The following is a 57,671-nucleotide window of genomic DNA, read 5'->3' as shown; positions in this document are numbered from 1 at the left end:
TCGTTTGTGCGTTTCTTTTTCAATGCGAGCGGCGGCCGTGATGTCCCATTTTTCGCTGGGGCTGTATGTGGTTTCGGCAAACAGGGCGCGCACGCTGTTGCGGTCGTCAAAGGTGTTGCGGCCGCCGACGTTGCGGATGTTCACCCATTCGTCTTGTTTGCTGCGGAAGTAGTGCAGCCCAGCAAGGCCTTTCAGACGGCCTTTGTTGGAAAAATGCAATACCGGCTCCCATTGCAGTTCGCGGCCTTTGAGTTCGGCGGGCACGCCTTGCGGGCTGACGGTCATCGGTAGATGCAGCCGCTTGTTGTGGTAGCGGCCGTAAACCAGTTTGTTTTCCAGTTTCAGATAATCGTTAAGCTGCCACGATACGTCCCAGATGCCCGATGTCGAGCCGGTTACGAACACGGGCTTTTCTTTTAAAAAACGGCGGCTGGCGGTGTTGCCCATGATTTCGTTTTGCGGCGCGCGCGAACGGATGTGGTTCAGCGTCAGGCGGCTGTAAAAATCGGGATGGTTTTCGGGTGTGAGCAGGAGTTTGAAGCGCACGTTGGTGTTTTCCACGCGGCGCGGGTTGCCTGTCGGCTCGTAGGACACGAACGGCTCGTAACTTTCACGTTGCTGCCGTTCCGCGCTCAATCTGAAGGCAAGGTTGTTTTTCACAATCGGGCCGGACACTACGCCGGCGATGTTGCGCGTTTTCTGGTTGCCCAAACCCAAGCGCAGCGCGCCTTCCCATTCGTCGGTCGGGTCTTTGGAACGCATCACCACCGCGCCCGCCACCGCGTTCTGCCCGCGCACATGGCTTTGTGGCCCGCGCAAGACTTCCACCTGCTGCATGTCCCACAGCGACTGCGTGCCGAAGGCGTATTCGTTGTAAGTGGCGGAGCGGCCGTCTATGGACAGGTTCAGGCGCGGCCGAGTGCCCGCAAAAAACGCCACCGCACCGACGGCGGGTCCCGAGCCGTCCACGCCGCGCACGGTCGGCAAATCGTTGCCGTTGCCTAAATCCACCGTGTTCACAGTCTGTTTGAGCAGGTCGGTTGCGGAAAGGTTGTGGCCGCTGCGGTCGATGTTTGGCGTGGTGAAAACGCGGTTGGACGTGGCGGTTTCAAAGCCGCTGCGGTTAGCACGTTCGCCGGTGACGACGACTTCTTCCAACTGCACCTGTTCCGCGTCTTGCGCCGCATCGGCGGCATAAATCCATTCGGAGGCAAAGGCGGCGGCAATCAATAGAGGCAGGCGACGGAGGGTGTGTTTCTGCATTTCTTATCCTTTCAGACGGCATACGTCGGGGCGGATTGAATATCAGGCAATCAATTTCTCCGTCAGTATGCAAATATTTGTGTTTACACATTTACATAAAACAAACTATTAATGTAAAGTATAAGAAATAAGAAACAGGAATGCAAGTGTTTATCATTCACTTTACTTCCCCTCTTATCTTGTGAATCGTCTAAAAAAATCCCTCTCCTATTTTGGGGAGAAGGTTGGAGGAGGGAGATTCTGTAATCTTCATGAATTTAGCCTGCCAAGCATCCGACAGTCCTCATCCGTAGGGCAGTGAAGGAATAAGGAAAGAGGCCGTCTGAAACGCCGCCATATTGCCATTGCAGCCGTGGGGAAATATGATAAGCATCCGACTTGCGGATAACTTTAATGAAAAACCTTTATGAACAAAATCAAAATCTTCTTACCGTCATGACTGCCAGCAAACAACAAACCATCGCCGACACCGCCCGCCGCTTATTCCGCGAACATGGCTTTTCTGCCGTATCCGTAGGCAGTATCTGCGCCGAGGCCAGCGTCAGCCGCGTTACTTTTTACAAATATTACAGCGGTAAAAACGCACTCTTGCAGGAAATTGTTACCGAGCAGAAAAACCGCGTCCGTGCCGAATTTGAAAATCTGCTTGAACGGCAATGCAGTCTGCGCGAAGCCGCTGAGGCTGTGTTTGCCCTGCAAAAACAATCGTTTGAAGAACTTTATTCCGCCGCCTTCCTGCGCGACATTGAAGAGAACACCGATTTGGAGCTGGAGCGGTTTTTCCACGAATTGAATGAAGAAAAATACGCCTTTATGCGCGGATTCTTCCACACCCTGCAACAACGCCGCCTGATTCAGCCCGATTTGCCGGTGGAACTCATCGACCTGTTCATCCGTCAGGCGGATATATTGATGCGCCATCCGCAACTGACCGCGCTTTATGCCGCCGCGCCGCAAAAGCTGCCGCAAGACGTATTGGGATTGCTGCTGCACGGTTTGTCAGGGAAAGAATAGATAAAAAAGAATAGAAAAAATTTCAAATTTGAATATTCAGACGGCCTTTCGGTAAATAGCTACCGAAAGGCCGTCTGAAAATTAAATGGAATTATAAACCGCAAGTTTTAGGTTTGTTTGCCAGAATATTGATGACTTTGCGTTCGGCTTTTTGCGGCTCGATTTTGATTTCGCTTTCGTCTTCTTCGCTGCCGTCGGAGAAACGTTCCGGCATTTTTTCGCTGTCAAACGCTAAGTCGCCACCATGTTTCAGGTTTTGACCGCGTTCCAAGCCGACAAAGTCGAAGAGTTCGGTATCGGCCAAATGTGATGGAACGACGTTTTGCAGGGCGGAGAACATGGACTCGATACGGCCGGGGAAGCGTTTGTCCCAATCGCGCAGCATGTCGCCGATGACTTGGCGTTGCAGGTTGGGCTGCGAGCCGCAGAGGTTACACGGGATGATTGGGAATTGTTTCAGCTCGGCATATTTGATCAAGTCCTTCTCTTTGACATATGCGAGAGGACGGATGACGATGTGTTCGCCGTTGTCGCTGACTAGTTTGGGCGGCATGGCTTTGAGTTTGCCGCCGTAAAACATATTCAGGAACATGGTGGCAAGGATGTCGTCGCGGTGGTGTCCCAAGGCGATTTTGGTGCAGCCCAATTCTTTTGCGGTGCGGTAGAGGATGCCGCGGCGCAGGCGGCTGCACAGCGAACAAGTCGTTTTGCCTTCGTCCAATACGCGTTTAACGGTGGAGTAGGTGTCTTCTTCAACGATTTTGTAGGGAACGCCGATACTTTCGAGATAGGTCGGCAATACTTCTTCGGGGAAACCCGGCTGCTTTTGGTCGAGATTGACGGCGACCAGTTCGAAATCAATCGGCGCGCTGGCTTGAAGCTGGCGCAGAATGTCTAAAAGGGCGTAGCTGTCTTTGCCGCCGGAAAGGCAGACCATGATTTTGTCGCCCGGCTCGATCATGTTGAAATCGTTAATGGCATCGCCAACGGCGTGGCGCAGGCGTTTGCTGAGTTTGTTGTTTTCTAATTCTTGTTTGGTTTTTTTGGACATGGCTGTTTGTGCTTTGAAATAATAGAAAAATTTAAGGGCGGTATTGTACCGCAAAAGAATAAAGGCCGTCTGAAAAACTGCGCTTGCTTGATTGAAGCGGCGTTTTCAGACGGCCTGATATTTGTGCTTTATTTGATTTGAAGGGCGGTAATTTTGATTTCAACCTTCCAGTCGGGCGAAGCCAGTTTCGCCTCCACGCAGGCGCGGGCCGGAGCGCGCTCAGGGGCTGTCCATGCGTCCCAGGCTTCGTTCATGGCGGCGTAGTCGTTCATATCGGGCAGATAGATGGTGGCCTCCAAAATATGGGCTTTGTCGGATTGGCATTGTGCGAGCCATGAATCGATTTGCGCCAAAACGTTTTCAGTTTGCGCTTTGGCGTCGGCTTCAGGATTTTCGGGAACCATGCCGGAGAGGAAAACCAAGCCGTTGGCTACGACGGCTTCCGAATAGCGTTTGCTTGCACCAAGATAGCGGATGTCCATGTTGTCTCCTGATTTCAAAAAGAAGGTATGGTAACATTGCAGTTGTTTACGTTCCACATTTAAGAGGGGCCGTCTGAAAAGGGTGGCGGAAAACAACTCATGAGTAAAGCAGAATATCCGGTTACGCAGGCAGTGCGCTTTTTACGCAGTAAGAAAATCGATTTTGTCCCTTATGTTTATGCGTATGAAGAACATGGTGGTACGGCGCGTTTTGCCGAATGTACGGGTAAGCCCGAGCATCAAGTCATCAAAACGATTGTTTTGCAGGATGAGCATAAAAAAGGTTTGGTTGTTTTAATGCACGGCGACAAGCATATTTCCACCCGCAATTTGGCGCGTGAACTGGGCTTGAAACACATCGAGCCGGCAACGGCGGATCAGGCAGCGAAATGGACGGGCTATTTGGTCGGCGGAACATCGCCATTCGGTATGAAAACTGCGTTGCCGGTTTATGTGGAAGAAAGTATTTGGGCTTTAGACGAGATTTTTATCAATGGCGGCAAGCGAGGGTTTATCGTGGGCATGAAGCCTGAAAACCTGCGGACGCTCAATCCGAAAGATGTTCATGTTGCAGTCGATTCATAAAGGATAGGAATACAGATGGAACAAGTGAATTTATACGAAGTTTTGGGCGTGTCTCAGGATGCGGATATCAACGTTATCCGCGAGGCTTATGGCAAATTGGTGGCCAATCCGGATATTCAGAAAGATGCGGATCGGTTTAAAGCCATCGGACAGGCGTTTGAAGTATTGTCTCATCCGGAAAAACGTCTGGCTTATGATGCGGCTATGCAGTACGAGCGTCAGGAAGTCAAAGACAACAGCTTCAATGATACGGCGACAAATGTGGTCAACACGCCCAGCTCTGACGTAAAAAACTATGTTTTTATTGCTTATGTGACATATGCTGTGGGCTTATTGATTTTGTTTACCCCTGTTGTCGGTGTGATTATGGCGTATGTTAAACGCGATGAGGCTCAAGGCAGTATTTACGCCAGCCATATCGATTATTTGATTAAGACATTTTGGGTGTCTTTAGTGGGTACGGTTTTGGGAACTTTTACTACACTGATCTTAATTGGTTGGCTGATTTTGTTGGTAACTGCCATTTGGTTTATTTACCGTGTAGTCATCGGACTGATTAAACTGAATGAAGATAAGCCCGTCTCCAATCAAGGATGGTTTTAAAGCATGGCATATTTATTGGTAAGTATCGTTTGCAGCGTGTTGGTTTCCGTATTGCTGAAAGTGGCGCGCAAGCAAAAAATCAATATCGAGCAGGCGGTGGCGGTGAACTATATCGTTGCCATCACTTTGACCATACTGGTGTTAAAGCCTGATTTGAGCAATCCGCAGGTATTTTTACCGACTTGGTGGCTTTTTGCAGCCTTGGGCATATTGTTGCCAAGCGTGTTTGTCATTATGGGCAAATCGGTAGATGCGGCAGGTATCGTCAAATCGGACGCGGCACAACGCTTATCGCTGTTTCTGCCGATTGTCGCTTCATTCACGCTTTTCCATGAGCAGTTGACCGAAGGCCGTCTGATCGGTTTGGTATTGGCATTTACGGCACTGTTTTTCTTGCTTTGGAAAAGCGATGGCGGCAAGAAATCCGGCGGCCTCAGCACGCAAGTGATGCTGCTTTTGGGCGTTTGGTGCGGCTACGGCGTCATCGATATTTTGTTCAAGCAAGTGGCGAAAAGCGGTACCGCGTTTGCCGGTAATTTGCTGGTGGCGTTTTGTTTGGCCGGCATCTTGATGTTTGGCTACCTGTTTGCCAAAGGAAGCAAATGGACCAAAGAGGGCATAGTAGGCGGTATGATTTTGGGCTGTCTGAACTTTTTGAATATTGTTACCTATATCTCGGCACACCAAATCATGAAGGATAATCCGACATTGGTATTTGCCGGTATGAATATTGGCGTGATTGTATTGGGCACGCTGATTGGTGCGGCAATATTTAAAGAAAAAATCAGCAGCATTAATGCAGCCGGTATCAGCATTGCTATTTGCTCGATAGCCTGCCTGTTTTACTGGCCGCAGATTCGCAGCTTACTGGGTTAAAAATACTCAGGCCGTCTGAAAGTTTTCAGACGGCCTTATTTTTATTATAAAATAGCCATTCATGCGCCGATTTGTCCGTATGGAAATTAATTTGCGCTTACGGGCGTTTCTATGTTAAACAAAGAAGTTGAACTCACACAATAATATCGATAGTTACATCATGAAACATATTCAAAAACACATTCAATGCGCCGTTCTTGGCATGCTGGTATTGTCCGGCTGTCAATCGTATCAGGAAGATCAAAGCCGCCGCAGTAAAATGGCTCAATTCGCGCTTAACCATCCCGTAGCCGCCCAAGTTATCGGCATGGAAGACGAAGGCTTAATCAATATGACCAGTAATGCCACACGCTTTGCCGAGCGTTCAGGTTTGGACGACAAAGCAAACGGCGACAGCAGGGGAACACAGGTCAATGCCGTACGCCAAGCATTATGGCAGGCAGCGATTGCTTCTAAATTCGACAGCATTATTGCCGAAAAAGCAGGTAATGCGCGCCTGACGGATATGGAGTTGCGAGAAGGTAAAGACGACTACTTCAGCCGTTACCTTGCCGACCAAGCGGTCGATCAGCGCAACAACCGTATCGGCCGCAGTATCGGCAGTGCTAAGCCCGACAGCGATATGAAAACGCTGGCGGCAAGCATTTTGTTCTACTACAACAAAGTAGGCTTGTGGACGGCTTCCGAAGTGAAAAACCGTTGGCACATCAAACAGGAAAAACTTTCAGACGGCCAGTATGCCGAGGCATTGAAAAATATCGCCAAATTGGATCAAAACGGCATGACCGAACAGGAACGTAGCGGTTATAAAACCGATACGCTCAGCGAAATCAAACGTTCGGTTAAGGCCATGCGTCAAGTCGAAGACTGATTTTAAGACTTCATTATTTAAAGGCAATTATTATGAATTTCCCTCCGCGTTATGTCTCAAACACCCGTATGCGCCGTATGCGTAAAGACGATTTTTCACGTCGCCTGATGCGCGAGCATACTTTGACGGCAGATGATTTGATCTATCCGGTTTTTGTGTTGGAAGGCCAGAATCAGGAAGAGGCAGTCCCATCCATGCCCGGCGTCAAACGCCAAAGTTTGGACAAATTGTTGTTTACCGCTGAAGAGGCGCTGAATCTCGGCATTCCTATGCTGGCTTTGTTTCCCGTGGTAACACAAAACAAAACCGAGTTTGCAGAGGAAGCTTATAATCCTGAAGGCTTGGTGCCGACAGTGGTACGAACCCTGCGCGAGAAATTCCCAGAGCTGGGTATCATGACCGACGTTGCCTTGGACCCTTATACCATTCACGGCCAAGACGGTTTAACCGATGAAAATGGCTATGTCCTCAACGATGAAACCATTGAAGTTTTGGTAAAACAGGCTTTGTGTCATGCTGATGTAGGCGCACAAGTCATTGCACCATCCGACATGATGGACGGACGTATTCTTGCTATCCGCGAAGCCTTAGAAGATGCCGGACATATCCATACACGCATCATGGCATATTCTGCAAAATATGCTTCAGCTTTTTACGGTCCGTTCCGTGATGCTGTCGGCAGCTCCGGCAATTTGGGTAAGGCAGACAAGAAAACCTACCAAATGGATCCTGCAAACACTAACGAAGCCTTGCATGAAGTAGCATTGGATATTCAAGAGGGCGCAGATATGGTAATGGTAAAACCGGGTCTGCCGTATCTTGATGTCGTCCGTCGAGTCAAAGACGAATTCGGCGTACCGACTTATGCTTACCAAGTTTCCGGCGAATATGCCATGCTTCAGGCAGCCATTCAAAACGGTTGGCTGGATGGCGAAAAAACCATTTTGGAAAGCCTGTTGGCATTCAAACGCGCCGGCGCCGATGGTATTTTGACTTACTATGCGATTGAAGCGGCAAAATTGTTGAAGAAGTAAAATAAAGAAATCAATTAAAAAGCGGCAAACAGTGTTTATCCTGTTTTGCCGCTTTTTTGTATTACTTAAGATTGGCTCAATAGGGAACCGACTAAGATTATTTTTTTAAAATCTAAAAAATCTTGTATAGTCATTTTGACCAAATAAAGGCTGTCTGAAAAACAGTTCTCTGATTTTTCAGACGGCCTTATATGATTAAACCTTAGTGGTGGCTACACCCGCCGTGGGTTTCACGCAAAGCTTCGGCTGCTTGCTCGTCTGCGTGGTAGCTTGAGCGAACCATTGCGCCGATGGCGGCATTGGTAAAGCCCAATTCGTATGCTTCTTTTTCAAAAACTTTGAATTGGTCGGGCGTTACATAGCGCAAGACGGGCAAGTGGCCGTCTGAAGGTTGCAGATATTGGCCGATGGTAATCATCTCGATATTGTTGGCACGCATATCGCGCATGATTTCGCGCACGTCCTCGTCTGTTTCGCCCAAGCCGACCATGATGCCGGACTTGGTCGGGATATGGGGCATCATTTCTTTGTAGCGGCGCAGAAGCTCGAGGGAGTGTTGGTAGTTGGCACCCGGACGGGCTTTTTTATACAGGCTTGGATGGGTTTCCAAGTTGTGGTTCATTACATCGGGTGGTGTTTCTGCCAAGATTTCCAGTGCGATGTCCAGACGGCCGCGGAAATCGGGAACAAGGATTTCGATTTTGGTATTCGGGCTGGTTTCGCGGATGGCTTTAATGCAGTCGGCGAAATGTTGGGCACCGCCATCGCGCAGGTCGTCACGGTCGACGGAAGTGATCACGACATAGCGCAGGTTCATGGCTTTGACGGATTCGGCCAAGTGTTTAGGCTCGTCAGGATCCAACATGTTGGGGCGGCCATGGCCAACGTCGCAGAACGGGCAACGGCGGGTACAAATATCGCCCATAATCATGAATGTGGCCGTACCTTTGGTAAAGCATTCGCTGATGTTTGGACAAGATGCTTCTTCGCACACGGTATGCATTTTTTGTTCGCGAAGAATATTTTTGATTTCAAAGAATTTCTTGCCCGGTAATTTGGCGCGGATCCATTCGGGCTTTTTCAATTTTTGTTCCAATGGAACAACTTTAATCGGAATGCGTGCAGTTTTGTCTGCGCCTTTCAGTTTGATGCCGCGTTTTGGGTCGTTTTTTACTTCTTCACTCATGGTGATGTGTTCTTTCTGTCGTTATAAAGGCCGTCTGAAAAGCTGATTGCGGCCTTTATGGCCTAAGGGCTTGTGGGTTCAGAGGGGCTGTTAAAGGATGGCGTTGGGGCTGAATATTTTCAGACGGCCTTATGCCAGCTCTTTTTGTAAATGCTTGGTCAGTTTGTCTGCAACTTCTGCCAAACTGGGTGCCGGAGAGACATAGTCGGCAATTTGGGTCATTTCCATACCAGCATAACCGCAGGGGTTGATATGGGTAAACGGACTTAAATCCATGTTCACGTTAAGCGCCAAGCCGTGGTAAACGGAGCCGTCTTTGATACGCAGGCCCAGGGAAGCGATTTTACGCTCGCCGACATAAACGCCGGGACGTTTGGGGTCGGCGGCTGCTTCGATGCCGTATTCTGCCAAGGTGGCGATGATGCTGTTTTCAAGTGCGGAAACGATATGGCGCACACTGGTCTTACGGCGTTTGAAATTGATCATCGTATAAACGACCAATTGGCCAGGACCGTGGTAGGTAATTTGACCTCCTCTGTCAATTTGGACAACGGGAATATCGTCGCGGATGAGGAGGTGTTCGGGCTTACCGGCCAAGCCTTGAGTGAATACGGGCGGATGTTCGACCACCCATAATTCGTCTTCGGTATTTTCGTCACGCGAGGCATTAAATGCCTTCATGGCTTCGAAAGTCGGCAGGTAATCGACCAAGCCTTTGTGCACGATTTTCATTACAGCACCACTTTTACCAATTCGTGTGAAGTCAGGTCGCGGTAGATATTGTCGAGCTGCTCTTGATTTTCAACATTTACATGGACAGTCGCGCCGGTATAGTTGCCTTTGCTGCTTGGGCGCGTAGTAATGTGGTGCGGCTCGGTATCGGGAGCGTGTTTGCGCACGGTTTCCAAGATGGCGGATTCAAATTCCGGATGAACCACGCCCATGACTTTTACAGGAAAGGTGCAAGGGAATTCAATTAATGATTTTTTTTCGGTTGAGTCTGTCATGGTTTACTACCTTTTTTGGTTAGCCAGGGCCGTCTGAAAAGTTTTCAGACGGCCCAAAATCCGATATATTTTATCGTAAACGTCCATATCGGGCTATTAAAAATGATGTTTTAGAAAATAGGTGCGGATAAGCTGTTTTCAAGTCTTGAAATGGAGCGCTTCAGCCCAATTTTGAGCTACATTCTGATTTAACAATGATTGAGATTTCTAACTATGCCGACAAAAGACAAATATTTCGAGGAATACAGTGCGCTGGCTACCTTGCCTTTACGCGATGTCGTGGTGTATCCGCATATGGTATTGCCGCTGTTCGTCGGTCGTCCTAAATCGATTGCAGCCCTTGAGGCGGCAATGGCTAATGATGATCCGGTTTTCCTGTTGGCCCAGCTTGACCCTAATACAGAAGACCCTAAAGCTGAAGATTTGCACCAAACTGGTACGGTTGCCCAAGTTTTGCAGGTTTTGAAGCTGCCTGACGGCACCGTTAAAGTGTTGGTAGAAGGTATCCGTCGTGCGCGCGCATTGACGGTTGACGAAACAGGCGGACTGTTTTTATCCCATGTGGAGGCGATTGATGAAAACAGCGACAAGGACAATCCCGAAATTGAAGCCTTGCGCCGTACCTTGCTGACTCAATTTGAGCAATATGCGAAATTGAACAAAAAAATCCCTGCCGAAGTTATCAGTACCATCAGCAGTATCGATGACAACAGCCGTCTTGCCGATACTATTGCCGCGCATTTGCAGCTGAAATTAGAGCAGCGTCAATATGTACTGGAGACTGCCGGCATTGTTGACCGTTTGGAATTTCTGCTGGCGCAGTTGGAAGCCGAACTCGATATCATGCAGGTCGAGAAACGCATCCGTGGCCGTGTGAAACGTCAAATGGAAAAATCCCAACGTGAGTATTACTTGAATGAGCAAGTAAAAGCGATTCAGAAAGAATTGGGCGAAGAAGACGAGCGCGACGAGCTGGATGCGCTGGAAAACAAAATCAAAGAAGCAGGCATGAGCAAAGAGGCTGAAGAAAAATGTCTGTCTGAATTGAAAAAACTGAAAATGATGCCGCCGATGTCTGCGGAATCTACCGTCGTGCGCAACTACATCGATACTTTGCTTGAGTTGCCGTGGAAGAAAAAATCCCGTGTCAGCAAAGATATTGCCAAGGCTGATTTGATTTTGAATGCCGACCACTATGGTTTGGAAAAAGTTAAAGAGCGCATTTTGGAATATTTGGCCGTTCAAAAACGTATGGACAAGCTCAAAGGCCCGATTTTATGTCTGGTTGGCCCTCCGGGGGTGGGTAAAACTTCCTTGGGTGAGTCGATTGCCAAAGCCACAGGCCGTCAATATGTGCGTATGGCGTTGGGCGGCGTGCGTGATGAAAGCGAAATCCGCGGCCACCGCCGTACCTATATCGGCTCTATGCCGGGCAAAATCTTGCAAAATATGGCGAAAGCGGGTGTGAAAAACCCATTGTTCCTGCTTGATGAAATCGACAAGATGGGCAGCGATTTCCGTGGTGATCCTGCCAGTGCTTTGCTTGAGGTGCTGGATCCTGAGCAAAACAACAAGTTCGCTGACCATTATGCCGAAGTCGATTATGATTTGAGCGATGTGATGTTTATTGCCACTTCAAACAGCTTGAATATCCCGACTCCGCTGCTTGACCGTATGGAAATTATCCGTCTGTCCGGTTATACGGAAGATGAAAAAATCAATATCGCCATGCAATACCTTGTGCCGAAACAAATGAAGCGCAATGGTGTGAAAGAGGGTGAGTTGGTGGTTGATGAAAGTGCGGTGCGCGATATTATCCGTTACTACACCCGCGAGGCCGGTGTCCGCTCGTTGGATCGCGAAATTGCCAAAATCTGTCGCAAAGTGGTGATGCAGGTTACTTTGAATGAGGACAAGAAAAAAGCGTCCAAATCCAAAACAGTAAGCAAGGCCAAGCCTAAAGCGATTAAAGTTACTGAGAAAAATCTGCATGACTATCTGGGCGTGCGCCGTTTCGACTATGGTGTGGCCGAAAGCGAAAACCGCATCGGCCAGGTAACCGGTCTGGCTTGGACCGAAGTCGGTGGCGAGTTATTGACCGTAGAGGCGGTTGCCTTGCCGGGTAAAGGTACGATTCAATGCACCGGCCAACTGGGCGATGTCATGAAAGAATCGGTATCGGCTGCATGGTCGGTTGTCCGTTCCCGTGCTGAATCAGTGGGTTTGGCGCCTGATTTTTACGAGAAGAAAGACATTCACGTTCATGTGCCTGAAGGTGCGACGCCAAAAGACGGTCCGAGCGCAGGTATCGCCATGACTTTGGCGATGGTTTCTGCCTTCACCAAAATTCCGGTGCGTGCAGACGTGGCGATGACCGGCGAAATCACTTTGCGTGGCGAAGTCTTGCCGATTGGTGGTTTGAAAGAAAAACTGCTGGCTGCTTTGCGCGGCGGTATCAAGCATGTATTGATTCCAAAAGACAACGTCAAAGATTTGGAAGAAATCCCTGAAAATGTTAAAACCGGTCTGACCATTCATCCGGTCAAATGGATTGATGAAGTGTTGGCTTTGAGTCTGGAAACTCAGCCTGAGCAATGGGTTGCCGAATTGGCAGTTGCCGAGACCGTGCAAACTCCTAAGACAAAGTCAAGAACAAAAGCAACCAAGCATTAAGTTGGCCGTCTGATGTTGCAAAAAATGTGGTTTTGCCCTGAATGCCCCAAAAATAGGGCAATTCCACATTTTTTACTTGACATGATAATTTCAGAATTGCTATAAAGTGCGTATGTGCTTTGAAAGCGCTCAAGCCCCGAGTATTCGGGCATTTCATCATCTTTATACGATAGGAAGGGACTAATTGTGAACAAGTCTGAATTGATCGAAGCAATTGCTCAAGAAGCCGGCATTTCCAAATCTGCTGCGCAAAAAGCTTTGGATGCTACTACTAATGCCGTAACCAACGCATTGAAAAGCGGCGACACTGTTACTCTGGTCGGTTTCGGTACTTTCTACGTCGGCGAACGCGCCGAACGTCAAGGCCGCAACCCAAAAACTGGCGAGCCTTTGACTATTGCTGCTGCTAAAACTCCTAAATTCCGTGCCGGTAAAGCATTGAAAGACGCTCTGTAATTTAGAGTCTTTCCCTGAATGGGAATAAAAAACCGATTTGATTCGGTTTTTTATTTTGAAGGCCGTCTGAAACCTTTCAGACGGCCTTTAGTTTGTTGAGTGCATAAAAAGGCTGAAATCCTAATGATAAAAGGATTTTAGCCTTTTTAGTTTATCTTGTTACATTTGATTTTTATATTGATATACCTTATCATTAAGGGAAACAATAACAGTATTCAAAACAAACCGCACTTATCGAAAGAAGGGGCAAATAGCCATTCGTAAACAATCTTTCAAATGTGCTACACATTCATCATACTTCTCACGTTTTTTCAATAATCTATTTTTAAAACAAAAAGAAAAGAGAGGCTTATGTCTGCTGTTCCTTTGTCGCGCCTGAAAAAAGGCGCAGTCGTACATATTGATTCCATTGCTCCCAATCCTGTTTTTGGTGATTTGGATACCTTGGTAACCCGTCGTCTTGCAGATTTGGGTTTTTCCAGCGGAATGCCGTTGCAAGTGATTGCAGTGGGTGGTTTTGGGAGAGGCCCGTTTGCGGTACGTTTGGGTAACCAATCTCAATTTTCCCTGCGTTCGGAAGAGGCCGGGAAGATTATGTGTCGTATCGTTGAGGCCGTTTAAGGCCGTCTGAAAGAATAAGGAAAAATGATGGAACTAAGCTATTTTGCCTTGATTGGCGCGCCAAACTGCGGCAAAACCGTTTTGTTCAACGGTTTGACCGGCTCACATGCCAAGGTTGCCAATTATCCGGGCGTAACTGTCGATAAGCGCGAGGGCGCCTTCCTCGACGACGAGGCCGTCCGCATTATCGACCTGCCGGGCACATACAGCCTACGCACGACCAGCCCCGACGAAGCGGTGGCGAAAGATGTAATGGTAGGCAAGATGGGCATTCCGCCCGATGCCATTATTGCCGTTGCCGACGCGACCAACCTGCGTATGACCCTGCGCATGATTTTGGAACTGAAAACGCTGGGACTGCCTATGGTGGTGTCGCTGAATTTGAGCGACGTGGCCCGCAAAAGGGGCTTGAATATCGACGCGGCCAAACTGAGCGAGTTGTTGGATGCACCTGTTTTGGAAACAGTTGCAGTGAGCGCGTCGGGTGTACAGGCTGTACGCGAAGCCGTGGCGAAGCTGCCGCGCAAACGCTCTTTCCCCGCAAACCCCGCCTCTGCCGAACGCACGCTCGATGCGCTGGATAGCGACAAACTTTATCAAGAAGTCGAATCGATTTTGGCACAAGTGGTACGCACCCAGATGACGCTGCCCGCATGGCACAAAAAACTCGACGACATCGTGCTGCACCCCGTCTGGGGCATGATTATGCTGCTGGTCATCCTGTTTATGGTGTTCCAAGCGGTTTACACATGGGCGGCGCCGATTATGGACGCCATCGAAGGTGGCTTTACCGCGCTGGGCGAATGGATAGGCGCCAACATGGAGCCGGGCATCCTCAGCGACTTGCTCGTCAACGGCGTCATTGCCGGTTTGGGCAGCGTGTTGGTGTTCCTGCCGCAGATTACGATTTTGTTTGCCTTTATCCTGCTATTGGAAGACTCAGGCTATCTGCCGCGTGCAGCCTTCCTGCTGGATAACGTCATGGCAAAAAGCGGTTTGTCCGGCCGTTCGTTTATTCCCCTTTTGTCCAGCTTTGCCTGTGCCGTTCCTGCCGTGATGTCGGCGCGTACCATTAACGACCCGCGCGAACGCCTTGTTACCATCGCGGTTGCGCCGTTGCTGACTTGTTCCGCACGTTTGCCAGTGTATGCGCTGATTATCGCCGCTGTTATTCCTGACCGTACAGTGGGTGGGATTTTCAACCTGCAAGGCCTGACATTGTTTATTCTTTATATCGTAGGCATTCTGTCGGCTGCATTGGCAGCGTATATCATGAAACGCTTGGCGCGGATGAAAGGCAATGTGCAACAATTCCCACTTTTGATGGAATTGCCGACTTTCCGTACGCCTAACTTCAAACACATCATGACCAGCTTGTGGGATAGGGTAAAAGCCTTCCTGAAACGCGCGGGTACCATCATTTTTGCGTTGGCCGTGGTTCTGTGGGGCTTGGTAAGCTGGCCGCAACCGCCTGAAGGCGCAACCGGTGCCGCCATCGATTACAGCTTGGCAGGTACGCTTGGTCATGCTATTCAGCCGTTTTTTGCACCTTTGGGCTTTACTTGGGAAATGTGTATCGCCATGATTCCGGGTATTGCCGCGCGCGAAGTGGTCGTTGCCGCATTGGGTACCGTTTATGCCGTCAGCGCGTCGTCTGAAGATGCCGTACAAAACGCATTAATTCCCATCATACACAACAACTGGGGCTTGCCGACTGCCTTTGCCTTCTTGGCTTGGTATGTGTATGCTCCGATGTGTGCCGCGACTTTGACCGTGATTAGACGCGAAACCAAATCCACGAAAAATATGCTTATGATTACAGGCTATTTGTTCCTGATGGCTTATTTTGCCGCATTCGTGGTTTACCAAATTTCTTCAAGGATACTATCATCATGACTCAATATATTATCGTCGGCTTGATTATGCTCGCCTGCGTATTCTTCCTCTTGCGAAAATTCGTATTCAAACCGAAAAAACGCGACTGCAGCAGCGGCTGCGGCAAATGTGGCGGTTGCGGTTAAATAAAGAGGGTTAGGTAAAAGTAAAAGGCCGTCTGAAATGGTTTCAGACGGCCTTTTTTATTGCTCTATGGTTTTTCAGATGCAAAACTAGGTATTTAGAGCTTAGCACCAGGATTTATTGAACGGGAAGTCTGAAATGTCCGGTAATGGTGTAGCGGTAGAGGACATCGTCTTCACGGGTTCCTGAACCGATATTATGGATAATCAGTGGCCTGTCATCGATTTTTCGATCGGAGGCGATGCCGATATGGGGACGGTTGCCTTTCAGTTCCCAAGTTACAATATCGCCAGCTTGATAGTTTGCATCTTGAACGGCCCAGCCTTGACGCGTGAAATAAGTCATTAGGTTAGGCACGCGGCGATGGTCGATATTGGTATCAGGTTGTTTCAAACCCCAGCGTTTCGGATAGACGGAAAAATTCCGACTCATGTCTTGATAAACAAGCTCTTGCAAATCTATATTTTGGTCGCGCAAGGCACGGATAATGACGTCTGTGCAAACGCCTTTTGATATCGGCACATCTCCCATCGGATAAGTGAGCTTCGTGTAAGCTGGGTCGTAACGAAGGGTTTTGCCGATTTGGTTGCGCGCAGATTGTACGATTTTCGGTGATGGTCCTTTGGGTTCGGTAATTTTTTGTTGTAGGAAATCGGTATTAATACTTAGGATAGAATTGTGATGACGAGCAAAAAATACAACTGTTGTAATCAGAAGGATAGAAAGCGCAATACTGAGAACTATGGGCTTAAAGGCTATTTTGTGTTTCATGATATATGCACGGCTTAGATGTTGTCTGCATTATTATCAGATTTTTGAGTGGGTTGGCAATGCATAATGGAAAAATGGTCTTGAGCAAGTATGTACGGGCAAATAATAGATGAGTGTTATTTGGGTATTACCAAAACATTTTTTGTAAATATAGATTTTAAATTGGCATATGATAAAAGGCCGTCTGAAAACTTTTCAGACGGCCTTAGTTATTGGAGAAGGCTATTTCAATGCTTCTAACAGCTTCCCGTGTATTCCACCGAAACCGCCGTTGCTCATGACCAAAATATGATCGCCTGCTTCGGCATTTTTCACAATTTCGGCAACAAAGGCATCGAAGTCTTTGCCTACGTGCAGTTTGTCACCTAAAGGCGCGAGGGCTTCGGCGACGTCCCAGTCCACGCCACCGGCGTAGCAGAACACTTGGTCGGCATTGTTTAAGCTTGCGGGCAGGGCGGCTTTCATGGTACCGAGTTTCATAGTGTTAGAACGTGGCTCGAGGACGGCGAGGATGCGTGCGTTACCGACGTGCTGGCGCAGACCTTCGATAGTGGTTTCGATGGCGGTCGGGTGGTGGGCAAAGTCATCGTAAACAGTGATGCCGTTTACCGTGCCTTTGATTTCCATACGGCGTTTGACGTTTTTAAATGCACTTAAAGCTTCGCAGGCCGTCTGAATATCGACGCCGGCATGACGTGCAGCGGAGATAACGGCGAGGGCGTTCATACGGTTGTGTTCGCCCATCAGTTCCCACGCGACGTGTCCGACTGTTTCGCCGTGATGACGTACGTCGAACGAGCCGTCGGCATGGACGGTACCAACCTGCCAGCCTTGTTCGGTACCAAATTTTTCTACGGGCGTCCAGCAGCCTTTATCCAGAGTATCTTGCAGGCTTTGCTGTTGGCCGTTGCAGACGATGAGGCCTTCAGACGGCACGGTGCGTACCAAATGATGGAATTGGGTTTGAATGGCGCCCAAATCGGCAAAAATGTCGGCGTGGTCGAATTCAAGATTGTTCAAAATGGCGGTACGCGGACGGTAGTGTACGAATTTGGAGCGTTTGTCAAAAAAGGCAGTATCGTATTCGTCGGCTTCGATAACGAAGAATGGGGATTTTGAGTTAGGGTCTTGGCGCGGGGGTTGTGGCAGACGGGCGGAAACGCTGAAGTTTTCCGGTACGCCACCAATCAGGAAGCCCGGAGCGAGACCGGCATATTCCAAGACCCAGGCGAGCATGGAGGCGGTAGTCGTTTTGCCGTGTGTGCCGGCTACACCGAGTACCCAATGATGGTGTAATACGTTTTCAGCAAGCCATTGCGGGCCGGAAATGTAAGGCAGGCCTTTATTCAAAATGGCTTCAATCACATCCATGCCGCGTTTGGCAACATTACCGATAACGTAAATATCGGCTTTAAATTCGTCCAATTGAGCGGCATCAAAACCTTCATGTACGTCTATGCCCAAGGCTTCAAGCTGGGTGCTCATCGGCGGATACATCTTTGCGTCGCAACCGCTGACTTTAAAACCTGCTTCTTTGGCAATAGCCGCTACGCCGCCCATAAATGTGCCGCCGATACCGATAATGTGGATGTGTTTCATGATAAGACTGTCTTTGGATAAATTAATTTTAAAGCCGTCATTATAACGGAGTTTGGATAAAGAAAGGGGTCGTCTGAAAAGTTAGGCAACAACAAGAATAGGAAAAAATGCGAAGAATTGATTTTAAAAGGAGGGCGTTGAGGTTTTGCAAGTATGGGATTGGGGTTAGCCCTGCTTTGGAAAGAGTTATTTGATACGGTAAAGTCGTTCACGAAGGTCAGGTGAAGCATTGCCTCGAACTCCTCCATGCTTGATAGCGTGAAGTTTTCGATAATAGGTTTACTTGGATAGACTTTAGAGAATGGGGGGTATTCAATTAATGCCGTCTGAAAAATAAGTCCTGAGCAAACCACGCTACGACTTATTTTCAGACGGCATTTGTATTCTGTGTTTTGCGATTTCTATTAAAGCGCTGCTTCCGAGCGTTCACCGGTACGGATACGGATAGCTTCTTCAACCGGATAAATGAAGATTTTACCGTCACCGATTTTGCCGGAATGTGCGGTTTCTAAAATGGCATCAACAGCCTGATCGACTTTGTCGTCAGCCAATACCAATTCGATTTTCACTTTAGGCAGGAAATCAACTGCGTATTCTGCGCCGCGATAAATTTCCGTATGGCCTTTTTGGCGGCCGAAACCTTTGACTTCGCTGACGGTCATGCCGGTAATGCCGATTTCAGTCAGGATTTCGCGTACATCGTCGAGTTTGAAAGGTTTGATAATAGCTTCGATTTTTTTCATATTAAGTCTCCTTGTTTGCAAAAAGGCCGTCTGAAACATTCAGACGGCCTTTGTTCCATCAAGTTCGTTCAAATTTTATTTGAGTGAACTTATTTCTTTTTCTGAGCCGGTAGGTCGGTACATACGCCCAATGCCACTTCCGCAGCCATACCGATGGATTCTCCCAGGGTTGGGTGTGGGTGGATGGTTTTACCGATATCGGCGGCATCACAGCCCATTTCAATCGCCAAGCAGACTTCACCGATCATATCGCCGCCGTTAGGACCAACGATACCGCCACCGATGATGCGGCCGGTTTCAGCATCAAAAATCAGCTTGGTGAAACCATTGTCGCAACCGTTGGCAATTGCACGGCCGGAAGCAGCCCATGGGAAGTTGGCTTTGGTAATTTTGCGGCCGGAAGCTTTGGCAGACAACTCGGTTTCGCCAACCCATGCCACTTCAGGAGAAGTGTAAGCAACACCCGGAATAACGCGCGCGTCAAAGTAGGCTTTATGGCCGGCACAGTTTTCCGCAGCAACGTGGCCTTCGTGAACGGCTTTGTGTGCCAACATCGGTTGACCGACGATGTCGCCGATAGCGTAGATGTGCGGCACGTTGGTGCGCATTTGTTTGTCCACTTCGATGAAGCCGCGGTCAGTTACAGCAACGCCTGCTTTTTCGGCGCTGATGAGTTTGCCGTTAGGCGCACGACCGGCAGCCACCAATACGGCATCGTAACGTTGTGGCTCTTTAGGCGCATTTGCACCTTCAAAAGTAACGTAAACGCCGTCTTCTTTAGGCTCAACAGCAACAGTTTTGGTGTTGATCATGATGTTGTCAAAACGGTATTCGTTTTGTTTTTGCCATACTTTAACCAAGTCGCGGTCTGCGCCTTGCATCAGGCCGTCCATCATTTCAACAACATCCAGGCGAGACCCCAAAGTGCTGTAAACCGTACCCATTTCGAGACCGATAATACCACCGCCGATGATCAACAGTTTGCCTGGTACTTCTTTCAGAGCCAGTGCACCGCTGGAATCGATGATGCGTGGATCTTCAGGAATGAAAGGCAGTTTGGTTACGCGGCTACCTGCTGCAATGATACAGTTTTTGAAGGCAACGATTTTTTTCTCGCCGGTAGGAGTCGCTTGCTCGTACACGTCGCCGGTAGTCAGCGACACTTCCAAGTGGTGCGGATCTAAGAATTGGCCGTCGCCTTGGATAACGTCTACTTTACGGCCTTTGGCCATGCCTGCCAAACCGGTAGTCAAACGGGAAACCACGCCGTCTTTGTAAGCACGCAGCATGTCGATATCGAGTTCAGGCTCTGGGTATTTGATACCGTTGGCAGCCAAGTGACGCACTTCATCGATAACGGCAGCATTGTGCAACAGGGCTTTGGAAGGGATACAGCCAACGTTCAAGCAAACGCCGCCCAAAGTTTTGTAACGCTCGACGATGGCAACTTTCAAGCCTTCGTCAGCAGCGGCAAATGCAGCAGAATAACCGCCAGGGCCGCCACCCAATACAACTACGTCGTATTCGGCATCGGCAGAACCGCCGAATTGAGCAGCTTGAGGAGCAGGAGCGGCTGCTTTAGGTGCTTCTTGCGCAGGAGCAGCTGGTGCTTCGGCTTTAGGAGCGGCAGCCGCACCTTCGGCTTCAACGACTGCAATCAAGCCGCCTTCGGAGATTTTATCGCCGACTTTAACTTTAACTTCTTTAACGACACCTGCAACTTCGGCAGGTACGTCCATAGTGGCTTTATCGGTTTCCAAAGTAATCAGGGTATCGTCCACAGCAATGGTGTCGCCTACATTTACTTCAACCGCAATAATATCTACGTTTTCGTGACCGCCAATGTCGGGCACTTTTAATTCAACTAAGCTCATGTCTAATCTTTCTGAATGATGTTCGGACTTCTTTTTTCAGACGGCCTGAGTAAAAAGGCCGTCTGAAAATGCTCGGATTACAGAGTAATGCGGCGGAAGTCTTTCAACAGGTTAGCCAGGAATACGGTAAAGCGCATACCGGCGGCACCGTCGATGACGCGGTGGTCGAAGGACAGGCTCAATGGGCACATCAGGCGAGGAGCGAATTCTTTGCCGTTCCAAACCGGTTTAATTTGGGATTTGCACACGCCCAAGATGGCAACTTCAGGAGCATTCACGATTGGCGTGAAGCCTGTACCGCCGATACCGCCCAAGCTGGAAATGGTAAAGCATGCGCCTTGCATTTCTTGTGGTTTGAGCTTGCCTTCGCGGGCTTTTTTAGACAATTCGGTCAGCTCTTGGCTGATTTGTTTCAAGCCTTTTTGATCCACGTCTTTGATTACTGGAACAACCAAGCCGTTTGGCGTGTCTGCTGCGAAACCGATGTTGAAGTAGTTTTTCAGCACCAAGTTGTCGCCATCCAAAGAGGCGTTGAATTCAGGGAAGGCTTTCAGTGCAGCAACAGAGGCTTTAATGATGAAGGCCAATGGAGACAGTTTCACGCCTTCGCGTTCCCATTCTTTGTTCAGCTGTTTGCGGAATTCTTCCAATTCGGTCATATCCGCTTCCTCGTGTACGGTAACGTGAGGAATCACAACCCAGTTGCGAGACAGGTTTTGACCAGAGATTTTCTTAATGCGAGACAGTTCTTTAACTTCGACGCTGCCGAATTTAGAGAAGTCAACTTTAGGCCATGGCAACAAGTCCAGACCACCGCCCAAAGAGGCAGCGGCAGGTTTGCCTGCACCGCTTTGCATAACGGATTTAACGAAGGCTTTAACGTCTTCGCCCATGATACGGCCTTTCAGACCGGTACCTTTAACTTGACCCAAATCTACACCCAATTCGCGCGCCAGTTTACGTGCGGAAGGACCTGCATGGGCTTTGGCAAAAGCAGCTTCGTCAATTTTGGCAGCTGCAGGTGCAGCTGGAGCAGGCGTAGCGGCTGGTGCGGGAGCAGCAGGAGCCGGAGCAGGTGCGGCAGCTTGAGCGGCAGGAGCAGGAGCAGCTGCGGCGGAACCGGCGGTTTCTACTTCGATAATGGCAGAACCTTCAGATACTTTGTCGCCAACTTTTACAAATACGGCTTTAACAACACCGGCTTCTGTACATGGTACGTCCATAGTGGCTTTGTCGGTTTCCAGAGTAATCAGAGTGTCGTCAACGGCAACAGTGTCGCCAACTTTAATTTCAACGGCAATAATGTCTACATCTGTATGACCGCCAATATCCGGGACAACAACTTTTACAGTTGCCCCGCCTGCAGGGGCTGCGGCAGGAGCGGCAGCGGGAGCTGCAGGAGCCGGGGCTGCATCGGCAGCGGCGGCATCGGTTTCAACGGTCAGAATAACGCCGCCTTCAGAGATTTTATCGCCAACTTTAACTTTAACTTCTTTCACGACACCGGCTGCATCGGCAGGTACGTCCATAGTGGCTTTGTCGGTTTCTAAAGTAATCAGGGTGTCGTCAACGGCAATGGTGTCGCCTGCTTTAACTTCTACAGCGATGATGTCGACGTTTTCATGACCGCCGATATCAGGGACTTTGATTTCTACGATACTCATTTGAGTTCCTTTAATATTTTCAGTTTGATGCCGTCTGAAAACTGTTTCACACGGCATCGGTACAGTTTGTCTGTTCAAACCATTCAAACATTTGGTTTTCAGACGGCCTAATGTTAACAGGCCGTCTGAAACATCAATTAGCGTTTCCAGCTAGGAGCTGCATCGGCTTTAATACCATATTTTTCAATGGCTTGTTGAACGGTTTCTTTGCTGACTTTGCCCTGTTCGGCCAGAGCGCTCAATGCAGCAACGGCAACGTTGTAGCGGTCAACTTCGAAGAAGCTGCGCAGGTTGGCACGGCTGTCGGAACGACCGAAGCCATCGGTACCCAAGACGTGGTAGTCGTTAGGGATGTAGGCACGGATACGGTCAGCATAGCTGCGGATGTAGTCGGTAGCGGCAATAACCGGACCGTCATGACCTTGCAGTTGAGAAGTAACAAACGGTACTTTTGCAGTTTCCAATGGGTTCAGACGATTGAAGCGTTCCACTTCGATGGCATCGCGGTGCAGCTGGTTGAATGATGGGCAAGACCAGATGTCTGCTTCTACGCCGAAGTCGGCTTTCAACAATTCGGCACCGGCAATGACTTCTTGCAGGATGGTACCGGAACCCATCAATTGGACTTTTTTATCGCCTTTGCCGCCGGCTTTCAGCAAGTACATACCTTTCAGGATGTCTTGTTCTACGCCTTCAGGCATGTCCGGATGGGTATAGTTTTCATTCATCAGGGTGATGTAGTAGAACACGTCTTCGTGGTTAACATACATACGGCGCAAGCCATCGTGTACGATAACGGCTACTTCATATTGGAATGTCGGATCGTAAGTTACACAGTTTGGAATCAAATCTGCTTGAATGTGGCTGTGGCCGTCTTCATGTTGCAAACCTTCGCCATTCAGTGTTGTACGGCCGGCTGTACCACCCAGCAGGAAACCGCGTGCATGCATATCGCCTGCTGCCCATGCCAAGTCGCCGACGCGTTGGAAACCGAACATAGAGTAGTAGATGTAGAAAGGAATCATGGCAAAGTCGTTGTTTGCGTAGCTGGTCGCAGCAGCAATCCAGTCAGCCATAGCACCTGGTTCGTTAATACCTTCTTGCAAGATTTGACCGTCAACAGATTCTTTATAGAACATCAGTTGGTCTTTATCTTGAGGAGTGTATTGTTGGCCTTTAGGGTTCCAAATACCGTATTGACGGAACATACCTTCCATACCGAACGTACGGCTTTCATCTGGAACGATAGGCACCACGCGTTTGCCGATTTTTTTGTCTTTCAACAAAGTAGACAGGATGCGGACGAAAGCCATGGTGGTTGAGAATTCACGGTCACCGCTGGATTTCAGTTGAGTCTCAAATGCTGACAGTTCAGGCACTTCCAGAACTTCTTGGGTAGGTTTGCGTTGAGGCAGGTAGCCACCCAAAGCTTCACGGCGTGCATGCAGGTATTTGTATTCTTCGCTGTCGGGAGCAAAAGTCAGGTAAGGCAGGTTGCCACTGTCGATTTGCTCGTCGGTAACAGGAATGTCAAAGCGATCACGGAATTGTTTCAGAGAAGCTTTGTCCATTTTCTTGGCTTGGTGAGCAACGTTTTGACCTTCGCCGGATGCACCCATGCCGTAACCTTTAATGGTTTTAGCCAAAATGACAGTAGGTTTGCCGTCGGCGTGGTTCACTGCGCGGTCGTAAGCGTTGTACACTTTTTGAGGGTCGTGACCACCGCGGTTCAATGCCCAAATTTGTTCATCAGTCATATCGGCGACCAATGCTTTCAGTTCAGGCGTATTGAAGAAGTGTTCGCGAACGTATGCACCGTCTTTGGATTTGTAAGTTTGGTAGTCACCGTCCAGGCACTCTTCCATACGTTTGCGCAGGATGCCATCTTTGTCTTTTGCCAAGAGGCGGTCCCAACGACGACCCCAGATGACTTTCACAACATTCCAGCCGGCGCCGGCAAAGTTGCCTTCCAGCTCTTGAATGATTTTGCCGTTACCGCGTACTGGACCGTCCAAACGTTGCAGGTTACAGTTGATGACGAATACCAGGTTATCCAAGCCTTCGCGTGAAGCCAGAGCAATAGCACCTTGGCTTTCAGGTTCATCCATTTCGCCGTCGCCACAGAATACCCATACTTTACGGCCTTTGGTTTTAGCTAGGCCGCGAGATTCCAAGTATTTCAGGAAACGGGCTTGGTAAATCGCCATCAATGGGCCAAGACCCATAGATACGGTTGGGAATTGCCAGAAGTCAGGCAACAGGTGAGGGTGAGGATAGGAAGGCAGACCATGACCGGCAACTTCTTGACGGAAGTTGTTCAATTGGTCTTCAGTCAGACGGCCTTCAACGAAAGCGCGTGCGTAGATACCAGGGGCAACGTGGCCTTGGAAGAATACCAAATCGCCTTCTTCGCCTTCACCTTTAGCTTTCCAGAAGTGGTTGAAGCCGACTTCGTACATAGTGGCGGCTGATTGGAAAGATGCAATGTGTCCACCCAATTCCAAATCTTTTTTACCTGCGCGCAAAACGATAGCGGCAGCGTTCCAACGAACGAATGCACGGATACGGTGTTCGATGTTTTGGTCGCCAGGGATGCCTTTTTCGTCTTCAACGGAAACGGTGTTCAAGTATGGAGTAGTGGTGCCATGGGGCATACGGATGCCTTTGTCACGGCTGTATTTGACCAAACTTTCCAGCAGATACTGGGCGCGTTCGCTGCCTTCATATTCTAAAACAGAGCTTAACGCGTCTAACCATTCTTTGGTTTCAATTGGGTCAACATCGTGTAATTGGGTGGACATAATATCTATCCTTGTGTTGAGTGTTTTTCAATGACGGAGTATTACTCCGATATTTTCGTTTGTGAACATATATGAGTTAAAAACGAAAATTCCTAGAGTCAAATTCGAAAAAGTCTTAATTACTGAAATGTTTTCAATACGTTATAACCATTGATGAAAAATCAGAAAGAATAGAACTTTTTGCGAACCGGCCAACCTGCAAATGCTATCAGTAATTGGGCAAACTGGCAAATCATGCTGTAGATATTGATAGGATGTAAAGGTTAAAATAAGATTTTTTAAAAGAGTTATGGAGCTTGTTTTTAAATCGGGATATTGAGTGGATACAGTAAAAAAGCATCAGATATTTGAGTAAATGGATTCGAATACGAAAAATATTTTTCAAATTTCGTTTTAAATTGAAAGTTTATATTGGATTTAGGGTTTGAAAGAGAAAATTTAGATTATCTGATTCTTTACAAAGAGAATAGGCCGTCTGAAGACTTTAAAGAGATTAAGAGGAAATGGGATTTGAAGATGATAATTATTTAGGAAGAGTAAATGAAAAAATGACATGTACAGGCTTTTAGTTTAGCTCTGAACATGTCATTTATGTAGGAAGTTAGAATTTCAGACGGCCTTTAAACTGCAGAGGATTTTTGGGCAAATTGCTTCCATTGAGCTAAAAGCTCTTTGAGAACATCTTGCTGCTCATGTCCATGTTGGATGGCTTCTTGCAGCCAAAAACATGCGTTATTGATGTCTTTCTCTACACCTAGGCCGTGGTAATAGAGACAGGCAAGATTATATTGGGCCATTGTATCCCTTTGTTTGGCTGCAGCTTCAAACCATTTTGCAGCTTGGGCATAGTCGACAGGTACACCTTGTCCACTGTAATACATCATGCCAAGATTGGTTTGGGATTTGCTGTGTCCATGTTCTGCGGATTGATGGTATAGATCCAGTGCTTCAGCGTAATTTTGTTGACGTTTTAAGCCATAGTGCGCTGCAAATGCCAGTTTGTATAGGCGCTCGGCCTCTTGACGTTGGAGGGCGATTTCTTTGGTTAACTCATAGTTTTGCTGGTTATTCAACGCACTGTCAGATAGAAGTTTTTGGTAAGCGACAAGATTGCCTAAGTCGGCTGCGCGTTGATAATACTGACGGGCGGTGTTTGCATCAACTGCTCGTCCCAATCCGTAGCGATGGATATCTCCCAAAAGGCGCAAGCCTTCCGGATCATTTTGGTCCGCAGCAGACTTGGCGTGTTGATAGGCTTTTTGAGGGTTTCGCTCGGTGTTTTTTCCCAAAAGATAGATTTCGGCAAGTGCTACATGCGCATTGCTGTCACCTTGTGCGGCAGCTTTTTCAAACCATTCCAATGCTTCAGCAGGATTTGATGCGACTAAGAGTTCTGCAAGAGAAGTTTGCGCCGGAACAATGTCGTAATTGGCGGCAATGCGTAAATGTTCGATTGCTTTTTCAGGATTTTGTGCGACACCTTGACCCAATTTATATTGAAGACCAAGTTGCCAGTGTGCTGCAATAAACCCCTGTGCGGCAGATTGCTGGTAGAGTTTATGGGAGTATTCTAAATCAGGGGTGCTTGAGTATTGGTAGTGTTGGGCTAAGAAATATTGCGCCTGAGGGTTTTGTTGCTCGGCAGCTTTCAATGCCCATTTGACTGCTTCTTGGTCATTGCCGCTATCCGCATATAAACGCATCAGGCGCAGCTGGGCCGGGACCAAGTCTTCTTTGGCAAGTTCTTGATAGGCTGAAATAAGCGTTTCTACTTCTGCGCCGTTATTTTCTTGTAATTGGAGAAGATTGTAGCGGGCATAGGGATGACCGGCTCTTGCCGCTTGTTTTAAATATTCAACTGCAATTGCTAAATCTTGTTCGTTTTCTTGGTTTTCGAACAGGCATCCTGCCAGCTGAAATGCAGCCTCAACATGCCCGGCTTCTGCTGCTTCGCAGAGCAATGGGATGGCTCGTGCAAAGTCAGGTGGGTCTTGAGTGATTAATTTTTCTGCTAGCAGAAAAGATTCTTCATATTGTTGAGCATTCATCGGTTTGCTTTTATATTTTGTGAAGGATTAGGAATAAAATAATCGGCCGACAGGGTGCGGCCGTTATGATTTTGTAATTTTGAGGTTATTTACAAAAACAGGCAACCGTATTTGTACTTTTATACTTAGAATAATGGAATAATTTTTTTTATGCTGCATAAATACAACAGAAGGATATGATAAAGTGGGTTGAGAAAATACTTCTGCTGTTTATTCAGTTTAAATTATTTATCATCCGGTTTTTTACGCCACAAAACAAGTAATTTGCCAATATGTTGCACCAGTTGAGCACCCAGTGTTTCACACAGGGCATCACAAATTTCAATACGTTCAGCACGATCATCGCCAAAAACACGGACTTTAATCAATTCGTGTGCTGTCAATGCGGCGTCGGTTTCTTTAATGACGGAGTCGGTCAAACCTTGTTGGCCAACAATAACAACGGGATGAAGGTGGTGTGCTTGGGCTTTCAAGGCCAAAATTTCTTTGGTGCTTAGTTTGTTGTCGCTCATTTTGATAAGTATCCAATTAAAAAGAATAATGGCTATATTGTACGCGATTTAGAACATTTACGGGGGAAATAACGTACAATGCTGATTTCAACTTAAGCATTTCAAATCAAGATGGCTGTACGCTCAAAATCTTCAAAAGCATGGCTGCATGAGCACGTCAACGATCATTATGTCCATATGGCACAAAAAGACGGATATCGTGCCAGAGCGGCTTATAAATTATTGGAAATCAATCAAAAAGATAAATTAATCAAGCCGGGTACGGTTTTGGCGGATTTGGGCAGCGCGCCGGGAAGTTGGTCACAGGTAGCGGCCAAGCTGGTCGGTAAAACAGGGGCAGTGTTTGCTTTGGATATTTTGCCGATGGATGCTATTGAAGGCGTGTCGTTTATTCAGGGCGACTTTAGGGAAGATGCTGTTTTGGAACAGTTTGAAGCCTTATTGGATAATCGTCCGTTAGACCTTGTAATCTGTGATATGGCACCCAATATGTCAGGCAATGCCGTAACAGACCAGGCACGCAGTTTTTATTTGTGTGAACTGGCTTTGGATTTTGCCTCCCAACATTTGAAAACCGGAGGCAGTTTTCTAGTGAAGGTGTTTCAAGGCGCGGGTTATCAAGAGTATACGGCGGCTATGCGTGAAATTTTTGCCAGTGTACAAACTCGAAAGCCGGATGCTTCCCGCAATCGTTCCAGTGAGATTTACCTATTAGGTAAAAATAAACGCTGACAATGTAGGGTAGGTGCTTTAAAATTCTTTCCCTTGATTTTATTTATTTTGTAACCATGGAGCCTGTTCAGTGGGGAATACCATTAAAAACATATTAGTCTGGGTAGTGGGTGGTGCTATGCTTTTAGCAGCATTCAATGCACTCAGCGATAAGCAGGAAGATAAACAGCAAATCGAATATTCTCAATTTATTCAGCAAGTTAATAGTGGCGAAGTATCCAATGTCAATATTGAAGGATCTGTTGTCAGCGGCTATCTGATTAAAGGTGAGCGCACCGATAAAACTGCCTTCTATACCAATGCGCCTTTGGATGACAACTTGGTTAAAACACTGTTGGATAACAAAGTACGCGTCAAAGTGACTCCGGAAGAAAAACCAAGCATGCTGGCCAGTCTGTTTTACAGCCTGCTGCCTGTTTTGTTGTTGATCGGTGCATGGTTCTACTTCATGCGCATGCAAAGCGGCGGTGGCGGTAAAGGCGGCGCCTTCTCTTTTGGTAAAAGCCGTGCGCGTTTGTTGGATAAAGATTCCAATAAAGTGACTTTTGCCGATGTTGCCGGTTGTGATGAGGCAAAAGAAGAAGTACAAGAAATCGTAGATTATTTAAAAGCCCCCAATCGTTACCAAAGCTTAGGCGGTCGTGTGCCGCGTGGTATTTTGTTGGCTGGTAGCCCTGGTACGGGTAAAACATTGCTGGCCAAAGCGATTGCTGGTGAGGCAGGGGTGCCATTCTTCAGTATCTCAGGTTCTGACTTCGTAGAAATGTTTGTCGGTGTCGGTGCGAGCCGTGTCCGCGATATGTTCGAGCAGGCCAAGAAAAACGCTCCATGTATCATCTTTATTGATGAAATTGATGCGGTCGGCCGTCAGCGTGGTGCCGGTTTGGGCGGTGGCAATGATGAGCGTGAGCAAACATTAAACCAATTATTGGTTGAAATGGATGGTTTTGAAAGCAACCAAACTGTTATTGTGATCGCAGCAACCAACCGTCCTGATGTACTTGACCCTGCGTTGCAGCGTCCGGGCCGTTTTGACCGTCAAGTCGTTGTTCCATTGCCTGATATTCGTGGCCGTGAGCAAATCTTAAAAGTACACGCTAAAAAAGTACCTTTGGATGCCTCCGTAGATTTGACTTCTTTGGCTCGTGGTACACCTGGTTTTTCAGGTGCGGATTTGGCAAACTTGGTCAATGAAGCAGCTTTGTTTGCCGGCCGTCGCAATAAAGTTAAAGTTGATCAAAGCGACTTTGAAGATGCGAAAGACAAAATCTACATGGGTCCGGAACGTCGCAGCATGGTGATGCACGAAGATGAAAAACGTGCAACAGCCTATCATGAGGCCGGTCATGCAATCGTAGCGGAAAGCCTGCCGTTTACCGATCCGGTTCACAAAGTAACGATTATGCCTCGTGGCCGTGCATTGGGTTTGACTTGGCAACTGCCTGAGCGTGACCGCATCAGTATGTACAAAGACCAAATGCTGAGCCAGCTCTCAATCTTGTTTGGTGGCCGTATTGCTGAAGATATTTTTATTGGCCGTATTTCTACCGGTGCATCTAACGACTTCGAGCGTGCAACTCAAATGGCACGCGAGATGGTAACGCGTTATGGTATGAGCGACAAAATGGGTGTGATGGTTTATGCTGAGAACGAAGGTGAAGTATTCTTGGGTCGTAGCGTAACCCGTTCTCAAAATATTTCCGAGAAAACCCAACAAGATATCGATGCGGAAATCCGCCGTATTTTAGAAGAGCAATACCAAGTGGCTTACAAAATCTTGGATGAAAGTCGTGATAAGATGGAAACCATGTGCAGGGCACTGATGGATTGGGAAACCATCGATCGAGACCAAGTTTTGGAAATTATGGCTGGTAAACAGCCTAGTCCGCCTAAGGATTACAGCCACAATGTCCGCGATGACAAAGTAGAAGAGCCTGAAGCTCCTGTTGCTGAAGCTGTTGAACCTGTTGAGCAAAATGAGGTTCAGAATACTGAGTCAGTAGAAGCAGACAAAACAGATAAATCTGTATAAGGTTTGAAACAGAAAACGGTAGCTTTTAAGCTACCGTTTTTATTTTGAAGATAAGCTAAAGGTCTCAGGCTAAGTGCGCCTGTTGCTGCCTAAAAGGCGGTTGGATGCCTGATTAATCAGGTATCCAAGAGGGATTAAGGGGGTATTTGGGTAGAATCAGTGGATATTTGAAACACAAACAGCCGAAAATCTTTGTTTAGGTTTCGGCTGTCGGGGGAAAAGGAATTTTGCAAAGGTCTCAGGCCGTCTGAAAATTTTCAGACGGCCTGATTTTATTTGGTTAATTACAAAACAGCCAAAGCTGCTTCGTAGTCAGGCTCGTTCGCAATTTCAGAAACCAATTCAGCGTGGAGAACTTGGTTTTGCTCGTTCAAAACCACCACTGCGCGGGCAGTAAGGCCACGTAATGGGCTTTCTGTCAGTGTAACACCGTAATCGTTAGAAAAGCTGCTGCGGAATGTAGAAAGTGTCACAACATTTTCTAAACCTTCTGCGCCGCAGAAACGGGCTTGTGCAAACGGTAAATCGGCAGAAATGCACAAGACGACGGTATTGTCCAAAGAAGAGGCGCATTTGTTGAAAGTGCGGACGGACTGGGCACATACGCCGGTGTCAATGCTAGGGAAAATATTCAGCACTTTGCGTTTGCCTGCAAAGTTAGCCAATGATTTCTCAGATAGGTCTGCTGCTACCAATGTGAAATCAGGTGCAACTTGGCCGATGGCAGGCAAATTGCCGTTTGTAGAAATAGGAGAGCCTTGGAAAGTAACTTGAGCCATGATTCAGTCCTTGTGTCAGGAGGAAAATAGGATAGGCAGGATTTTAGTAATGACGGCGACGGAAATAGAACATGCCTTCGCTGTCAATTTCTAAAATATAGCGGCCGTTTTGGACGGCGGCATAACCGCTTTTGCCCTCGGTATAAGGCTGCAAAGCAGCGTGTGAAATCAGATAGTCGGTCAGTTTGCTGCCGTCTTGGGCGATATTGTCCACCATTTTTGCAAAGGCAGTGTGGCAGACGCCGTTGGCTGACCAGCCGGCTGAAACGCCTTTTTCATTTTTTTCCATGCATTGGCCGCTGATGACTTCTAAGTCGGTAGGGTGCTTACCAATCAGATTGATAACACCGCCCTCTATGCCGTTAATCGGATAGGTGCGTTGTTTCTTACCTTCTTTCGTTTCGCCGTCTTGAGCTGTACCTAAATCCAAACCGGCTATGGCTTGTTCATCGATATATTTAACTTTGAAGGTAGGCTTGGGCGCTTTGCCTGAAGCAGCATCATTGGCGGCAGTATCTTCAGATTTACCGCCGCAGGCAGCCAATGAAAGGCTGAGCAAGATAAGGGGGAAGGTTTTTTTCATATGAGAAACCCTAGAAAACGATTATATTTCAAATGATAAACGATATTATGGCCGTCTAAAATATTCAGACGGCCTTACTATTATTATTTCAACGGACGAATACCTACTGCATCGCGTACTTTATCCAACAATTCGCGTGCTTCTTTACGCGCTTTTTGTGCGCCGGCCTGCAAAATGTCTTCAATTTGAGAGGGTTTGGCTGTCAACTCATTGTAACGCTCGCGCGGTTCTGCGAGCTCGGCATTGATTTTTGCGCCCAAGAGTTTCTTAGCCTCACCCCAAGCAAGGCCTTCGGCCAGCATTTGTGTAAACTCGGCAGTTTCAGACGGCGTGGAGAAGGCTTTGTAGATTTCAAACAGAGGACTTTCATCAGGCTGTTTCGGTTCGCCGGGCTCTTTCATGTTGGTGATGATTTTGTTAACGGATTTTTGGGTTTTCTTGTCGTTTTCCCAAAGCGGAATGGTATTGCCGTAGGACTTGGACATTTTGCGTCCGTCCAAGCCGACCAAGAGTTCGACATTTTCGTCAATTTTCACTTCTGGCAGGGTGAAGAGTTCTTGGAAGCGGTGGTTGAAGCGGCCGGCAATATCGCGTGCCATTTCAACGTGTTGGATTTGGTCGCGACCGACTGGTACTTCATGGGCATTGAACATAAGAATGTCGGCAGTCATGAGGATAGGGTAGCTGTACAGACCCATTTCCACGCCATGATCCGGATCTTCCTGACCGTTTTCGGTATTTGCCTGTACTGCGGCTTTATAAGCGTGAGCGCGGTTCATCAGGCCTTTTGCGGTAATACAGGTCAGAATCCAGTTCAACTCCATCACTTCGGGAATATCGCTTTGACGGTAGAAAGTGGTCTGTTCCGGATTGAGTCCGCAGGCGAGCCATGTGGCGGCAACAGCTTGAGTAGATTGATGAATCATTTCCGGCTCATGACATTTGATGATGCCGTGATAGTCGGCCAAAAAGAGGAATGATTCGGTATTGGAATCTTGCGCCGCGCGGATGGCCGGGCGGATGGCACCGACGTAGTTGCCCAAGTGTGGAATACCTGTTGTGGTAACGCCTGTTAAAACTCGTTTTTTGCTCATGAAAGTATCCTTCGGCACAAAGGCCGTCTGAAAATAAATATTGTGTCGATTATACCTGATTATTCTTGATTTTTCAGACGGCCTTTTGAGTAAAGAGTAGATGGATAATAAAAGTTATACACATAAAATCTAAAAATAAAACATTATAAAACAATAATATAGTAAAAATTTTTGATTAATGGAGTAAATAACTATTGAGTTATCCACATTTGCGCTTATATAGGCTCTAACAGAATATATTTGAAGAGGAACGTAAAATGAGATTTGATAAATTGACTGCCAAATTCCAGCAAGCTCTGCAAGAAGGTCAAAGTTTGGCTTTGGCTGCGGACAGCAGCTACCTTGAGGCCGGCTTTATCTTAAAAGCGTTGCTTGACGATCAAAACAGCGGTGCTGCTGCGTTACTGGCTCATGCAGGTGTGAATGTGCCTCAAGTAAAACAACGTTTGCAGCAACATTTGAGCAGCTTGCCAAAAGTATCCGGTCAAGGCGGCGATATTATGCCTAGCCGTGAGCTGCAAGCTGTATTGAACTTGATGGACAAGGCTGCAACCAAACGCGGCGATGCCTATATCGCCAGTGAACTTTTCCTGCTGGCTTTGGTTCAGCAGAATGATGCGACCGGCAAAATCTTGAAAGAAGCCGGTGCGACCGAACAAAATATCAATGCCGCGATCGATGCGGTACGAGGAGGACAAAACGTGAACGATGCGAATGCAGAAGACCAACGCGATGCTTTGAAAAAATACACACTCGACCTGACTCAACGCGCCCGTGACGGCAAGCTCGACCCCGTTATCGGTCGTGATGATGAAATTCGTCGTGCGATTCAGGTATTGCAACGCCGTACCAAAAACAACCCTGTGCTGATTGGTGAGCCGGGTGTGGGTAAAACCGCTATTGTTGAAGGTTTGGCACAACGTATTGTTAACGGCGAAGTACCTGAATCCCTGCGTAACAAACGCCTTTTGGTTCTGGACTTGGCGGCTTTGATTGCCGGCGCGAAATATCGCGGCGAATTTGAAGAACGCTTGAAAGGCGTGTTGAACGACTTGGCTAAAGATGACGGCAACACTCTGATTTTCATTGACGAAATCCATACTTTGGTTGGCGCAGGTAAAACCGACGGCGCAATGGATGCGGGCAATATGTTGAAACCGGCTTTGGCGCGCGGCGAATTGCACTGTATCGGTGCGACTACTTTGGACGAATACCGTCAGTACATCGAGAAAGATGCGGCACTCGAACGCCGCTTCCAAAAAGTATTGGTCGGCGAGCCCAGCGTGGAAGACACCATCGCTATTTTGCGCGGTTTGCAAGAGCGTTATGAAATCCACCACGGTATCGATATTACCGACCCTGCTATCGTTGCCGCAGCGGAGTTGAGCGACCGTTATATTACCGACCGCTTCCTGCCTGATAAAGCGATTGATTTGATCGACGAAGCAGCCAGCCGCATCAAAATGGAGCTGGATAGCAAACCTGAGCAAATGGATAAACTTGACCGTCGCATTATCCAGCTCAAAATGGAAAAAATGCACGTTGCCAAAGAAAGCGATGACGCCAGCAAAAAACGTTTGGAACTGATAGACGAAGAAATTGACGGCCTGCAAAAAGAATACGCCGATTTGGACGAAATCTGGAAAGCAGAAAAAGCCGCCTCTTCCAGCACCACCGACATCAAAAAACAGATGGACGACATCAAAGTCAAAATCGAGCAGGCCAAACGTCAAGGCGACTTCGCCCGCGCGTCCGAACTCGAATACGGTGAGTTGCCGAAATTGGGCGCACAGTTGCAAGCTGCGGAAAGTAACCCTGACGGCAAAAAACAAAACAAACTCTTCCGTACCGAAGTTGGTGCGGACGAAGTGGCCGAAATCGTATCGCGCATGACCGGCATCCCTGTGTCCAAAATGATGGAAGGTGAACGCGACAAGCTGTTGAAAATGGAAGAAGTATTGCACCGCCGTGTGGTCGGCCAAGATGAAGCCGTGCGTGCTGTATCCGACGCCATCCGCCGCAGCCGTTCCGGTTTGGCCGATCCGAATAAACCTTATGGCAGCTTCTTGTTCTTAGGCCCGACCGGTGTGGGTAAGACCGAATTGTGTAAGGCATTGGCAGGCTTCCTGTTTGACAGCGAAGATCATCTGATTCGTATCGATATGTCCGAATACATGGAAAAACATGCTGTTTCCCGCTTAATCGGTGCGCCTCCCGGCTATGTTGGCTACGAAGAGGGCGGTTACCTGACCGAACAAGTCCGCCGCAAACCGTACAGCGTGATTCTTTTGGATGAAGTGGAAAAAGCCCATCCGGACGTATTCAACATCTTGCTGCAAGTATTGGATGACGGCCGCTTGACCGACGGACAAGGCCGTACCGTAGACTTCAAAAATACCGTTATCGTGATGACTTCCAATATTGGTAGCCAACATATCCAACAAATGGGTACTCAAGACTACGAAGCGGTGAAAGAAGTTGTAATGGAGGATGTGAAAGAACATTTCCGTCCTGAAATGATCAACCGTATTGACGAAGTCGTCGTGTTCCACGGTTTGGATCAGGCTAATATCCGCAGCATTGCGAAAATCCAGCTTAAGGGTTTGGAAAAACGTTTGGAGGCGCAACATCTGCATCTGAAAGTCGATGATGCTGCCTTGGATCTGATTGCCGAAGCCGGTTTCGATCCTGTATATGGTGCCCGTCCGCTCAAACGCGCCATTCAGTCAGAAATCGAAAACCCGTTGGCAAAAGCATTGCTTGAAGGCAAATATGCACCTGATAGCACAATCCATGTTAAAGAAGAGGGTGGTAAGCTCTTGTTTGCATAAGGTTAAAACAATGTAGTATGCTGTTGTAAAAGGCCGTCTGAAAGAATTCAGACGGCCTTTCCTAATTATTGATTCATATCATATATTTATTATGTAATTTGATTATTCATTGAATTTTAGAGAATATTAATCGAAAATCTTGTGCCATGGGTTGATAAAGAATGCGATATAATCCGACCTGTTTGCCAAGGTTCTTGCTAAATATCTCATTTTGTGTAATAATACTACAATGCAAAAACTGACTAATCAAAATCTTCACATTATTTTGTCGGAGCGCTTAAATGATACCGACTTTGTTCTTATTCTCAATGCATTAATCAAATTTTTGCGCCGAGGAGGCAAAAAACAGGCTTCTGAACGTTTCGATTTGATTTTATCTACTTTAAAACAAGACGATGCTTTATGCCGTCAATTCAGCCTGCGCTTCTATGCCTGGCTGTCCAAAGTTCACATCTATCCTGCGTTGATTAAGCTGGGTATTTTCTCGCGCCATAGTTTTACTCGGGAGATGGGCATACGGATTTACGAACGTTTCAGCCCGTCTTATAAAGACTTTTCCAATCTGCGCGAAGTATTTTTATATCTTTTTCATTCGAAAAACGATGATAAATGGTTGCAGACGCTGAGTTTGCGCCAATGGTTGAGCATGTATGAATTGTTGCAGGGCAAAGCGGATCCTGCTTTGCTTCAGACGGCCAGCCGACAGTTGGCAGATGCCCGTTTGCGCGCAGTGGAAATGCTGTCTATTTGGATTGCTTCCGAAGCGATTGAGCCGGATTTAATACGGATCGCTCCCCGTTTGTTGGAGGCGGATTCGGCATTTGTTGCTTTGCAACGTGAAATTGCAAAATTGGTAGAACACTATCGCCACAGTGAAGAAACTTACGATACGGCGCACTTGGAGGTCATGTTTGACCAGTGTGATAAGCAAATTGAGTATCTGCGTCGTCGTGGTACAGGAGCGGGATCTGGCTCATCAGTTAAAGTAGCTCACTTGCTGGAGCGTTTGCAGCAAACTATCAGCCGTCTGAAACTGTTGACCAATATTCAAATTGAAACCGGCAGCCGCACCCGCTTAACCATCAATCTGATGAATGCGATGATTTACGCGGCAGTAGAGCAATACAGCACCAGCCACTTGCGTAAAAGCAGTATCCGAATGCTGGCACGCAGTATTACGGAAAACAAAAGCCACCATGGCGAACATTATATTACGCGCAACCGTAGCGAATATTTCAAAATGTTTTATTCCGCAGCAGGCGGCGGCGTAATTATTGCTTTGATGGCATTGAATAAAATCCATATTGCGTCTTTGGGGTTCGGCGAGTTTACGACTTCATTCCTTGCCGGACTTAACTACGGCTTAGGCTTTATGCTGATTCATATGCTGCACTGCACTGTTGCGACCAAGCAGCCAGCCATGACGGCGGCGAGCTTTGCCGAGCAGGTGGACTCAAATGAAGGTAGCAAAGCGGTGGACAATAAATTGGCAAAACTGCTGATTGATGTGTGCCGTTCGCAAAGTGTTGCCGTGTTTGGCAATGTATCGATTGCCATATTGTTGGCGGCGGGGATCGCTTGGGGTTATGCCTACACGCATGGTCAGCCTTTATTAAACGAGGCGGTTACAGCCTACCAGCTTAAATCTATTGAGATTTTTACTCAGCCGACCTTATGGTATGCCGCTATTGCCGGTGTATGGTTATTTTGTTCGGGTATTATTGCCGGCTTTTTTGACAATCGTTCCGATTATCTAAACCTGCGTCAGCGCCTGCCGTTTAATCCGTTGTTACGAAAAATCATGCGTCCGGAGCCACGCCGCCGTTTGGCCGCTTATATTCATAAGCATTACGGCTCGCTTATGGGCAATTTTATTTTCGGTATGCTTTTGGGGATGACCGGCTATTTCGGCCATCTTTTCGGCTTGCCGCTGGATATTCGTCATGTAGCGTTCTCTTCGGCAAATTTGGGTTATGCCGCGATTAGCGATCATGTAGATATATTCACTTTTATGCTTGGCTTGGCAAGTGTATTGGCAATCGGCATGGTGAATCTGGTGGTCAGCTTTTCTTTGGCTTTGGCTGTTGCGCTTCGTTCACGCGGCACGCGTTTGGGCAGTATGCGTAATCTGCTGAAAAGCTTCTGGAGTCAAGTTAAAGCCAATCCTTTGATTTTGCTGTATCCGGTTCAAGTGAATAACAAAGAAAACACGAAGTAAGATTGAAGAAAGGCCGTCTGAATATATACTTTTCAGACGGCCTTTTAATTTAAAAACTATAAAGATTAGGCTTGCAGAGAGGCGCGGTTTTCCAAAACTTGGTCAATCAAACCATATTTTTTAGCTTCATCGGCAGACATATAATTGTCGCGGTCGGTATCGCGTTCCAAGTCGGCCAAATCGCGATCACAATGTTTAGCGAGTAAGCGGTTCAGTTTCTCTTTGATTTTCAGCAGCTCTTTAGCGTGAATTTCAATATCGGAAGCCTGACCGGCCAAGCCGCCGCTGATGAGCGGTTGGTGAATCATGATGCGGCTGTTTGGCAGGGCAAAGCGTTTGCCTTTTTCGCCTGCGGACAACAGGAATGCGCCCATGCTTGCCGCTTGGCCCAAGCATAAAGTAGAAACATGCGGCTTGATGAAGTTCATGGTGTCGTAAATCGACATACCGGCAGTAACCGAACCGCCCGGAGAGTTGATATAGAAGAAGATATCTTTATCAGGGTTTTCACTTTCCAAGAACAGTAATTGCGCAACAACCAAGTTGGCAGATTCGTCTGTCACCGGGCCAATCAAGAAAACGATGCGCTCTTTCAAAAGGCGTGAGTAGATGTCGAATGCGCGCTCGCCGCGACCGCTTTGTTCGATAACGGTAGGGACAAGGTAATTATTGAAATCGAAGGACATTTTTGTCTCCTGTTAATGATGGAAAAGCACCAAAGCCATTTAAAGCGCTTCGGTGCTTTTGATTGTCTGTTTCAGACGGCCTTAGAGCAATTAAGCTTGTGCGCCCATTACTTCGTCAAAAGACAGCGCTTTTTCAGTTACTTTAGCTTTGCTCAGAACGAAATCAACAACGTTGCTTTCTACTGCCAAAGAAGTCGGGCCTTGCAGGCGGGAAGGCTCTGCGTAGTACCAGTCGATAACTTCTTGAGGGTCTTCGTAGCTCTCAGCGAAGTTGGCAACAACGGCTTTGATCTGGTCTTCAGTTGGCTCAAGTTTGTTTTCTTCAACCAATTTAGCCAAAATCAGACCTAAAGCAACGCGGCGTTCTGCTTGTTCTTTGAACATATCCAAAGGCAGATCTAAGTTGGCAGCGTCAGCCATACCTTGGTTAACGAAGTTTTGTTTCATTTCGTTTGCCAAGCGGGCGGCTTCTTCGTTGACTAAAGCAACAGGAACTTGCAAATCGGCTGCCTTGAGCAGGGCGTTCATTACAGATTCTTTAGTTTGTTCACCGATGCGGCGCTCAACTTCGCGGCCGACGTTTTTCTTCACTTCTTCACGCATTTTGGCAACGTCGCCGTCTTCAATACCCAGTGCTTTAGCAAAGTCAGCGTCAACTTCAGGCAAAGTAGCTTCAGAAACGTTGTTCAATGTGATGGTGAATACGGCAGATTTACCGGCAACATCTTTACCGTGGTAGTCTTCAGGGAAGTTTACGGTAACATCTTTGCTTTCGCCGGCTTTCATGCCGACAACACCGGCTTCGAATTCAGGCAACATTTGACCTGCACCCAATACGAAAGCGTAGTTTTTAGATGCGCCGCCGGCGAAAGGTTCGCCGTCGATTTTGCCTTCGAAGTCGATGATGACGCGGTCGCCGTTTTGGGCTTCGCGGTCAACATGGTTGAAGCGGGTGCGTTGTTTACGCAGGATTTCTACAGTTTGGTCAACTTCGGCATCGCCAACGGTTGCAGTTACTTTTTCTACTTCTTGGGCAGACAGATCGCCGATGGTTACTTCGGGGAAGACTTCAAAAATAGCGGCAACTTTGAAAGACTCTTGATCGTCTTGTTCTTCAACGCCTTCAAAGCGTGGGTAACCGGCAACTTTCAATTCTTGAGCGACAGCAACTTCGTAGAATTCGCGTTGTACCAATTCGTTGATAACGTCGTTTTGTGCGCTTGCGCCGTACATTTGGGCAATCATTTTGAACGGTGCTTTACCCGGACGGAAGCCGTCAACTTTTGCACGGCGTTGGGTTTGTTTCAGTTTTTTCTCAGTTTCTGCGTTGATTTTGGACCAAGGCAGAGACAATACTACTTTGCGTTCCAGATTTTCTAAAGTTTCAACAGTTACGCTCATCGTAAGCCCTTAAATTTGTTGTGTTTAAACGGTTATCCTTCTGCTCAGTATTCCGAAGAATTTCGGAAGCGTGCATAAGGTCAAAATTTAGCTGCTTAGTATAACACAATGTTTCACGAATAACATAAAAAGGCCGTCTGAAAAGTAGGAAATTCTTTTCAGACGGCCTTTGTGTTTCGATATTGTTGTTTTTTACAGCTGGTCTTTTTGAGCCAGAATTCGTCGGCTGCCGTTGATGTCTGCCGGAGAGAGAACACCGGCATTTTCAAGCGCATCTATTAAATTGGCGGCACGGTTGTAGCCGATGCGTAATTGGCGTTGCAGGGCGGAAATGGAAGTCTTGCGGCTTTCTAATACGAAGGCAACGGCTTGATCGAATAGCTCATCGCTGTTTGCGTTCGGATTAACAATATTGGTGGTTTCGATGGCTGCTTCGCCACTGAGCAGGCCTTCCACATAATTGGTCGGAGCCTGTTTTTTGACGAAATTGACGACTTGATGTACTTCATCATCGGAAACAAATGCACCTTGCAGGCGTGTCGGTTCTGCGCTGCCCGGTTGCAGGAATAACGAGTCGCCGTATTTGAGCAATTCGTCTGCACCCATTTGGTCAAGAATGGTGCGGCTGTCGATTTTGCTTTGTACGGTAAAGGCCATGCGTGTCGGAATGTTGGCTTTAATCAGGCCGGTAACCACATCGACACTCGGGCGTTGGGTGGCGACAATCATGTGAATGCCTGCTGCACGCGCTTTTTGGGCAAGGCGTGCGATTTGCTGCTCAACGGATTTGCGTTCAGTCATCATTAAGTCTGCTAACTCGTCAATGACGACCACAATCAGTGGCAGTTTTTCCAGAGGCTCAGGATCGTCAGGATTTAAGCTGAACGGATTGAGCAATGGCTTGCCTGCTGCTTTGGCTTGTTCGACTTTTTGGTTGAAACCGTCCAGATTGCGCACGCCGGCATGGGAAAGCAGGCGATAGCGTTTTTCCATTTCGGCAACACACCAGTTCAACGCTTGCCCAGCCTCGCGCATATCGGTCACAACCGGGCAGAGCAGGTGCGGAATGCCGTCATAAATGCTCAATTCCAGCATTTTCGGGTCAATCATGATGAAACGGACTTCGTCGGGCGAGGCTTTGAAGAGCATGGACATAATCATGCCGTTCACACCGACGGATTTACCCGATCCGGTCATACCTGCAACCAAAAGATGCGGCATTTTTGCCAAGTCACCGACAACGGGCGTACCTGCAATATCCTTACCCAAAGCAACGGTCAGTTTGGACTTAGCGTCGGTAAACACGGGAGAAGAGAGGATTTCGCTCAACATCACGTCTTGGCGTTTCTCATTGGGCAATTCAATGCCCATGGTGTTTTTACCGGCAATAGTTTCTACGATACGTACCGCTTGCAGAGACATCGAGCGCGCCAAATCTTTGGACAAGGCGACAATTTGGCTGCCTTTGACACCTTGTGCCGGTTCGATTTCGTAGCGGGTAATCACGGGGCCGGAAGTGGCGGAAACAACCTGTACGCCGATACCAAATTCAGCCAGCTTGGCTTCGATCAATTCTGCGGTTTGTTGCAATTCATCCGGATTGACGGCAACCGGTTCTTCAGACGGCATACGCAACAGGTTCATGTTGGGTTTGTGGTATTCGCCGTTGTTTTTAGGTTCAGTATCGTCAAACAGGGAAGTTTGGATTTTAGGAGGCGGCGCAACAGATACGGCAACGGTTTTACGGTTGCTGCTGCTGCCTGCCAACGGAGCAACCGGAGTAGCGGTAATGGTTTTGGCTTCTTTAACCATGCGGCGCGTATTTTGGGTTTCCAAAGTTTCGGCGCTGACATCTTCTTTTTTATTTTGATATTGCGACAGTTTTTTCATCAAGCTGCCAAACAGGCCGCCCACATGGCTGCCGGATTTGGCCATGACTTCCAACCATGACACCTGAGCCAACAGGGAAATGGATAACAGCAACATCACCAGCATAATCAACAGGCTGCCTGATTTACCCAACAGCCAAGCCAAGCCTGAGCCGGCCAATAAGCCGACCAAGCCGCCGGCACCGACGGGAAGGGATTCGCTCAATGCGTTGTCAAACAGAAAATGTTCGATAATCGGGCTGCACACCAGCAGGAGGAATAATGCCAAAGCGGCTACGCCGTGATTGTAAGGTTTATGGTTTTCCTGCTTTTTCATGGGGCGGAAGTTTTTGTAGAGGAAAACGCAAGAGGCGACGATCCACCACCAAGATGACAGGCCGAACAGATAATATCCGACATCGGAAAGATAGGAGCCAAAGAGGCCGCCGAGGTTGGCGACATCGTTGCTTTTGGGAACGCTGCGCGACCATGCAGGGTCGTCCATGCTGAAGCTGGCCAGAGAAATGGCCAGATAAATGGTGATAACCAAGCCAAACAGCCATAAAGCATCATTAATCAAGTTAACGACATGCTCGGGGCGCGCTTTTTTTTCTTCATTTCTTTGCAGCTCTTTGGCGGCCTTGAGACGTTGGGAGACTTTATTGTCGGCTTGAGTTTGTGCTTTGGTGGATTTGCGTGTGGTCGGTTTGGCTGCCGGTTTGGTAGAGACGCGTTTTTTTGTTTGGGTTTTAGAAGATTTTGCAGTCATGAGATAAAGGCCGTCTGAAAAGACCGGAGGTAATGTGCGTAAAGGCCAAATTATACCGTATTTACTAGGCACAAGAAATTGAAACGGGCGTAATCATTATAGGATTCAGGCCGTCTGTTTGGCGTGACGAAAATTTTGGATTTCGTTTCCACCTATTCAGACGGTCTGATGTTTTGATTGATTTGGACTTACATTCTGCCCAGTTCGCGCTGGAGGGCTTGAATGTTTTTCTCCCTATCCAAAACCGCGCCTTGCAGCGTACTGATGGCCTGTTGATTGACGCTGCCGCCTTTGGCCGTCCGCGCTTGGCTCAGTTGCTTTTTGGCATCGGCCAAAGCCGCGCGTTCATTGGATAACTCGGTTTCCAGAATAGAGCGGCGGCTGTTGACGCCGGAGGATTTTGGAACCGGAGGAGGAGCTGTTTCAGAAGCGGTGCGGACAGGGGCAGGTTTGGGTGTTGCTTTGTGGTTGGATTTTGCCGCTGTATTTTTGCTTTTTGCTGGAGCAGTTTGTGATGTCGGCGCGTTGAGTGTAGGCGCATCGCTGACCGGGGCATCGTATCGGCTGCTGCTGTATTTGCCGACAATCGGCAAATCGTTAACGGCTTGGCAGTTGCCGCTTGGGCGCGAGGTATAGACAATCGAGCCGTTGACTTCACAGGTGTAGATTTTTGCGGCATGGGCTTGGCTGTTGAAAATGGCAAGCGGCAGCAGGGATAGGGTAAGCAGATATTTTTTCATGATTCAGGTAGGGCTGATTCGTTGCACTTGAGCATTTTATTCTTGTTCAGACGGTATGGGCTGCTGTTTTTTAGCTTTTGCACTGTTTTTGTTTTTGCTCGGTTTGTCGGCTTTTTTCTCTTGTTTATCGGATTTTTCCGCGCGTGCCTTTTTCTTAGGCTTTGCACTTGCGCGTTCATCAGAGGCATTGAGGCTTCGGATGTTAAGGTGGTAACCGCTGCCTTGATGGCCGCTAATTTTAGGCAATTGAGCCTGTGCACAGGAGGATTTAGGTTCGGAGGTATAGCTGCCGTTGCCGCAGGAATAAACTGCGGCAGCTGCATGAAGAGAAATGCCCAAGACGAAAGAGGATACGAGGAAGTATCCGGCTTGTTTGATGGTTGAAGTCATGTTTTTCCGTATTGTGTTTTATTTCAGACGGCCTGATGGCTCTATTTTTATTGGGAAAACTTGGCTTCGACATCAACTTGGATTTGCTCAAGCTCTTCCTGCCATTGCAGCCAGTTTTCTTCCAGTTGCGTTAATTTTACTTTAGTTTCTGTTAATTGTGCGAGTGTCTCTTGCAATTTGGGTTTATTTTCTTCTGAATAAGCAGATTCTTGTGCCAAAAATGCTTCACAGGCCGTCTGAATATCAGTCAATCGTGCGATTTCTTTTTCGGCTTTGTCGATTTTTTGCTGAATCGGTTTGCTGCGTTTGGCCTTTTCCTGACGGATTCGTGCTTCTATGCGCTTGGTGTCCTTACGGCTTTGGCTTTGTGCAGAAGCGGCGGGGGCTGCAGCGTTTTCTTGTGCCAACCGCCATTGACGGTAGTCGTTCAAATTGCCGTCGAAGTTGTTCAGACGGCCTTTGTCGATAAGGAGGAAGCTGTCGGTAGTCGCTTCAAGCAGGCTGCGGTCGTGCGAAACGACAATCAATGCGCCTTGGAAACTTTGCAGGGCAAGTGTCAGGGCGTGGCGCATATCCAAATCTAGGTGGTTGGTCGGTTCGTCAAGCAGTAGCAGATTAGGTTTTTGCCAGATAATCATGGCAAGGGCGAGTCGCGCTTTTTCGCCGCCCGAAAAAGGCTCGGTCTTTTGAACCGCCATATCGCCAATAAAGTTGAAACCGCCTAAAAAGTTGCGGATTTCCTGTTCGCGGACTTCGAGCGAAAGCTGTTGGATATGCCAAACCGGACTTTGGTCTGCACGTAAGGTATCCAGTTGGTGCTGGGCAAAATAACCGATATTGAGCTTTTCGGAGCGTACGATGCTGCCGGAAAGTAAATCGATTTTTCCAGACAAGGCTTTGATAAATGTGGATTTACCGCTGCCGTTAACACCCAGCAGGCCGTAACGTGCGCCGCTTTCCAGAGACAAGGTGATATCGTGCAAAACAGTTTTGTCGCCATAGCCCAAGTCGGCATGGTCGAGTTTCAATAATGGGTTGGGCAGGTGGGTCGGATTGGCAAACTCAAAGGAAAACTCGCTATCCAAATGCGCAGGGGCGATGCGCTCGAGTCTGGCCAGAGCCTTCATGCGGCTTTGGGCTTGTACGGCCTTTGTGGCTTTGGCTTTAAAACGGTCGATAAAGGATTGCAGATGTTTGATTTGTGCCTGCTGTTTGACGTAGGCGGCTTGTTGTTGCGCCAGACGTTGGGCACGTTCCGCTTGGTAGAAATCGTAATTACCGCCGTATTGGGTCAGTTTTTGTTGCGACAGTTCGATGGTGTGCGTTGTGGTGGCATTCAAGAAGTCGCGGTCATGGGAGATGATGATTTGCGTACAGGGCAGGGAGGCGAGATGGTTTTCCAGCCACAACACGGTTTCTAAATCCAAGTGGTTGGTCGGTTCGTCCAAAAGCAGCAAATCGGCACGACAAATCAGTGCTTGGGCGAGGTTGAGGCGCATACGCCAGCCACCGGAAAAGGATTTGACGGGGCGCGTATGTTCTTCTTGTGCAAAACCCAAGCCGTTAAGCAGCTTGGCAGCGCGTGCCGGCGCGGTATAGGCATCGATTTCTTCAAGTTTGGCGTGATATTCGGCTTGCTTCATGCCTTCGTTTTGAGCTTCTGCTTGAGCCAAGGTCGTCTGAAAAGCCTGTAATTCGGCATCGCCTTGCAAAACGTAGTCTAAAGCGGAAATATCTAAATCAGGCGTTTCTTGAGAGACGGAAGCAAGGCGCCATGTTTTGGGAATAAGGATTTCGCCGCCATCTTGCGTGATTTCACCTTTTATCAGCGCAAACAGGCTGGATTTTCCTGTACCGTTTTTACCGATTAAACCAACGCGTTGGCCGGGGTTGATTACGGCATCGGCTTTATCGAGCAGGACTTTCAAACCGCGTTGTAGGGTGAGTTTTTTGATTTCTATCATGATGGCAGGCAAGGGGGTGTAAAACGAAAGGCGTTATTTTACCTGAAAAGACATATAAAAGGCCGTCTGAACAAGTATGAAAACGAAATCAACGATTTCTATTTCACTTATTCAGACGGCCTTTATGAAATGACGGTTGGAAATGCTTTCAAATTGTCTGTTGTTTCAATTAAATTTGAAGATCGGCATTGTCCGCACGGATTTGGCGCAGGAATTTTTGTGTCCGCTCATGTTTGGGATGATTGAACAAATCTTGCGGGCTGCCTTGTTCGACAATAACGCCGCCATCCATCACGACGACGGTGGTTGCCACTTCCAAGGCAAATTTGATTTCATGCGTAACGACAACCATGGTCCAGCCTTCTTGTGCCAACTCCTTCATGGTATCCAAAACATCTTGCACCAATTCAGGGTCAAGCGCGGAAGTCGGTTCGTCAAACAGCATCAATTCAGGCTGAATTGCCAATGCTCGGGCAATGCCGACGCGCTGCTGTTGACCGCCGGAAAGCTGGTAGGGGTAGAGGTCAATCTTATCGCCCAAACCGACTTTTTTAAGCAATTTGACAGCCTCTTCACGCGCTTTGGCGACAGGCTTGCCTTGTACGGCAACCGGCCCTTCCATAACGTTTTCCAACGCAGTTTTGTGCGGAAAGAGGTTGTATTGTTGGAACACCATGCCGGACTTGCGGCGCAGTGCCAAAATATCGTGTTTGCTTGGTTTTTTGGAAAAATCGATGCTTAACGGCTGCGCATTGTCAAACTCGATCTGACCTTGTTCTGGCATTTCCAAAGCATTTAAACAGCGTAAAAACGTGGTTTTGCCTGAGCCGGAAGGGCCTAAGATGACAACCACTTGTCCTTTGCCGACATCCAAATCGATGCCGCGCAAAATGGTATTTTCGCCAAAGGTCTTATGGATATTGCGGATTTTAATCATGACAACTCCTTATTTGGCAACATAGCGGTCGAAACGTTTTTCCAAACGCGCCTGAATCAGAAACAGCACTTTGCAGAAACACCAATAAACCAATGCGGCTTCGATATAAACGGGTAAAAAGTCATAAGTACGGTTTGCTGTCTCTTGGGCAACACGGAAAAGCTCGGTTACCGTTACCACTGCGGCAAGCGAGGTGTTTTTGAACAAGCCGATAAACTCGTTGCTTAAAGGCGGTACGGCAACGCGGAATGCCTGTGGCGCGACAATGCGGCGGAAAGTCTGCATATAGGTCATGCCGATGGAGAAACCTGCTTCCCATTGGCCTTTAGGTACGGACAAAATTGCCGCGCGTATGGTTTCGGAAGCGTATGCGCCAACATTGAGCGAGAAGCCGATGATGGCGGCAGGAATCGGGTCGATATAGATGCCGACGGAAGGTAAACCGTAGAATACGATGACCAACTGTACCAAAAGCGGCGTACCGCGAATGACGGAAATATAAAATTCCACCAGCTTCAGCAAGCATTTTTGGAAAATGCCACCGGAGGGCATGATTCTTACCAAAGCAACGGCTACGGCAATAATCATGCCGATAACGAAAGAAGCGATCGCCAAAGGCAAAGACACTGCGAAGCCGGCTTTAACCATGGGCCAAAACGCGCTGATGAGCATATCAGCGCGTGTTTCCGTCATAAACGGCAGAGAAGCAAGGAAATTATTTAACACTGATGTCTTTTCCGAAGAATTGTTCGCCCAGTTTTTTCAGCGTGCCGTCGGCTTTCAGCTCAGTCATGGCAGTACTGAATTTAGCCAATGCTTCATCATTGCCTTTATTGACAATCAGGCCTGAGCCGACTTTTTCGTCAGCAGGGGCAGACCAAACGATTTGTACGCCGGCATTTGGGTTTTTCTTCAGGTAGTCCAATACCGCCAATTCGTCGTTCAGGGTTGCGTCGGCACGTTTTTGTTCAATCAGGGTCAGAGATTGCGCCAAGCCATCCACCGGTACGAGTTCAGCTCCTGCTGCTTTGGCTTTTTCGCCATAGTTGCTGGTCAGGGATTGTGCGGTTTTTACGCCTTTGATGTCGTCGATGGATTTGATATTGCTGTCTTTACGCGCGACTAAAACAGCACCACTCCAGCTGTAGGGTTCAGATTTGTCAAAAGTCGCTTGACGCTCAGGGCTGGTCAGGCCGACTTGGTTGGCAACCACGTCGAAACGGCCGGCTTTCAAACCTGCCATCATGGAGTCCCATTGTGTTTCTTTAAATTCGACTTTTACGCCCAGTTTGTCGGCGACTGCGCGGGTTACTTCAACATCGTAGCCGGTCAATTTGCCGTCTTTGTCGTGGTAGGTGAAGGGTGCGTAAGTACCTTCCGTACCGACAGTGATGGTACCTTTGTTGTTGATTCGCTCAATCAGTGAGCCGGAGGCCGAACCAGATTGTGCCGGAGTAGAAGAAGCTGAGTTGCTGCCTTCTCCGCCGCAAGCAGCCAAAACTACTGCAGCGATGCTGCCGAGTACGAATTTTTTCAACATGGATTTTTACTCCTGACTTTAAGTGTGTCATTTAGTATTAAAGCATGCATTCTAAGCGAAACTGCCCAAAATACAAAATACATCTTATGCCTTAAAAGGCCGTCTGAATGCTGATTTGTTCAGACGGCCTTCAATGATGTATAAAAAATTCAGCTTATGCAATTTCAAGCCACATGACTTGATAGGGTTGCAGTACCAAGTCCTGATTCAGAGAAACGGTTTGACCGCTGATCAAATCGTGCGCTTTAAACGGCATGGCCTGCAGGGTGTGCGCACTGATGGTTTGCGCATGTTCGCTGAAGTTGCCGAATACCAAAAGCGCGTTGTTGCGCATATAGCCGATGATGTGTTTGTTGTTGGTGTTGAAGGTAACCAACCTGCCGCCATTAAAGCGCGGATTGCTTTGGCGGATGGAAATCATATGGCGTAAACCTTGGAAGATTTGACCGGCAGTGGTCGAGCTGTCATGGCGTTGGTTGTACAACTCCTCATTGTAACGAGGACGGTGTGCCCAGCGGCTGTCATCGCTCTTGTTGCTGTCTTGAGACCAGTCATCGTCATTGAGCGTACCCACTTCGTCGCCTAGGTAAATCAGCGGCAGGCCGCCGGTACTCAAAGCAATGCTGTACAAAAGTTTGATGCGGTCAACGGCATGCGGATCGTTTTGAGCCAAGCCGACCAATGCTGCTGCTGTACCACTGACACGGCAGTCACCTGTGCTTGGGTTGTATTGGAATGGTACGCCACGCGCGAAGCTGCCGTCAAAATGGTTGACGAAGAAGCGGTTGAGGAATTGGCGGTGGTCGTAGCCGTGGATGCCGAATTGCGATGCGTCTTCGTCGGCAAACGTCCAGCCGATGTCGTCATGGCTGCGGACGTAGTTGACCCATGCTGTGTGGTCGGGCAGGTTGTGACGGTAGGTCAGTGCTTGATGGAGCAGGTTGACTTCGCGTGTGGCGAGGGTGTTCCACAACAATGCCATTTGCAGAGGGTTGTAGCCGATTTGACATTCGTCTTGGCTGATGTATTGGACAACTTGGTCAGGGTGGACGATGGCTTCGGATTTGAAGAACACGGCTGGCGCTGCGATACGCATTACAGAGTTAAACGCGCGAATCAGGGCGTGTGCCTGAGGCAGGTTTTCGCAGCTTGTGCCCATTTGCTTCCAAATAAAGGCAACGGCATCCATGCGCAGAATATCAACGCCCAAGTTGGCAAGGAACATCATTTCGCCTGCCATGGCACGGAATACCCACGGGTTGCTGTAATTTAAGTCCCATTGGAAGGAGTTGAACGTCGTCCATACCCAGCGTCCGTCTTCCAGTTGGGAGAAGCCGCCCGGATGTTGGTCAGGGAAGATTTCACGCAGGGTGCGGTCGTATTGGTCGGGCATCCAGCGGTCAGGGAAAATATAGTAGAAGTTGTCGTAGAGTGGATCGCCGGCAGCGCAGCGTTTTGCCCATTCGTGTTCGTTGGAAGTGTGGTTGAAGATGAAATCGACAACGGCGGAAATGCCTGCTTCGTGCAAGGCGGCAATGACATCGCGCAAGTCGTCTATTGTACCCAGTGCTGGATTGACATCGCGGTAGCTGCTGACCGCATAGCCGCCGTCGCTTTTGCCTTCAGGGCATTTAAACAGGGGCATCAGGTGTAGATAGGTCAGGCCCAATTCTTGGAAATAAGGGATTTTGGCTTTCAACCCTTGCAGATCGCCTGCGAACAAATCGACGTAGCACACGCCGCCAACCTGTTTGTTGGACAAAATCCAGTCAGGATCGTTTTCTCGCGCGATATCAATATCTTTTAAAGATGCGTTGCGTTGGGAATAGCTTTGCCATGCTTGGGCAATCAGTTGCTCCAGCATAGGGAGGACGGCTTCGTTGTTGTTGTATACGTTGTCCAGCTCGTGCATCAGTTTTGGGAAGTGTTCCTCAAGTCGTCTGTCAAACTGTTTCCAGTCTTCAGATGTCTCGATGCTTGCACGCTGTTCGGGGGTATAAATCGATAGGGTGCGTTCTTTAAGGTGATGCAAGGTCAAATCAACCTGTTGAGTCTGGGTCAACATAATGCCTACTCTGAAATTAAGGTGAAATTGTTTTGAAGCTTGGTTTCACTTCTTTTACAAATCCATGCCGATTGTGGGCGGCTAAGACTGTAATTTTGCGTCAAGAGACTGTCTCAATGATACTGGAAGTGCTTGAGTGTGCATAGAGTTTTCAAGGTTAAGAAGGATGATTTTTCAAGTGTTTGATTTTGATTAAAAGTAAGGTTGAGCATATGGAAAGCGGCCTTTTGACGAACTTATCTTTCAGACGACCTGAGTCTTGTGAGAAAAACTTTTATTTTTATTATCTTAGACATCTTTTTATTCAGATATGGCCGTCTGAAACATATGTACAGCATAATGGGTCGCTTATTTTGTTTAAAAATGAGTCATAGAGATTAAGTTCATGACTTCTGATGTAAATCAAGATTCTATAAAGAGGCAGTTATTGTGTTTTAAATAGAGAGAATGTACGAGCTTCATTCATTAAAAAATGAATCCATCAGTTTTCTTATTGATAGTGGTTATTATGTAGATTATCAAGTTAATAAGGAAAAGGTGTTTGTCTGGTTTGTCATGCTTTTTTAATATTATTTTTTAAAATTAGACTTGACCCATTACAAGCAATTACTTAAAGTATCCATCTTATTTTTACACAAGAAAACGGGTTGTCCCGTTCTAAAAAATGAGCGCAATCAAACCACCACAAATCACTGTATTCGACAGCAAGCCAACCGATGCTTATTTCTTCGGTACTTGCGTTCTCGACCTTTTCATGCCTGAAGCAGGCATGGATGCCATTACTTTAATCGAACAACAGGGTATCCGTGTCCATTATCCAATGGAGCAAAGCTGCTGCGGTCAACCGGCCTATTCGTCAGGCCATCCTAAAGAAGCCTTTGATGTTGCCAAAGCGCAACTGGATTTATTCCCTGAAAATTGGCCGATTGTCGTGCCTTCCGGTTCTTGCGGCGGCATGATGAAACACCACTGGCCGACTTTGTTCAAAGGTACCGAGTACGAGCAAAAAGCCATTGATTGCGCCAATCGTATCATTGAATTTACCCACTTCCTGCTGGCGATTGGTTACAAACCTGAAGATAAAGGCGAGCCGGTTAAAGTGGCTGTTCATACTTCCTGCGCGGCGCGTCGCGAGATGAATGTACATTTGTCAGGCTGGCAGTTGATCGACGGCATGGAAAATGTTGAACGTATCGTTCACGACCATGAAAGCGAGTGCTGCGGTTTTGGCGGTACATTCTCTGTGAAACAAGCCGATATTTCCGGAGCGATGGTAACCGACAAAGTTGCCGCGCTGAAAGAAACCGGCGCAACTGAAATCATCAGCGCGGACTGCGGTTGCATGATGAATATTGGCGGCAAAATCGCTAAAGACGAACCCAATATGCCACGTCCGAAACATATTGCATCTTTCCTGTTGGAACGCACCGGAGGTAAAGCATGAGCGCGCGCGAAAATATTTTAGCGAAATTGAAAAAAGCCGATGCCTTGCCGATGGAAGAACCGCCGGTTTTCGATTATTACCATGAAATGGGTGTTTCTTGGGCAAACGATGTCGAACGCTTGAAACATTGGGCGGCTGCCATGCGTGCCGTCAAAACTGAAATCTATTGGGTTACCAAATCCAACTGGCCGCAAGTATTCCGTCAAGCCGCCGAAGGCAAGGGCTTGAAAAACATTCTGCTTCCATTGGAAACAGAACATGGTCAGCTGGCCCGTGCAGCTTTGGCCGATACCGATATTGAACCGCGTGGTTTTGAGCGAAAAATCGACGACTGGAAAAACGAATTCTTTACCGATATTGAGGCTGGTTTTAGCGGCTCTAAATGCGGTATTGCCCGTACCGGTACGATTATGCTGGAGTCCAGTCCTGTCGAGCCACGCAGCCTGAGTTTGGTTCCGCCTGTGCATTTCTGCTTGTTTGACACCAGCAAAATGTACAACGAATTACATAATGCTGTTGAAGGCGAAAAACTGGTAGAAAAAGGCATGCCTACCAACGTTATTTTGATTTCCGGCCCGTCTAAGACTGCTGATATTCAATTGACTTTGGCCTATGGTGCACACGGCCCGCGCGATTTGGTGGTTTTGGCCGTTCTGCCTGATCACATTTCCCCTGCCGATTTGGAGGAAAAAGCATGAGTTCCCAAACCATTAAATTCCATATGAAGCCGGAAACGTTCAAGCAAAACGCCGCGATTTCTTTGCAAGACAAACCTTTGCGTAAAAGCTTGCGCACAGCGATGGACATGCTGATGACCAAGCGCAAAGCCGTTTTGACAGATGAAGAAGAGCTGCAAAGCCTGCGTGACTTGTGTGAGCATGTCCGTCAACGTTCGTTGTCCAAATTGCCTGCATTATTGGAACAGCTGGAAGAAAACCTGACCAAGTTGGGCGTTAAAGTCCACTGGGCAGAAACACCTGCCGAAGCCTGCCAAATCATTCACAACATCATTACCGATAAAAACGGTAAGCTGATGGTGAAAGGCAAATCTATGGTCAGCGAAGAGATTGAGCTGAACCATTATCTGCAAGATCAAGGCATCAAAGCGATTGAGAGCGACTTGGGCGAGTTTATCGTTCAAATGGCCGGCGAGAAACCAACCCATATCGTGATGCCTGCCATTCATAAAACCAAAGAGCAGGTTAGCGAGCTTTTCCATCAAAACCTCGGCACTCCATTAACAGATGATGTAGACCAGTTGACTGGATTTGCGCGTAAAGCATTGCGCGATATTTACAGCACTGCCGATGTCGGTTTGAGCGGTGTGAACTTTGCCGTTGCTGAAACGGGCACTTTGTGTCTGGTCGAAAATGAAGGCAACGGCCGCTTGAGTACCACTGTACCGCCTGTGCACATCGCCATTACCGGTATTGAAAAAGTGGTTGCGAAGCTGTCGGATGTTCCGCCTTTGTACAGCCTGCTGCCACGCTCCGCCATCGGTCAGAACATTACCACTTATTTTAATATGATTACCGGTCCTCGCCGTAGCGAAGAGCTGGACGGCCCTCAAGAAATGCACTTGGTACTGCTTGATAACGGCCGTAGTCAAGCGTATGCAGAAGATCAAATGCGCCGTACCTTGCAATGTATCCGTTGCGGTGCGTGTATGAACCACTGTCCGGTTTATACCCGTATCGGTGGCGCGGCCTACGGTACGACTTATCCCGGCCCGATTGGCGAGATTATCTCTCCGCATTTGTTAGGCTTGGATGCGACACGCGATCTGCCGACTGCATGTACCATGTGTGGCGCCTGTGTTGAGGTTTGTCCGGTACGCATTCCGATTACCGAACAAATGCAACGTCTGCGTGTTGAAGCGCAACGTTCGCCAACAGAAACCGTTCCTCATCCTATCCGTGGTCAAGGCGCATCGCATACCTTCGGCGAGCAAATGGCGTGGCGTACGTTTAACGGCATTTTCAGCGGCAGTAAGGCTTATCGAGCATTCGGCTGGGCTGCTACCAAATTCCGTGCATTGACGCCAAGCAAGCAGTTAAGCTGGACCAATAACCATGTTCCGATGAAACCTGCCAAGCAAACATTGCATGAGATGATGGCAGAAAGAAAACGTCAGCAAGAAAAAGCATAAGACTTGAAAATAAAACCTGGGGGATAAAAGCCTCAAGTTTTATTTTTTATTGAATACTGCTGGTGTAGCATCGCTATTTGTAAAGGCATTTGATTTGATTATTGTATTTTGATTCTTTTGAATAAAAAGGCCGTCTGAAAGATTTTCAGACGGCCTTTATTACATCCAAAAGTTTTTGTCTAAGTCCTTAGAGCAATACTTTTTCTACACCGCCGTTATTGGCTTTTTTTACAAACTCATCCAGCCAGTTTTCGCCGAGGATGTGTTTCGCCATTTCGATGACAATGTAGTCGGCAGGCATATTGTTGTCGTCGGCGTAGCGGCTCAGGCCTTGCAGGCAGGCTGGGCAGGAGGTAAGCATTTTGACGGGTTCGCCCTGAGGCAGCTCTTTGAGGTTTTTCTCAATTTCCTCTTGTTTGCGGAACTTGACCTGAGTGGCAATGTCGGGTCGTTTGACGGCAAACATACCGGACTCGCCGCAGCAGCGGTCGCTTAAGACGACTTTCTGTCCCATCAGGCTGCTGGCCATTTGGGTGGCATTCATGGTTTTGATCGGGGTATGGCAAGGGTCGTGGTAGAGGTATTGCTGACCTTGTACGCCGTTTAGCTGCACACCTTTTTCAAGCAGATATTCATGGATGTCGATGATACGGCAGCCTGGGAAGATTTCTTCAAAACGGTATTTTTCCAGTTGGTCGTAGCAGGTACCGCAACTGACGACGACGGTTTTAATGTCGAGGTAGTTGAGGGTGTTCGCCATACGGTGGAAAGCCACGCGGTTGTTGGTGCTCATTTCTTCGGCTTTAGCCTTATTTCCGCCTGCGTCTTGCGGATAGCCGCAACACATATAGCCCGGCGGCAGGACGGTTTGTACGCCGACATGCCAGAGCATGGCTTGAACGGCTAGTCCGATTTGGCTGAACAGGCGCTCAGAGCCGCAGCCGGGGAAGTAGAACACGGCTTCGGCATCTTCCGGAGAAGCCGGATTGCGGATGATAGGAATACTCTTGTCGTCTTCTATACCCAGCATGGAGCGTGGAGTTTTAGCAGGCACGCTTTTCGGCAAAGGACGGTTGATGAAGTGGATAACCTGTTCTTTGATTGAGGCGGTACCGACGGTGGCTTTCGGTTCGGCTTTTTGCTTTTTAGTGCCAATCGGAAGAAGCTTGCCGATTTTGTAGGCAAAGTTTTGCGCTGGGAAGCCGGTCTGTATCATGGCGGCGCGAAGGGCTTTAATGGTTTTCGGGCCTGTGGCGTTCAAAAATGCCATACCCATTGAAGCTGCAGGCGCAAAGCGTTTGTGGCCGGAATCGGCAAGGTAGTTGCGGACGGCTACGGTAACGTCGCCAAAGTCGATGTTGACAGGGCAGGGCTTAACGCAGCGGTGGCACACGGTGCAGTGGTCGCCGATGTCCATCAGTTCTTCAAAATGCTTGACGGAAACGCCGCGACGGGTTTGTTCTTCGTATAAGAAGGCTTCGGTCAGTAAGCCCACACCGAGGATTTTGTTGCGGGGGCTATACAGTAGGTTGGCACGCGGAACATGAGTAGAGCAAACAGGTTTGCATTTGCCGCAGCGCAGGCAGTCTTTGACGGAATCGGCGATGGTGCCGAGGTCTGATTTTTCCATAATCAGCGATTCCGCACCCAAAAGCTCGAAAGACGGCGTATAGGCGTTGCGCAGGTCCGAGCCTTTCATCAGTTTGTGACGGTTGAAGGTGTGTTTGGGATCGACTTGGTTTTTGTAATTCCAAAACGGTTGCAAATCTTCATCTGTCAGGAATTCGAGCTTGGTAATGCCGATGCCGTGTTCGCCGGAAATTACGCCGCCGAGCGAACGGGCGATTTTCATGATGCGTTCCACAGAACGGTAGGCCGTCTGAAGCATTTCGGCATCGTCTGAGTTAACCGGAATATTGGTGTGAACGTTACCGTCGCCGGCGTGCATATGCAGGGCGACGAAGACGCGGCTGCGTACGGTTTTGGCGTGGATTTTGCCCAAGCCTTGGATAATTTTGGTATCTGTTTTGCCGCTGAAGATTTCAGAAAGCGGCTTCATTACGTCCGCTTTGACAGACACGCGCAGGCGGAAATCGCGGAAGGCAATAAAGCAGCTTTCATTGTTTTTGGCTTCGGGCGCAGCGTGGACGGCTGCGCCATAGCGTGCTTTATAGTCGGCAAGCGGCGCGTCTAAGTTAGCAAGCAGCCATTCCCAACGCGCTTTGACAGCGGAAACGTGGGCTAGGGCGTGTTTGCCGCGTTCGCCCAATAGTTCGGCGGTTGGCAGGTCTGTTCCCATTTTGTCGATGGGGAGTTTGCCGGACAGATATTGCTCTAAGGCGGCACAGAGTTTGAGTTTGTTTTGAATGGAAAGCTCAATGTTGATGCGCTCGATGCCGTCTGAATACTCACCGAGCCGCTCCAGCGGAATCACTACGTCTTCGTTGATTTTAAAGGCGTTGGTATGTTTGGCGATGGCGGCGGTGCGGCTGCGGTCAAGCCAGAAGGTTTTGCGCGCTTCTGGAGATATGGCGATAAAGCCTTCGCCGTCGCGGGCGCGGGCAAGTTTGCAGATGTGTTCGGCGGCTGCCTGTACGGCGGCTTCGTCATCGGAAACCACGTCTGCCAGCAAGACCATTTTAGGTCGGCCTTTACCTGCCGCTTTGGTGGCATAACCGACGGCGCGGACGTAACGCCAGTCTAAATGCTCCAAACCCGCCAGCCGAACGCTTTCATGGGTAAGCAGGAAATCGCGGATTTCGACGATGGAAGGCGTTGCGGTGGCGACTGTACCGAAAAATTCCATACATACAGTACGCGTGTATTTCGGCATTTTGTGCAATACGAAGGCGACGCTGGTGATGATGCCGTCTGTGCCTTCTTTCTGCACGCCGGGCAGACCGCTCAAGAATTTGTCGGTAACGTCTTTGCCCAAACCGACTTTGCGGAATTTGTGGCCGGGGATTTCCAAGCGTTTGGTATTGACGATATTGCGGCCGTCTGAATCCAACGTATGTACATCAAACAAGGCGATTTCTTCATCGTGGATTTTGCCAAAATTGTGGCGAACGCGTTCGATACGCAACCATTCGCCTTGAGGGTTGATCATGTTCCAGTAGGCGAGGTTGTCCAAGGCAGTACCCCACAGCACAGCTTTTTTGCCACCTGCATTCATCGCCACATTACCGCCCACGCAAGACGCATCGGCGGAAGTCGGATCAACGGCAAACACCAAACCCGCCTGATGCGCGGTTTCTTCCACCCGGCGGGTTACTACGCCTGCGCCACAATGGATAATCGGATGTCTGCCGTCCAAGCCTGCCAGCTCAACATATTCGACGCCGCGATGCTTGTCGAGTTTTTCGGTATTGATGACTGCGCTGTTTGCGTCTAAAGGTACTGCGCCACCAGTGTAGCCGGTACCGCCACCGCGTGGGATAATGACCAAGTCCAACTCAATTAAAGCGCGCACCAAAGGCGCGATCTCTGCCTCGGTATCAGGATTAACGACAACAAACGGATACTCCACGCGCCAGTCAGTCGCATCGGTAACGTGCGTTACTCGAGCCAATCCGTCAAACATAATATTGTGCGGCTTGGTAATTTTGCTTAAGCGATCCAAAATTTGATGGCGTTTTTGGCTGGTTTCATCAAAACTGCTATCAAAACGCTCGACTGCTTTTTCTGCTGCTGCAA

The 57,671-nt window shown here is 48.2% G+C and carries 45 protein-coding genes and 1 pseudogene (2 of these 46 cut by a window edge); 18 read left to right on the top strand and 28 right to left on the bottom strand.

Annotated elements, in window-relative coordinates:
- Nucleotides 1–1,263, bottom strand: partial view of a TonB-dependent receptor gene (locus tag ACTHTG_RS00520; RefSeq protein WP_440360419.1) — the 5' portion only. It extends 783 nt beyond the left edge of the window; 1,263 of the gene's 2,046 nt are visible here — the first part of the coding sequence; the start codon lies at nucleotides 1,261–1,263; its stop codon lies off the left edge, out of view.
- A 393-nt stretch (nucleotides 1,264–1,656) separates the two neighbouring features.
- On the opposite strand from ACTHTG_RS00520, the gene ACTHTG_RS00515 reads away from it, so the two are divergent.
- A complete protein-coding gene (locus tag ACTHTG_RS00515) occupies nucleotides 1,657–2,277 on the top strand; it encodes a TetR/AcrR family transcriptional regulator (protein ID WP_308538337.1) in 621 nt (206 codons plus the stop codon).
- Nucleotides 2,278–2,368: 91 nt separating this feature from the next.
- Here the strand turns inward: ACTHTG_RS00515 and ttcA are convergent, their stop codons facing one another.
- Nucleotides 2,369–3,328, bottom strand: a complete 960-nt coding sequence (gene ttcA, locus ACTHTG_RS00510) for a tRNA 2-thiocytidine(32) synthetase TtcA (protein ID WP_003746908.1) — start codon at nucleotides 3,326–3,328, stop codon at nucleotides 2,369–2,371.
- Between the two features lie 128 nt (nucleotides 3,329–3,456).
- Complete coding sequence (locus ACTHTG_RS00505; RefSeq protein WP_003683286.1) at nucleotides 3,457–3,810, bottom strand: RidA family protein; 354 nt, start codon at nucleotides 3,808–3,810, stop codon at nucleotides 3,457–3,459.
- A gap of 99 nt (nucleotides 3,811–3,909) precedes the next feature.
- Between ACTHTG_RS00505 and ybaK the strand changes: the two genes are divergently transcribed.
- The 5 genes from ybaK to hemB all read left to right on the top strand — a co-directional run bounded on the left by ybaK (nucleotide 3,910) and on the right by hemB (nucleotide 7,779).
- On the top strand, nucleotides 3,910–4,395 hold the full coding sequence (ybaK, locus tag ACTHTG_RS00500) for a Cys-tRNA(Pro) deacylase (protein ID WP_128580975.1): 486 nt from the start codon (nucleotides 3,910–3,912) through the stop codon (nucleotides 4,393–4,395).
- 15 nt (nucleotides 4,396–4,410) lie between these two features.
- The gene (locus tag ACTHTG_RS00495) at nucleotides 4,411–4,998 is read left to right on the top strand and encodes a DnaJ domain-containing protein (RefSeq protein WP_440360418.1); all 588 of its coding nucleotides are present in this window, start codon (nucleotides 4,411–4,413) and stop codon (nucleotides 4,996–4,998) included.
- Between the two features lie 3 nt (nucleotides 4,999–5,001).
- Nucleotides 5,002–5,874, top strand: a complete 873-nt coding sequence (locus tag ACTHTG_RS00490; RefSeq protein WP_285070110.1) for a DMT family transporter — start codon at nucleotides 5,002–5,004, stop codon at nucleotides 5,872–5,874.
- Between the two features lie 160 nt (nucleotides 5,875–6,034).
- Entirely contained in the window at nucleotides 6,035–6,745 is a 711-nt protein-coding gene (locus ACTHTG_RS00485; protein ID WP_440360417.1) for a DUF6973 domain-containing protein, read from the top strand.
- A gap of 32 nt (nucleotides 6,746–6,777) precedes the next feature.
- On the top strand, nucleotides 6,778–7,779 hold the full coding sequence (hemB, locus tag ACTHTG_RS00480; RefSeq protein ID WP_440360416.1) for a porphobilinogen synthase: 1,002 nt from the start codon (nucleotides 6,778–6,780) through the stop codon (nucleotides 7,777–7,779).
- Nucleotides 7,780–7,981: 202 nt separating this feature from the next.
- Here hemB and lipA read toward each other — a convergent pair whose 3' ends face one another.
- The 3 genes from lipA to ACTHTG_RS00465 form a co-directional block, all read right to left on the bottom strand.
- Entirely contained in the window at nucleotides 7,982–8,965 is a 984-nt protein-coding gene (gene lipA, locus ACTHTG_RS00475) for a lipoyl synthase (RefSeq protein WP_070460755.1), read from the bottom strand.
- A gap of 129 nt (nucleotides 8,966–9,094) precedes the next feature.
- Nucleotides 9,095–9,697 (bottom strand): lipoyl(octanoyl) transferase LipB, encoded by a 603-nt coding sequence (gene lipB / locus ACTHTG_RS00470; RefSeq protein ID WP_049344799.1) that lies wholly within the window; start codon nucleotides 9,695–9,697, stop codon nucleotides 9,095–9,097.
- On the bottom strand, nucleotides 9,697–9,972 hold the full coding sequence (locus tag ACTHTG_RS00465; protein WP_004519710.1) for an HP0495 family protein: 276 nt from the start codon (nucleotides 9,970–9,972) through the stop codon (nucleotides 9,697–9,699). Before ACTHTG_RS00465 ends, lipB begins: the two co-directional genes overlap by 1 nt.
- A 213-nt stretch (nucleotides 9,973–10,185) precedes the next feature.
- Between ACTHTG_RS00465 and lon the strand changes: the two genes are divergently transcribed.
- From lon to ACTHTG_RS00440, 5 genes are all read left to right on the top strand, one after another.
- On the top strand, nucleotides 10,186–12,645 hold the full coding sequence (gene lon / locus ACTHTG_RS00460) for an endopeptidase La (RefSeq protein WP_070695583.1): 2,460 nt from the start codon (nucleotides 10,186–10,188) through the stop codon (nucleotides 12,643–12,645).
- A 186-nt stretch (nucleotides 12,646–12,831) separates the two neighbouring features.
- Nucleotides 12,832–13,101, top strand: a complete 270-nt coding sequence (locus ACTHTG_RS00455; RefSeq protein ID WP_070625332.1) for an HU family DNA-binding protein — start codon at nucleotides 12,832–12,834, stop codon at nucleotides 13,099–13,101.
- Nucleotides 13,102–13,452: 351 nt separating this feature from the next.
- Nucleotides 13,453–13,722, top strand: coding sequence for a FeoA family protein (locus ACTHTG_RS00450; RefSeq protein ID WP_003746882.1), 270 nt, complete (start codon nucleotides 13,453–13,455; stop codon nucleotides 13,720–13,722).
- A 27-nt stretch (nucleotides 13,723–13,749) separates the two neighbouring features.
- The gene (gene feoB / locus ACTHTG_RS00445; RefSeq protein ID WP_070608305.1) at nucleotides 13,750–15,618 is read left to right on the top strand and encodes a ferrous iron transporter B; all 1,869 of its coding nucleotides are present in this window, start codon (nucleotides 13,750–13,752) and stop codon (nucleotides 15,616–15,618) included.
- Entirely contained in the window at nucleotides 15,615–15,743 is a 129-nt protein-coding gene (locus ACTHTG_RS00440) for a FeoB-associated Cys-rich membrane protein (protein WP_003683546.1), read from the top strand. Before feoB ends, ACTHTG_RS00440 begins: the two co-directional genes overlap by 4 nt.
- A gap of 115 nt (nucleotides 15,744–15,858) precedes the next feature.
- Here ACTHTG_RS00440 and ACTHTG_RS00435 read toward each other — a convergent pair whose 3' ends face one another.
- The 8 genes from ACTHTG_RS00435 to yhbY all read right to left on the bottom strand — a co-directional run bounded on the left by ACTHTG_RS00435 (nucleotide 15,859) and on the right by yhbY (nucleotide 27,753).
- Complete coding sequence (locus ACTHTG_RS00435; RefSeq protein WP_440360415.1) at nucleotides 15,859–16,512, bottom strand: DUF1287 domain-containing protein; 654 nt, start codon at nucleotides 16,510–16,512, stop codon at nucleotides 15,859–15,861.
- Nucleotides 16,513–16,734: 222 nt separating this feature from the next.
- A complete protein-coding gene (gene mpl / locus ACTHTG_RS00430; protein ID WP_049344804.1) occupies nucleotides 16,735–18,111 on the bottom strand; it encodes a UDP-N-acetylmuramate:L-alanyl-gamma-D-glutamyl-meso-diaminopimelate ligase in 1,377 nt (458 codons plus the stop codon).
- A 404-nt stretch (nucleotides 18,112–18,515) separates the two neighbouring features.
- A complete protein-coding gene (locus tag ACTHTG_RS00425; protein WP_003683576.1) occupies nucleotides 18,516–18,854 on the bottom strand; it encodes a P-II family nitrogen regulator in 339 nt (112 codons plus the stop codon).
- Between the two features lie 89 nt (nucleotides 18,855–18,943).
- The gene (lpdA, locus tag ACTHTG_RS00420; protein ID WP_049344805.1) at nucleotides 18,944–20,728 is read right to left on the bottom strand and encodes a dihydrolipoyl dehydrogenase; all 1,785 of its coding nucleotides are present in this window, start codon (nucleotides 20,726–20,728) and stop codon (nucleotides 18,944–18,946) included.
- A 77-nt stretch (nucleotides 20,729–20,805) separates the two neighbouring features.
- The gene (aceF, locus tag ACTHTG_RS00415; RefSeq protein WP_440360414.1) at nucleotides 20,806–22,392 is read right to left on the bottom strand and encodes a dihydrolipoyllysine-residue acetyltransferase; all 1,587 of its coding nucleotides are present in this window, start codon (nucleotides 22,390–22,392) and stop codon (nucleotides 20,806–20,808) included.
- 137 nt (nucleotides 22,393–22,529) lie between these two features.
- Entirely contained in the window at nucleotides 22,530–25,193 is a 2,664-nt protein-coding gene (aceE, locus tag ACTHTG_RS00410) for a pyruvate dehydrogenase (acetyl-transferring), homodimeric type (RefSeq protein ID WP_004520617.1), read from the bottom strand.
- Between the two features lie 620 nt (nucleotides 25,194–25,813).
- The gene (locus ACTHTG_RS00405) at nucleotides 25,814–27,241 is read right to left on the bottom strand and encodes a tetratricopeptide repeat protein (protein ID WP_004520615.1); all 1,428 of its coding nucleotides are present in this window, start codon (nucleotides 27,239–27,241) and stop codon (nucleotides 25,814–25,816) included.
- Between the two features lie 224 nt (nucleotides 27,242–27,465).
- Nucleotides 27,466–27,753 carry a ribosome assembly RNA-binding protein YhbY gene (yhbY, locus tag ACTHTG_RS00400; protein WP_004520614.1) on the bottom strand — a complete coding sequence of 96 codons (288 nt, stop codon included), beginning with the start codon at nucleotides 27,751–27,753 and terminating at the stop codon, nucleotides 27,466–27,468.
- A gap of 111 nt (nucleotides 27,754–27,864) precedes the next feature.
- Here yhbY and ACTHTG_RS00395 point away from each other — a divergent pair, with 111 nt between their 5' ends.
- A complete protein-coding gene (locus tag ACTHTG_RS00395; protein WP_004520613.1) occupies nucleotides 27,865–28,485 on the top strand; it encodes an RlmE family RNA methyltransferase in 621 nt (206 codons plus the stop codon).
- 70 nt (nucleotides 28,486–28,555) lie between these two features.
- Nucleotides 28,556–30,517, top strand: coding sequence for an ATP-dependent zinc metalloprotease FtsH (gene ftsH / locus ACTHTG_RS00390; protein ID WP_004520612.1), 1,962 nt, complete (start codon nucleotides 28,556–28,558; stop codon nucleotides 30,515–30,517).
- 284 nt (nucleotides 30,518–30,801) lie between these two features.
- On the opposite strand, the gene tpx is transcribed toward ftsH, so the two are convergent.
- The 3 genes from tpx to trpS all read right to left on the bottom strand — a co-directional run bounded on the left by tpx (nucleotide 30,802) and on the right by trpS (nucleotide 32,973).
- Nucleotides 30,802–31,296 carry a thiol peroxidase gene (gene tpx / locus ACTHTG_RS00385; protein ID WP_004520611.1) on the bottom strand — a complete coding sequence of 165 codons (495 nt, stop codon included), beginning with the start codon at nucleotides 31,294–31,296 and terminating at the stop codon, nucleotides 30,802–30,804.
- Nucleotides 31,297–31,339: 43 nt separating this feature from the next.
- Entirely contained in the window at nucleotides 31,340–31,879 is a 540-nt protein-coding gene (locus ACTHTG_RS00380; protein ID WP_004520610.1) for a hypothetical protein, read from the bottom strand.
- Between the two features lie 83 nt (nucleotides 31,880–31,962).
- Nucleotides 31,963–32,973, bottom strand: coding sequence for a tryptophan--tRNA ligase (gene trpS, locus ACTHTG_RS00375; RefSeq protein WP_004520609.1), 1,011 nt, complete (start codon nucleotides 32,971–32,973; stop codon nucleotides 31,963–31,965).
- A gap of 257 nt (nucleotides 32,974–33,230) precedes the next feature.
- Between trpS and clpB the strand changes: the two genes are divergently transcribed.
- Together clpB and ACTHTG_RS00365 are read left to right on the top strand one after the other, a co-directional pair.
- Complete coding sequence (gene clpB / locus ACTHTG_RS00370; protein ID WP_308538340.1) at nucleotides 33,231–35,804, top strand: ATP-dependent chaperone ClpB; 2,574 nt, start codon at nucleotides 33,231–33,233, stop codon at nucleotides 35,802–35,804.
- A 229-nt stretch (nucleotides 35,805–36,033) separates the two neighbouring features.
- On the top strand, nucleotides 36,034–38,022 hold the full coding sequence (locus ACTHTG_RS00365; protein WP_004520607.1) for a site-specific recombinase: 1,989 nt from the start codon (nucleotides 36,034–36,036) through the stop codon (nucleotides 38,020–38,022).
- A gap of 65 nt (nucleotides 38,023–38,087) precedes the next feature.
- Here ACTHTG_RS00365 and clpP read toward each other — a convergent pair whose 3' ends face one another.
- The 10 genes and pseudogenes from clpP to ACTHTG_RS00315 all read right to left on the bottom strand — a co-directional run bounded on the left by clpP (nucleotide 38,088) and on the right by ACTHTG_RS00315 (nucleotide 50,382).
- Nucleotides 38,088–38,708 (bottom strand): ATP-dependent Clp endopeptidase proteolytic subunit ClpP, encoded by a 621-nt coding sequence (gene clpP / locus ACTHTG_RS00360; protein ID WP_004520606.1) that lies wholly within the window; start codon nucleotides 38,706–38,708, stop codon nucleotides 38,088–38,090.
- Between the two features lie 90 nt (nucleotides 38,709–38,798).
- Entirely contained in the window at nucleotides 38,799–40,109 is a 1,311-nt protein-coding gene (gene tig, locus ACTHTG_RS00355; RefSeq protein ID WP_004520605.1) for a trigger factor, read from the bottom strand.
- A gap of 192 nt (nucleotides 40,110–40,301) precedes the next feature.
- Nucleotides 40,302–42,641: pseudogene (locus ACTHTG_RS00350) on the bottom strand (DNA translocase FtsK); the annotation flags it as partial.
- A gap of 293 nt (nucleotides 42,642–42,934) precedes the next feature.
- Nucleotides 42,935–43,486: a hypothetical protein gene (locus ACTHTG_RS00345; protein WP_004520603.1), complete on the bottom strand. Its 552-nt coding sequence runs from the start codon at nucleotides 43,484–43,486 to the stop codon at nucleotides 42,935–42,937.
- Nucleotides 43,487–43,522: 36 nt separating this feature from the next.
- Nucleotides 43,523–43,876 (bottom strand): hypothetical protein, encoded by a 354-nt coding sequence (locus ACTHTG_RS00340; RefSeq protein ID WP_004520602.1) that lies wholly within the window; start codon nucleotides 43,874–43,876, stop codon nucleotides 43,523–43,525.
- A gap of 47 nt (nucleotides 43,877–43,923) precedes the next feature.
- On the bottom strand, nucleotides 43,924–45,840 hold the full coding sequence (locus ACTHTG_RS00335) for an ATP-binding cassette domain-containing protein (RefSeq protein ID WP_004520601.1): 1,917 nt from the start codon (nucleotides 45,838–45,840) through the stop codon (nucleotides 43,924–43,926).
- A gap of 169 nt (nucleotides 45,841–46,009) precedes the next feature.
- A complete protein-coding gene (locus ACTHTG_RS00330; RefSeq protein ID WP_004520600.1) occupies nucleotides 46,010–46,777 on the bottom strand; it encodes an amino acid ABC transporter ATP-binding protein in 768 nt (255 codons plus the stop codon).
- A gap of 9 nt (nucleotides 46,778–46,786) precedes the next feature.
- Nucleotides 46,787–47,503, bottom strand: coding sequence for an amino acid ABC transporter permease (locus ACTHTG_RS00325; RefSeq protein ID WP_049336124.1), 717 nt, complete (start codon nucleotides 47,501–47,503; stop codon nucleotides 46,787–46,789).
- Nucleotides 47,493–48,317 carry an amino acid ABC transporter substrate-binding protein gene (locus ACTHTG_RS00320; RefSeq protein WP_004520598.1) on the bottom strand — a complete coding sequence of 275 codons (825 nt, stop codon included), beginning with the start codon at nucleotides 48,315–48,317 and terminating at the stop codon, nucleotides 47,493–47,495. The genes ACTHTG_RS00325 and ACTHTG_RS00320 overlap by 11 nt, the downstream gene beginning before the upstream one ends.
- A gap of 154 nt (nucleotides 48,318–48,471) precedes the next feature.
- Entirely contained in the window at nucleotides 48,472–50,382 is a 1,911-nt protein-coding gene (locus ACTHTG_RS00315; protein WP_308538341.1) for an alpha-amylase family protein, read from the bottom strand.
- Nucleotides 50,383–51,046: 664 nt separating this feature from the next.
- On the opposite strand from ACTHTG_RS00315, the gene ACTHTG_RS00310 reads away from it, so the two are divergent.
- The 3 genes from ACTHTG_RS00310 to ACTHTG_RS00300 are packed head-to-tail and all read left to right on the top strand — an operon-like array spanning nucleotide 51,047 to nucleotide 53,975.
- On the top strand, nucleotides 51,047–51,826 hold the full coding sequence (locus tag ACTHTG_RS00310; RefSeq protein ID WP_049344813.1) for a (Fe-S)-binding protein: 780 nt from the start codon (nucleotides 51,047–51,049) through the stop codon (nucleotides 51,824–51,826).
- Nucleotides 51,823–52,524, top strand: a complete 702-nt coding sequence (locus ACTHTG_RS00305) for a LutC/YkgG family protein (RefSeq protein WP_440360413.1) — start codon at nucleotides 51,823–51,825, stop codon at nucleotides 52,522–52,524. The genes ACTHTG_RS00310 and ACTHTG_RS00305 overlap by 4 nt, the downstream gene beginning before the upstream one ends.
- On the top strand, nucleotides 52,521–53,975 hold the full coding sequence (locus ACTHTG_RS00300) for a LutB/LldF family L-lactate oxidation iron-sulfur protein (RefSeq protein ID WP_049344815.1): 1,455 nt from the start codon (nucleotides 52,521–52,523) through the stop codon (nucleotides 53,973–53,975). Before ACTHTG_RS00305 ends, ACTHTG_RS00300 begins: the two co-directional genes overlap by 4 nt.
- A 187-nt stretch (nucleotides 53,976–54,162) precedes the next feature.
- Here the strand turns inward: ACTHTG_RS00300 and ACTHTG_RS00295 are convergent, their stop codons facing one another.
- A protein-coding gene (locus ACTHTG_RS00295; RefSeq protein WP_049336118.1) for a DUF3683 domain-containing protein crosses the window boundary here: on the bottom strand, nucleotides 54,163–57,671 show its 3' portion. It continues 325 nt past the right edge of the window; 3,509 of the gene's 3,834 nt are visible here — the last part of the coding sequence; the start codon falls outside the window, past its right edge; its stop codon occupies nucleotides 54,163–54,165.

Origin of the sequence: Neisseria sp. P0017.S009 (assembly GCF_051957375.1) — a bacterium.
Lineage (GTDB): Bacteria > Pseudomonadota > Gammaproteobacteria > Burkholderiales > Neisseriaceae > Neisseria > Neisseria perflava.
The sequence above is the reverse complement of the archived record's forward strand: the minus strand, read 5'-3'. Positions and strand labels throughout refer to the sequence as shown.

Excerpts from the sequence above, each read along its gene's own strand:
- ACTHTG_RS00305 (WP_440360413.1), top strand. The coding sequence starts at position 51,823 with ATGAGCGCGCGCGAAAATATTTTAGCGAAATTGAAAAAAGCCGATGCC.
- yhbY (WP_004520614.1), bottom strand. The coding sequence starts at position 27,753 with ATGAGCGACAACAAACTAAGCACCAAAGAAATTTTGGCCTTGAAAGCC.
- ybaK (WP_128580975.1), top strand. The coding sequence starts at position 3,910 with ATGAGTAAAGCAGAATATCCGGTTACGCAGGCAGTGCGCTTTTTACGC.
- ACTHTG_RS00320 (WP_004520598.1), bottom strand. The coding sequence starts at position 48,317 with ATGTTGAAAAAATTCGTACTCGGCAGCATCGCTGCAGTAGTTTTGGCT.
- ACTHTG_RS00395 (WP_004520613.1), top strand. The coding sequence starts at position 27,865 with ATGGCTGTACGCTCAAAATCTTCAAAAGCATGGCTGCATGAGCACGTC.
- tpx (WP_004520611.1), bottom strand. The coding sequence starts at position 31,296 with ATGGCTCAAGTTACTTTCCAAGGCTCTCCTATTTCTACAAACGGCAAT.
- aceF (WP_440360414.1), bottom strand. The coding sequence starts at position 22,392 with ATGAGTATCGTAGAAATCAAAGTCCCTGATATCGGCGGTCATGAAAAC.
- ACTHTG_RS00335 (WP_004520601.1), bottom strand. The coding sequence starts at position 45,840 with ATGATAGAAATCAAAAAACTCACCCTACAACGCGGTTTGAAAGTCCTG.
- ACTHTG_RS00300 (WP_049344815.1), top strand. The coding sequence starts at position 52,521 with ATGAGTTCCCAAACCATTAAATTCCATATGAAGCCGGAAACGTTCAAG.
- ACTHTG_RS00490 (WP_285070110.1), top strand. The coding sequence starts at position 5,002 with ATGGCATATTTATTGGTAAGTATCGTTTGCAGCGTGTTGGTTTCCGTA.
- clpP (WP_004520606.1), bottom strand. The coding sequence starts at position 38,708 with ATGTCCTTCGATTTCAATAATTACCTTGTCCCTACCGTTATCGAACAA.
- ACTHTG_RS00340 (WP_004520602.1), bottom strand. The coding sequence starts at position 43,876 with ATGACTTCAACCATCAAACAAGCCGGATACTTCCTCGTATCCTCTTTC.
- hemB (WP_440360416.1), top strand. The coding sequence starts at position 6,778 with ATGAATTTCCCTCCGCGTTATGTCTCAAACACCCGTATGCGCCGTATG.
- ACTHTG_RS00310 (WP_049344813.1), top strand. The coding sequence starts at position 51,047 with ATGAGCGCAATCAAACCACCACAAATCACTGTATTCGACAGCAAGCCA.
- ACTHTG_RS00495 (WP_440360418.1), top strand. The coding sequence starts at position 4,411 with ATGGAACAAGTGAATTTATACGAAGTTTTGGGCGTGTCTCAGGATGCG.
- ACTHTG_RS00485 (WP_440360417.1), top strand. The coding sequence starts at position 6,035 with ATGAAACATATTCAAAAACACATTCAATGCGCCGTTCTTGGCATGCTG.
- tig (WP_004520605.1), bottom strand. The coding sequence starts at position 40,109 with ATGAGCGTAACTGTTGAAACTTTAGAAAATCTGGAACGCAAAGTAGTA.
- ACTHTG_RS00465 (WP_004519710.1), bottom strand. The coding sequence starts at position 9,972 with ATGACAGACTCAACCGAAAAAAAATCATTAATTGAATTCCCTTGCACC.
- ACTHTG_RS00330 (WP_004520600.1), bottom strand. The coding sequence starts at position 46,777 with ATGATTAAAATCCGCAATATCCATAAGACCTTTGGCGAAAATACCATT.
- clpB (WP_308538340.1), top strand. The coding sequence starts at position 33,231 with ATGAGATTTGATAAATTGACTGCCAAATTCCAGCAAGCTCTGCAAGAA.
- ACTHTG_RS00515 (WP_308538337.1), top strand. The coding sequence starts at position 1,657 with ATGAAAAACCTTTATGAACAAAATCAAAATCTTCTTACCGTCATGACT.
- ACTHTG_RS00425 (WP_003683576.1), bottom strand. The coding sequence starts at position 18,854 with ATGAAAAAAATCGAAGCTATTATCAAACCTTTCAAACTCGACGATGTA.
- ACTHTG_RS00405 (WP_004520615.1), bottom strand. The coding sequence starts at position 27,241 with ATGAATGCTCAACAATATGAAGAATCTTTTCTGCTAGCAGAAAAATTA.
- ttcA (WP_003746908.1), bottom strand. The coding sequence starts at position 3,328 with ATGTCCAAAAAAACCAAACAAGAATTAGAAAACAACAAACTCAGCAAA.
- ACTHTG_RS00365 (WP_004520607.1), top strand. The coding sequence starts at position 36,034 with ATGCAAAAACTGACTAATCAAAATCTTCACATTATTTTGTCGGAGCGC.
- lpdA (WP_049344805.1), bottom strand. The coding sequence starts at position 20,728 with ATGAGCTTAGTTGAATTAAAAGTGCCCGACATTGGCGGTCACGAAAAC.
- ACTHTG_RS00505 (WP_003683286.1), bottom strand. The coding sequence starts at position 3,810 with ATGGACATCCGCTATCTTGGTGCAAGCAAACGCTATTCGGAAGCCGTC.
- lipA (WP_070460755.1), bottom strand. The coding sequence starts at position 8,965 with ATGAGTGAAGAAGTAAAAAACGACCCAAAACGCGGCATCAAACTGAAA.
- lipB (WP_049344799.1), bottom strand. The coding sequence starts at position 9,697 with ATGAAAATCGTGCACAAAGGCTTGGTCGATTACCTGCCGACTTTCGAA.
- ACTHTG_RS00345 (WP_004520603.1), bottom strand. The coding sequence starts at position 43,486 with ATGAAAAAATATCTGCTTACCCTATCCCTGCTGCCGCTTGCCATTTTC.
- mpl (WP_049344804.1), bottom strand. The coding sequence starts at position 18,111 with ATGAAACACATCCACATTATCGGTATCGGCGGCACATTTATGGGCGGC.
- ACTHTG_RS00440 (WP_003683546.1), top strand. The coding sequence starts at position 15,615 with ATGACTCAATATATTATCGTCGGCTTGATTATGCTCGCCTGCGTATTC.
- ACTHTG_RS00450 (WP_003746882.1), top strand. The coding sequence starts at position 13,453 with ATGTCTGCTGTTCCTTTGTCGCGCCTGAAAAAAGGCGCAGTCGTACAT.
- aceE (WP_004520617.1), bottom strand. The coding sequence starts at position 25,193 with ATGTCCACCCAATTACACGATGTTGACCCAATTGAAACCAAAGAATGG.
- ACTHTG_RS00435 (WP_440360415.1), bottom strand. The coding sequence starts at position 16,512 with ATGAAACACAAAATAGCCTTTAAGCCCATAGTTCTCAGTATTGCGCTT.
- ACTHTG_RS00315 (WP_308538341.1), bottom strand. The coding sequence starts at position 50,382 with ATGTTGACCCAGACTCAACAGGTTGATTTGACCTTGCATCACCTTAAA.
- feoB (WP_070608305.1), top strand. The coding sequence starts at position 13,750 with ATGGAACTAAGCTATTTTGCCTTGATTGGCGCGCCAAACTGCGGCAAA.
- ACTHTG_RS00380 (WP_004520610.1), bottom strand. The coding sequence starts at position 31,879 with ATGAAAAAAACCTTCCCCCTTATCTTGCTCAGCCTTTCATTGGCTGCC.
- lon (WP_070695583.1), top strand. The coding sequence starts at position 10,186 with ATGCCGACAAAAGACAAATATTTCGAGGAATACAGTGCGCTGGCTACC.
- trpS (WP_004520609.1), bottom strand. The coding sequence starts at position 32,973 with ATGAGCAAAAAACGAGTTTTAACAGGCGTTACCACAACAGGTATTCCA.